The sequence below is a fragment of the Aeromonas sp. 25-248 genome, from assembly GCF_053005425.1.
In genome coordinates this window covers 1-53995 of sequence record NZ_JBRKTB010000021.1, presented here as the reverse complement: position 1 = coordinate 53995, position 53995 = coordinate 1, and the positions used below count along the sequence as shown (strand labels likewise).

Below are 53995 nucleotides of genomic sequence, written 5' to 3'. Positions count from 1 at the left end.
CGGCATCTGGGCCGAGGTGCAGTCGTGATCGGGGACGAAGAACACCGGGTCGTAGCCAAAGCCGTGCTGGCCGCGGGGTTCGTCGATGATCATCCCTTCCCAGCTGGCCTGGCAGATAATGGGGGTGGGATCGTCGGCGTGGCGCATGTAGACCAGCACGCACCAGAAGCGGGCGCTTTTCAGGTAATCCGGCGCGCCCTTGAGCTCGGCCAGCAGCTTGTCGATGTTCTCCTTGTCGCTGGCACCGGCACCGGCAAAACGGGCGGAGTAGACGCCGGGGCGGCCGTGCAGCAGATCCACTTCCAGACCGGAGTCGTCGGCCACGGCGGGCAGGCCGGTGACGCGGGCGGCGTGGCGGGCCTTGATGATGGCATTCTCGACGAAGGTGGTGCCGGTCTCGTCGGCATCGGAGACTGCAAACTCGCTCTGCGGGATCACCTGGATCTTCATATCGGCCAGCATGGCGGCCAATTCCTTCACCTTTTTCTGGTTCCCTGTTGCCAGGACAAGCTTGTTCATCACACACCTCCGCAAAAATAATCTGCGCATTCTATGCGGGGGAGGGGTTTAGTAAAAGCGCCAATTGCCCGGGATCCGGTGCCAACGGGGGATCCTGGTTCCACCCCCTGAGAGGTAGAAGAGATACATGTTTCCAGTGGGGAATAACCGAAGTGATTAAATACCATTTCAATTCATTACTCTGAGTCAGTAGACTCGCGGCCCAATCGATATTCCTAGGGCTTGAGGTGACTGATGCCATTGATTCTTTTGCTTGTACTCCTGGTGTTGTTCAGCCCGCTGGCCATCGACATCTATCTGCCTGCCATCCCCCAGATGGCCGAGCAGCTGGGGGCCGAAGTGACCCTGATGCAGGGCACCATCACCTGGTTCCTGTTCAGCATGGGGCTGGGGCAACTGCTGGTGGGGCCGCTCGCCGATCGCTACGGGCGCAAACCCATTGCCCTTGGCGGTGTGTTGCTCTACGGCCTGAGCGCCCTGGCAGCCGGCTTTGCCGCCAGCCTGGGCGAGCTGATGCTGGCGCGGGTGCTGCAAGGCTTCGGGGCCTGCGCCACCTCGGTGGCCGCCTTCTCGGTGGTCCGTGACAGCTATGGCCCCAAGAAGAGCGGTCAGATGATCTCCTATCTGAACGGTGCCATCTGCTTTATCCCCGCACTGGCGCCCCTGCTGGGTGGCTGGCTCACCGCCAAGGCGGGCTGGTCGGCGAACTTCTGGTTCATGGCCGGTTACGCCGTCGTGGTTGGCAGCTGGCTGCTGTGGCGGATGCCGGAAACCCGCCCTGAGGAGACCAGCAGTGCTGGCCCGCTCATCAGCTGGTCCCGCTACAGCCCGGTGCTGCGCTCCCCGAGCTTCCTGTTCAATGCGGCGCTGTGCATGCTGGCGATGGCGGTGATCCTCGCCTACGTGACGGCGGCGCCGGTACAACTGATGGTGACCCTGGGGCTGGACATGAGTGGCTTCAGCTACTGGTTCACCGCCAATGCGGCCCTCAACATCCTGGCCTGCTTCCTGGCCCCGCGCTTCATCGCCCGGGTAGGGCCAAGACGGACCCTGCGCATCGGCCTGCTGGTGGTGCTGCTCTCCGCCATCACCCTGACCCTGGCCATGCACATCCCGCACCCGCTGGCCATGATGGGCCCGGTGTTCCTCTCCAGCATCGGCTTTGCGATGATCCTGGGCGCCGCCGCGGGTATGGCGCTGGCCCCCTTCGGCCACTGCGCCGGCACTGCGGCCGCCCTGCTCGGCCTGTTCCAGATGAGCGGCTCCGGCGCCCTGGTGGGGATCACCGGTTGGTTGATGCCGGATCCCCTGAGCCAGCTGGCCCTGCACATGTGGCTGCTGCTGCCCCCGCTGGTGATGCTGATGACCCGCCAGGGCCGGCGCTTGTGTTTGCAATAAATCCTGTGCTCTGATGAGCACACTCAGGGGGCCTTGAGCCCCCTTCTCTTTTTCAGGCGACCCGCCTGCCTCGCATGATCACAGACCCGTGGAGAAAACCGGATGAGCCACACAATCAACGCCGCCCTGGTGGGATACGGCTTCGCAGGACAGACCTTTCACGCCCCCTTCCTGGCCACGACCCCGGGCCTGACCCTGCGCTGGGTGGTGAGCCGGGATGCCGCCAAGGTACAGGCCGCGTTGCCCGGCACCCGGGTCGGCACCCTGGAGCAGGTGCTGGCCGATGACAGCCTCGATCTGGTGGTGATCGCCACCCCCAACGACACCCACGCCCCCATCGCTCGCGAGGCCCTGCTGGCGGGCAAGCACGTGGTGATCGACAAGCCGTTCGCCCTGGATCTGGCCGAAGCGAAGGCGCTGGTCGAGTTGGCGGAGAAGCAGCAGCGGCTGCTCAGCATCTTCCACAACCGACGCTGGGACGGGGATTTCCTCACGGTGCGCCGTCTGCTGGCGGAGGGGGCGCTGGGGCAAGTCGCCCAGTTCGAATCCCACTTCGACCGTTATCGCCCCGAGGTGCGCCAGCGCTGGCGCGAGGCGGGCGGCCCGGGCTCCGGTCTCTGGTTCGATCTCGGCCCTCATATCCTGGATCAGTCGCTCCAGCTGTTCGGTCAGCCGGACTGGTTGCAGGCGGATCTGGGCAAGCAGCGCCCCGGGGCCCTGGCGGACGACTACTTCCACGTGGTGCTGGGTTATGGCGAGATGCGGGTCATTCTGCACGGCAGTTGTCTGGTGTCGGCCGTGATGCCCCGCTTCGTGGTGCACGGCAGTCAGGGCTCCTTCATCAAGTTCGGCATGGACGTGCAGGAGGAGCAGCTCAAGGTGGGCAAGCGGCCTCCGGCGGCGGACTGGGGCGTGGATCCCGCCCCCGGCCAGCTCAGCCAGATCCGGGACGGTCAGCTCGTGCAGCAGACCGTGGCTGGCGAGGCGGGGGACTACGGCGCCTACTATCGCGGCGTCTGCGCCGCCATCCGGGGAGAGGGGGAGAACCCGGTGCCGGCCGACGAGGCCCTGGCGGTGATGGCCTTGCTGGACCTGGCCCGGGAGAGCGACCAGCAGGGGCGGCGCCTGCCTTGTCAGAAGCTGTCTGACTGACGGCGTTATCCGGCAGCGCTGAGAGCCTGACAGAAAGACAATGGCTGACTGGCAATCGTCAGGTAATTGGCGATTTGTTGTGCGAATTTGGTGATGAATGGGTGTTTTATATTAATATTTGTCGTTGCAGCAGTGTTTCTTATCATGCCAACGAGAAAATATCATTGTGATACGCGTTTTCATCGGTCGCATATGGGGATATATTTCGCGCGCCTTCGGGCTCCAGCGGCCGGTGTGCCGACAGGAGCCGGGGCGTACAGCGATGGTCCCTGCACCATCTCTCCATCTTTTTTTGAGGGTATGCACATGAACAAAGTACTGGTAGCCGGTATCCTGGGTCTGATGTTGACCGCCTGTGGTCAGAAAGAAGAAGCTGCCGCTCCGGCTGCGACCCCGGCCGCAGACGTTGCTGCCACTGTCGAGAAAGCCGCTAGCGAAGCGTCTGCTACCGTCGAGAAGGCTGCTTCCGAAGCTTCCGCTACTGTCGAGAAGGCTGCCGCTGACGTGGCCACCAAGGCTGAAGCTGCCGTGAGCGATGCCAAGGCCAACTAAGCCAGCACCTCATTGAAAAACGGGCCCGGCGCACTCGCGCCGGGCCCGTTTTTTTATGGCCATGGCGGGGCGTTGCCCGGTCAGTCGAGGGGTTCCACCAGCAGGATGTGGGAGTCGGCCCCCACCACCTTGACCCGGCTGCCGGCCGGCAGCGGCGCGTTGCAGCGCACCGTCCATACGGTGTCGTCCAGATGCACCCGGCTCATCCCCTGGCTGACCTCGTCCAGCAGGGTCAGCTCGCGGCCCATGTAGCTTTGCATCCGCTCGTTGATGGGAGCGGCGGCATCCAGCCCGGAGCGATCCCGGCGATGCTGCCAGCGCCACCAGGCCCAGGTGGTGAGCAGGGATTGCAGGGCGAAGAGCAGCAACTGCGCCTGCCAGCCGAAGGGCCAGACCAGCAGCAGGAGTCCCACCTCCAGGGCGGCGATGCCGGTCCAGAGCAGGAAGCCCACCGACCCCATCACCTCGATGGCCAGCAGCACGAAACCGAGTCCCAGCCAGTGCCAGTGGGTCAGCCCCTCGAACAGGGCTGTCATGATTTGCCCGCCTTGCCGTCTTTGTTGAACAGCTCGGCCATGCCCGCCACCGAGCCTATCAGGCTGCCCGCTTCCAGGGGCATCATGATGATCTTGCTGTTGGGGCCTTCACCGATGCGGGCCAGGGCCTCGGTGTATTTCTGGGCCACGAAGTAGTTGATGGCCTGCATGTCGCCCTCGGCGATCGCCTGGGAGACCATGTGGGTCGCCTTGGCTTCCGCCTCGGCGGCCCGCTCCCGCGCTTCAGCGGCGAGGAAGGCGGCCTGACGTTCACCCTCGGCTTTCAGGATCTGGGACTGCTTCTCCCCCTCGGCCTTCAAGATCTTGGACTGGCGCACCCCTTCGGCCTCCAGCACCTCGGCCCGCTTCTGGCGCTCGGCCTTCATCTGGGCGTTCATGGCTTCCACCAGGGCGAGGGGCGGGCGCACATCCTTGATCTCGATCCGGGTCACCTTGATGCCCCAGGGGGCGGTGGCGGCATCCATGGTGCGCAGCAGCTTCTCGTTGATGGTGTCGCGCTGGGAGAGCATTTCGTCCAGCTCCATGGCGCCGAGCACGGTCCGCATGTTGGTCATGGTGAGATTGCGGATGGCACTGGTGAGATCATTGACCTCGTAGCCCGCCTTGCGGGCATCCACCACCTGCACGAAGCTGATGGCGTCGATGGTGACGTTGGCGTTGTCCCGGGAGATCACCTCCTGGGGCGGAATGTCCAGCACCTGCTCCATCATGATGATCTTGTGGCCGATGCGGTCGATGTAGGGGATCAGCAGGTTGAGGCCCGGGGAGAGGGTGCGGGTGTAGCGGCCGAAGCGCTCCACGGTCCAGTTGTACCCCTGGGGCACTATCTTGATGCCGGCACTCAGGGTGGCGAGTACCAGGAATATGAAGATCCCCAATACAATCAATGACTCATTCATGATTAAGCTCCTTATGAAACACTTTCACTAGCCTAGGGTCTGGTGCCATCCACCACAAGCAGATTCGCTTCTCTATTGCCGCCACACGGCTTTACTAATTACCAAAACGCATTAAAGAGCATTTTTTATTATTTTGAGGGATAAGCGCTCCTGCCTATAGTCGCCCCAGATGTCGCGATGCCGAGGAGCGGGCCCTGATGGATTATTTACCTATGTTTGCCAGGTTGGAAGGCCGCCCGGTACTGCTGGTGGGCGGGGGCGAGGTTGCCCTGCGCAAGGCGCGCCTGCTGCTGGCGGCAGGTGCCCGGATCACCCTGGTCTCTCCCGCGCTCGAGCCCGAGTTCCATGAATTTGCCGGTCGCTTCACCCATGTGGCGGCGCGTTTCGACCCGGCTCACCTGGCAGGGCAGATCCTGGTGGTGGCCGCGACCGACGATCTCGAGGTCAACGCCCTGGTCTACCAGAGCGCCACCGAGCGCGGTCTGTTCGTCAACCTGGTGGATGACCCCGAGCGCTCCAGCTTTATCTTCCCCTCCATCATCGATCGCAGCCCCATCGTGGTGGCCGTCTCCAGCGGCGGCAAGGCCCCCGTGCTGGTGCGTCTGTTGCGCGAGCGGCTCGAGAGCCTGCTGCCCCGCCACCTCGGCGGTCTGGCGGAGCTCTCCGGCCGGGTGCGCCGCCGGGCCAAGCAGGTGCTGGCCTCCCTCTCCGATCGCCGCCGCTTCTGGGAGCGCGCCTTTGCCTCCAACACCCTGGCCGGTCTGATTGAGAAAGCCGATTGGCAAGGGGCCGAGCAGTGGCTGAACGAGGGACTGGACAAAGCCCGTACCGAAGTGGGGGAAGTGGTGCTGGTGGGGGCGGGCCCGGGGGATCCTGGCCTCTTGACCCTCAAGGCGCTGCAACAGATCCAGCAGGCCGAAGTGGTGCTCTATGACCAGCTGGTCTCCCCCGAGATCCTGGACCTGGTGCGCCGCGACGCCACCCTGGTGTCGGTCGGCAAGAAGGCAGGGGCCCACAGCGTGCCCCAGGAAGAGACCAATCGCCTCTTGGTGGAATACGCCAAAGCGGGCAACCGGGTGGTGCGCCTCAAAGGGGGCGATCCCTTCATGTTCGGCCGTGGCGGCGAAGAGCTGGAAGTGCTGGCAGAGGAGGGCATTCCCTTCTCGGTAGTGCCCGGCATCACCGCCGCCGCCGGTGCCACCGCCTATGCGGGCATTCCGCTCACCCACCGCGACCATGCCCAGAGCGCCGTCTTCATCACCGGCCACTGCCAGAAGGAGGGCAAGGAGCCCGACTGGCAGCAGCTTGCGGCCACCAACCAGACCCTGGTCATCTACATGGGGCTGATGCGCTCCGAGCATATCCAGCAGCAACTGGTGAGCCATGGCCGACGCGCCGCCACCCCCATCGCCATCATCGAGCGGGGCACCACCGCCCGCCAGCGGGTGCTGACCGGCACCTTGGCGGATCTGGCCGAACTGGCCCAGCAGGCGGTGAGCCCCTCCCTTATCGTCATCGGTGAAGTGGTGGCCCTGCGCCAGCAACTCGCCTGGTTTGGCGAGCAGGGGCAAGGGCAGGAGGCAGAAAGCGGCCACGAGCTCAAGCTGGTGAGCCTGGCCTGAGAGGCGAGACCCGAATCGATTTGACGGTGCGGCCAAGGCGGCACCGAACTGAACCAACACCGCGCCCCGAGCAGGTGCGATAGCAATGAACCGAGGACCCAGACATGGACCGTGAAAGACTGACCCAACTGCAGCCATCCGATGCACAGAGCATCCGTGCAGGTGTCACCCGCGAGCGACTGACTCACCTGCAGCAACTGGAAGCCGAGAGCATCCATATCATCCGCGAGGTGGCCGCCGAATTTGAAAACCCGGTGATGATGTACTCCATCGGCAAGGACTCCTCCGTCATGCTGCACCTGGCCCGCAAGGCCTTCTACCCGGGCAAGATCCCCTTCCCCCTGCTGCACGTGGACACCAACTGGAAGTTCAAGGAGATGATCAAGTTCCGGGACGAGACCGCCAAAAAGTTCGGGCTGGATCTCATCGTCCACAAGAACCCGGACGGTCTGGCCATGGACATCAACCCCTTCGTGCACGGCAGCAGCAAGCACACCGACATCATGAAGACCGAGGGGCTCAAGCAGGCGCTCAACAAATACGGCTTCGATGCCGCCTTCGGTGGTGCCCGTCGCGACGAGGAGAAATCCCGCGCCAAGGAGCGCGTCTACTCCTTCCGTGACAAGTCCCACCGCTGGGATCCGAAGAACCAGCGCCCGGAGCTGTGGCGCGTCTACAACAGCCAGGTCAACAAGGGGGAGAGCATCCGTGTCTTCCCGCTCTCCAACTGGACCGAGCTGGACATCTGGCAATACATCTATCTCGAGAACATCGACATAGTCCCGCTCTACTTCGCGGCCATGCGCCCCGTGGTGGATCGCGGCGGCATCAAGATCATGGTGGATGACGAGCGCATGCCCATCGGCCCGGAAGACGAAGTGAAGCAGGAGCTGGTGCGCTTCCGTACCCTCGGCTGCTACCCGCTGACCGGGGCTATCGAATCCAATGCCACCACCCTGCCGGAGATCATCGAAGAGATGCTGATCACCACCTCGAGCGAGCGGCAAGGGCGGCTCATCGACCACGATCAGGCCGGCTCCATGGAGCAGAAGAAGCGTCAGGGCTATTTCTAAAAAAATGTTCTAAGGAATCGCAACATGAACAACCACATTCAGACCGCCATCAGCGAACAGGGCATTGAAGCCTACCTGCACGCCCAGCAGCACAAGAGCCTGCTGCGTTTTCTCACCTGCGGCAGCGTGGACGACGGCAAGAGCACCCTCATCGGCCGCCTGCTGCACGACTCCCAGCAGATCTATGAAGATCAGCTCAAAGCGCTGGAGTCCGACAGCCAGAAGCTCGGCACCACCGGCGAGAAGCTGGATCTGGCCCTGCTGGTGGACGGCCTGCAGGCGGAGCGCGAGCAGGGCATCACCATCGACGTGGCCTACCGCTATTTCTCCACCGCCAAACGCAAATTCATCATCTCGGATACCCCGGGCCATGAGCAGTACACCCGCAACATGGCCACCGGCGCCTCCACCTGCGATCTGGCCATCATCCTGATCGACGCCCGCAAGGGGGTGCTGGATCAGACCCGCCGCCACAGCTTTATCGCGAGCCTGCTTGGCATCAAGCAGTTCGTGGTGGCAGTGAACAAGATGGACCTGGTGGAGTTCAGCCAGGAGGTGTTCGATCGCATCAGCTTGGAGTACCGCGAGTTCGCCAAGAAGCTCAGCGTCGACACCATCCACATCGTGCCGGTCTCGGCCCTGGACGGCGACAACGTGGTGAACCCGAGCGACAAGCTGGCCTGGTATCAGGGCGAGACCCTGCTCTCCTTGCTGGAGTCCGCCGAAGTGGAGCGCGAGCTGGAGCGTCACCCGGTGCGCCTGCCGGTGCAGTACGTGAACCGCCCCAACCTCGATTTTCGCGGCTTCGCGGGGACGCTCGCCTCCGGCATCCTGCGGGTGGGCGACAAGCTTGCCGTGCTGCCGTCCGGCAAAGAGAGCACGGTGACCCGCATCGTCACCTTCGACGGGGATCTGGAGTACGCCCTGCCGGGTCAGGCCATCACGGTCACCTTCGCGGACGAAATCGACATCAGCCGGGGCGACCTGCTGGTGGATGCGGCGAAAAAGCCCCAGGTGACCCAGAACGTGCTGGCTCACATCGTCTGGATGGGGGAAGAGTCCCTGCAACCGGGCCGGGTCTATGACGTCAAGCTGGCCACCAAGAAGAGTCGTGGCCAGGTGGAGGCCATCCGCCACCGCATCGAGATCAACAAGCTCGACGAGCTGCCCGCCTCCGAGCTCAAGCTCAACGAGATCGGGCTGTGCGAATTCAGCCTGACCGACCCGGTGGCGTTCGACCCCTACAAGGAGATCCGCGACACCGGCAGCTTCATCCTCATCGACCGGCTGACCAACGTCACCGTGGGTGCCGGCATGATAGTGGAAGGGCTGGCGGCCAAGGTGATGGCAGGGCAATACAGCGAGTTCGAAGTGGAACTCAACGCCCTGGTGCGCAAGCACTTCCCCCACTGGCAGGCGCTGACCATCAGCAACGATTCCGGCAAGGAGTAAGCCCATGACCTGGCAACAATCCCTGGTGCTGGGTCTGCTGGCTGCCCTCGTCGCCCTGCTGATCCAGGGCAAACTCCGGCCGGCGCTGCTCTTCTCGGGCGCCGTGCTCATCACCTACCTGAGCGGCCTGGCGGACATCAACGCCGTGGTGGCGGGCTACACCAACAGCGCTCTGCTGACTCTGGTGTTGCTGCTGCTGGTGTCGCTCGCGGTGGAGAAGACCCGGGTCATGAGCTGGTTTGCCAACCTGGTGGGCACCGGCTCCTTCAACAAGGTGCTGGTGAAGGTGTGGTTTTCCACCGCCTTCCTGTCGGCGTTCGTCAACAACACCGCCGTGGTGGCGTCCATGCTGGGGGCGGTCAAGCGCAACCCCAACCATGCGCCCTCCCGGCTGCTGTTGCCCATGTGCTTCGCGGCGACCTTTGGCGGCGTGCTGACCCTGATCGGCACCTCCACCAACCTCATCGTCAACAGCTTCCTCATCAAGATGGGGGCCAAGCCGCTTGGCATGTTCGACTTCTTCATGGTGGGGGCGGGGACCCTGCTGACCGGCCTCATCGCCGTGCTGCTGTTTGCCCGCCACCTGCCGGAGCAGGACACCGAGATGAGCCGGGAATCCGGCTATTTTCTCGAAGCCAAGGTGGGCCCCGGCTCCCCCATGGCCGGGCGCAGCGTCAAGGAGAACGGCCTGCGCAGCCTGAAAAGCCTCTATCTCGCCGAGATCATCCGGGGCAACCAGGTGATCTGCCCGGTGCAGCCGGAACACGAGCTGCACGAGGGGGACATGCTGCTGTTTTGTGGCGACGTGGAGAGCGTCGGCGTGTTGCAGGAGCTCAAAGGGCTGGATCTCTACGGCCAGCACCGCCTCAACGGCCAGCACCTGGTGGAGGTGATCGTCAGCCACAGCTCGCGCTTGGTGGGTCAGACCATCAAGGATGCGGAGTTTCGTACCCACTTCGATGCGGTGGTGCTGGCGGTGCGCCGGGGCGAGACCCAGCTCACCGGCGGCCTCGGCCAGATTGAATTGCACGCAGGGGATACCCTGCTGCTGGCCCCCGGCCCCAAGTTTGCGGGCAACAAGTCCCTCTCCCGGGAGTTCGTGGTAGTGAGCGGGCTGGAGGCCTCCACCCGGCTCGATGCCACGCGCAGCGCCGCCGTGGTGGCGGGGTTCCTCGGGGTGCTGACCCTGTCGGTGCTCGATCTGGTGCCGCTCTTCAAGGGGCTGCTGGTGATGCTGGTGGTGCTGCTCTTCTCCCGCATCCTGACCCTGGACGAGATCCGCCGCCGCTTTCCCCTGGATATCTGGCTGGTGGTGGGCGGGGCGCTCGCCATCGCCGATCAGCTGGAGAAGAGCGGCCTGGCCAAGCTCATCGCCGACTGGCTGATGGGGGAGTTCAACGGGGCCAGTCCCTTTATCGCCTTCGTGGGGATCTATCTGTTTACCCTGGTGCTGACGGAGTTGATGAGCAACAACGCGGCGGCGGCGCTGGCCTTCCCCATGGGATTCCAGCTGGCGCTCAGCATGGACGTCTCCACCATGCCGTTCATTCTGGCGGTGCTGTTCGGGGCGAGTTCCAGCTTTATCCTGCCCTACGGCTACCAGACCAACCTGATGGTCTATGCGGCGGGCAACTACAAGATGCCGGATTATCTCAAGCTGGCCCTACCGGTCTCCCTGGCCTACAGCCTCGGGGTGATCGTCATGGTGCCCCTGCTGTTTCCGTTTTAAGGTCTGATACCGGGGGATGTGTTAAGGGCTGCTTATGTTAACGCAGCTTTTATCAAGTCTGCTTATGATGCAGGGGAGTGCCAGGGCACTGGCATCCAGGCGTGAGCGCCAATCAGGGGGTGTTGCATGCGCAATCTCAGGGCATCAGCACCTTGCCGCCTCATCGCGAGGCGGCTCCCCGCGGTAGCGGACAGTGTCAGTATTGAGGCGTGAGCGCCAATCAAGGAGTGTTGGATGAGCAATGCCATGGCATCAGCACGTTGTCGGCTGATAGTCCGAGGCGGCTCCCTGTGGTGCCGGACAGTTTAAGTTTTGAGGCGTGAGCGCCAATCAAGGAGTGTTGGATGAGCAATATCGTGTGGCATCAGCATGCCGTCGACAAACAGAGCCGGGCCGAGCAGAAGGGGCAAAAGCCGCTGGTGATCTGGTTTACCGGGCTCTCCGGGGCGGGCAAGTCCACCCTGGCGGGGGCGCTGGAGCAGGCGCTGGCCGCCTCGGGCAAGCACACCTATCTGCTGGATGGGGACAATGTGCGCCACGGTCTGTGTGGCGATCTGGGCTTCGATGACGCCGCCCGCCAGGAGAATATCCGCCGGGTCGGCGAAGTGGCAAAACTCATGGTGGATGCGGGCCTTATCGTGCTCACCGCCTTTATCTCGCCGTTCCGTGCCGAGCGGCAACTGGTGCGCAATCTCGTGGGTGAAGGGGAATTTGTCGAGGTCTTTGTCGATGCGCCGCTCGCCATCTGTGAAGAGCGCGACCCCAAGGGACTCTACAAGAAGGCGCGGGCAGGTGAGATCCGTAACTTCACTGGTATCGACTCTGCCTATGAGGCCCCCGAGCAGCCGGAAATCCACCTGCTTAACGCCGGCAAGCCGGTGGATGCGCTGGTGGAGGAGCTGTTGACCGCTCTAAGGCTGCGGGGGCTGATTGACTAAGGTCGGTTGTCAGTGTCGAATATTGATAAATAAGGGGGCGTTTGCCCTCTTGTTTATTGTCTTCTAACTATTTCCTTTGTTGTCAGTAGCTAACGGGTTAATAGGACATGTAGTATGGTGCTCAAAGGTGAATTTCCCTCTGACTTTTACTTTTAATAGCCGTATATAGTACTGTCAATTTTCAAATTTGTTATAAAACTATTCTTCTATGAGAAGACCTTTTTATGATGTGTGATATATTTTTGTAGTTCGGGAGTGACATCATATTTAGTTACTTTTAAAAAACAAGATATAGAACGAGCAAAGAAGAAGTTTGCAACTCTTAACCAAATTGAAACCATGTTTCTATTGCCTTCTGAATTATTATAAATTTCATTTAAACCACTGAGCCAAAGGGTCGGTGGAATTGAATGCACGAGTGTTGATAAGTCAGCAATAATACCAGAGACGAAGTCGGCATGTTCCTCACAAGAATTTTTTAACCTTTCCATTCTAGTGTTATAGAAAACACCTTCACCATTTTTCAGTTTATCAAGTCGGTGAGAATAACAGGGAGATGATTTGATTTTTTTCCAATACTGTTCTTTTGAGTAAGGATAAAATTTTTCGGCTCTTTCATTATCTATCGATTTTTGGATTTTGCTAATGCGGCCTGATATATACATGCCCAAAATGTTACGGTGAAGGCTCAATCTTTCAGGTGTATCTGCATTACTCATCATGTCTAAAACATCATGAGTATCAATGATATTTCTTACTAAAGATGCAATTGAACGTTTATCTAATATTTCATTTGTATCATCTGCAGAAGGCAATAGCTTTATTAATGATACTGAGGTTGCTTGCAATGTAGTCGTCAAAAATATAGTTGGCCAATCAAAAAATTCTTCATCTTCATATGCTTTGTGAGCTCTATTTATGTATTGTTCGAACAAGGTAATACCATATGCAAGAGTACCTGCTTGTGATGAAAATAAATCAGACATAAACATTCCCTTGTTTTATAAATTAGCTTTATGCAGTAGCACGTAGTGCCGCCAGAGGTTAAAACACAGTTGTGTGTTCTTTAGCGTAGAGCAGCATGATATTCATCATATATTTCCTTGAATTTATCTTTTCGATTTTTCATATCAAATGGGAAACTTTTAAGAATTAGATTTGCAGATGCTTCTGTATATTTATGGATTTTATTTAAACCGTGATGGGATGGAATATGATATGTTGGGTTGTCTTTTATCCCAAGTTTCCATGTAACAGCGTCAAAGTAAGGGTTGTCAATTTTTACTTTTTTAGAAAGAGCTGTTTTTGTCAAGGGGTGCGTGTTTGCAAAATCGACAGGTTTTTGTATCTCAATGCCATGTTTTATTTCAACTTTTCTAACCACATAATAAGCTTTTCCACCTTCATTTTCATCCTCAACAAAACTCCCGCTATCAATCCAGTTTAGTTTTTGCGCGGTGTCATTTGTTAAATATACAGAAGCTGCCTGATCATTTCCAGATAACTCATGAGCATCAATAACTGCTGCTTTATCTATGCCCACTTTATTCAGTAGCGTAATATTGTCAATCATTGCTTTGAAATAAGATTCACGCTCAGTATCAAGCATGTATATTAAATCAGCATATTTTATTTCATCAGTGGAGGCTGAATATCTATAATAAATTGCACCTTCGCGTAGAACTTCTTTATCAGGCTTACCTTGTTCAGCTCTGATTGATTTTGATTTCTTGCAAATTATTGGTTTTCTGTGAGCTGGCTTAACCAACAAAGCATGAATTTTTAGACCGTGTTTTTCAATTACATGTGATTCGAAAAGGATCTCTGGCTGAAAATACTCTTTTAAAAAGTTTGTGATGACTACATCATCTGGGGCTTCAGCTTCTACGATCCCTATCAGCTCTCGAGGCTTATCTTTTACACCAAAAAAAAGGACACCACCATCTCGATTCGCAAAGGCTGCCATTGTCTTTGCAAATTTTGGTAGGTTGTTGTTTTCGAATTTAAGCTTGAATTCTCTATGCTCACTCTCGCGGTTGCTTACTTTATTTGTTGCCTTATCAACACTTAATTCAAGTAGCTTAGGTAACTGAATCTTTTTAGTTTTCATGATAAACCTATGATAAATAAGTGGTGATAATTACATTAGTTTCGGGACATCCACCAATTTGACGGCAGCGTAGCATGCTGCTTCGCTTGATGGGTAGCCAGTCAAGGAGTTTGCCATGACCATCGCTCGTTCACGTCAGATTAGCATGTAAGACACTCCCGATTACCATGTGGTCAGCCGTTGTATGCGGAGGGTTTCCTTGTCTGGGCAAGATGCGCATTCTGGTAATATATAGAATGTTTGGCTAAAAATTGTAGGTTGGTACTGAACGCAGTGAAGCCGAACGTTTACCGAACAACCAAATCCATATTTATCCCGCTCTGGTTGAGGTGATCATACTCGTCCGTTGGGCTTCGCTCTGCGCTAACCCACAAGAACCACGTGACCGCCCCTGAGTTTCAGTCTTCAGTCTGCTCAACCCCGCTTCAATCAGTTGCCGCTGGATGTATTGGCTGGGTTACCTAGCTTGGACCTTAACCAAATATTTATATCGCTGATGACCTCTTTGCGCAGGCTTTTTCCGTCGATATTTTTCAGTCCATGATCGAGTTCTTCGTAACGCCGATATTCAATATTTATTTTCCCGAGCTCTTTAAGACTCTGCATTAACTCATCTGTTTTTTGAGGTGATACCGATGTATCCATTCCCCCCTGCACGATTAGCAAAGGAGAATTTACTTTTTTAAGGGTATCCAGCTGATCGATGGAGAGCATCTGCTGCCACCAATGATAGCCATGCCCGCTCACATCAAGTTCAAATGGCTTGCTGTTAAGAACATGTTCGGCAAACCCTTTAAAACCGTCGATATCTTTTCCCGCCGCTTCGATATTTTCATGCTCTGCAGCGATGCTGTGTGAGACGTCATCGATAAACCAGCGGCCACCGCCATTAAAGGCGATGGTGGCATCGATATAGTCAATATCTGCGGTCACCAGGTTGGCGGTAACGGCCCCTTCACTGCCGCCCAAGAGAATTAATTTCTTGTATTGACCGTCTTTTCTAACGATATCGAGCACAGCCTTGATATCCGCTACCCGCTGCGCAGGGTTGTCCTTTTCAAGGTACTGAGCAGGGCAGTTCTTGCGTGCCGGGTCGGTACTGTATTTTAACTTGCGATTGATGCCGTACTTTTCGATTAGCAACACATCAGCTTCTGGCCAGACATTTTTATACTCGGTGAGTATGGAGTCTATGTTAAGCACGCTATTGCAATCAGAGCCTTGCAGGATCAACAGCAGTGTATCTGTGTCATGGAGATGTTGGACAAGATAATAGGAAATAAACGAACCATCATCCCTGCTAACTGTGCGAGTCATGATCGCTGTTGCGCTTACCGAGCAGGAAAAAATGAGCAAGAGTAAAGATATTGCGCGGACTTGCATATTATTCCCTGATAGTCATGATAGAGGCAGTACGTTAATCGGTGCTGAAACCTTCATTCCTCTTGAATGGAAAAAGGGCTGAGGAAGCGTAGTGAAAACCGCCCCAGCCCGGCTTTTATTGGTACTCGCGCCTTGTTATCAGCGATTAACCACCAAATTCACGGCTAATAATTTGTGTGGGGACAACATTCTCTGGCAAGTCACTCGACATTTTTTGAGCAAGTTCACCAGCCAAACCAAACGCGTTGTCAATGGGGTCGACCTTTATTCCGCTTTCGACAGCCAACTCCAAAAACTTCTTGCCAATCTGATTGCACGTATCAACCCAGTTTTTGGGCAGCTCCCCCATGGTGAGCTTGGGTTGACAGACCAGTTGAAATGTATTTTTTCCTTCTTGTATTTGAAATGCCACATCAACAAATTCACTTTTATATGGGTTGGCTAGCGCACTTGAACTAAGTAAAAACACAGCACCAATAGAGGATTTTTTCATGACACGTCCTTGTGAATAGTAATGCCCACCAAGGGGCTGATAACATACAACCGCTAAACTCTGCGGCAACAAAAATAACCATTTAGGTCAATGGAACTGAAAACACCGAGCGATGTAAGTTTCTTTTTACCCATCGATTGTGCATCCGTTTCGTGACCAGGTTCCCTCTGGCTTTTGACCTCATTGCCAATCAATATACTCTTGAGGTGGTTGTTCAATATCGATCATGTGTGCAGCAGAAAATAGAATTTCAACGCCAAAACCGAGAGGGACATCAACCTCATCAGGAACAATACAACGTGGCTGGAAGTCCAGTCTGACTTTGGTTGCATCACCTATTTTTAGTTACCGTTCGACCCCATCCATCTTTATCCCACTCTGGTTCATGTGACCATGCTCGTCTGTTGGGCGCCGCTGCGCTCTGCACCAACCGGCAAAAAACACGCTACCGCCCCTGAATTTCAGCCTCCAGCCTGCTGCGCTTTCCCTGTGGCACCGGTCTGGTTCATGGCTGACTCCGACAAGAGGTGATCCCGATTGCCATGTTACCGAACGGAGCTGGTTAGGGAAGAGGGATCGGGCGATTTCTCAGGCAAGATCAATAAATTGAGGGGGCTGCGGGGCCTGTGGCAGGTTGGATAAGAGGGATCTCAAGGCGCAACGCGTTCCCGCTCAACGCTCAACGCTCAACGCTCAAGGCCTAACGCCCAACATTCACGGTGTATGGATGGGGGAGTGAGGTCATTGCCCTGCCGAGGGCCATGCGGTGCAGCCGAGAGGGTCGGCGTGGCACGGGCGAGCAGGTGGTTGGGAGGGGGCGAAAGAGCCGCGGGTTCAGTCGAGGACTCGAATTTGAAACCCGCTCAGACGCCCATGCACCACCCAAAAGAGGGGCCCGCTGCCGGTGATGGCAGGGGCCCGTTTTTGTTGTTAGCGCACGGTCTTTGGGTCTGGTTTCCTCCGTGAAGGTTTAGCGGGCCAGCAGGGGTTGGCCGCTGGTCAGGGCGGTGCTGGTTGGCCGGGTGGCGGGATGCTGCTGGAACTGGCGTACCAGCCGCTCCAGATCCCCGAGCTGCTTCACGAGGGCAATGATGCCCTGCACGGCGTGGCGGCTGCCCTGGCTGGAGTCGTCGGCCAGACGCTTGATGTCCAGCACGCTGTGGTGGATGTCCTGGGTGACCAGGGACTGCTCCTGCATTGCCTGGGCTATCTGGTTGCTGCCTGCGGTCACCTGCAACAGGCGTTCGCTTATCTGTTGCAGGATATCGCCAGTGGCGGCGGCCTTGAGGCGGCAACTGGCGGAGAGCTGTTCCCCTTGCGCCATGGCCTGCTGGGCATCGTCGGCGCTGGCCTGCAAGAGGCTTATCATCTGCTGGATCTCGCCGGTGGAGGATTGGGTCTTGATGGCCAGGGTGCGGATTTCGTCCGCCACCACCGAGAAGCCGCGACCGGACTCGCCCGCCCGGGCCGCCTCGATGGCCGCATTGAGGGCCAGCAGGTTGGTCTGGTTGGCGATGTTGTTGATGACGTCCAGGATGCCGTCGATGGCGCGGCACTGGCTGGCCAGCGCCTCTATCACGGCGCGGGAGGTGAGCAGCTCGCCGTGAACCCCTTCCACCGCCGCCACGGTATCGAGCACGCTGCGATTGCCCTCCCGAAACAGCACGGCGGTGTTGTCCAGGCTGTCCGAGGAGGCGCTCGAGCTGTGGGAGACCTCGCGAATGGACGCCGTCATCTCGGTGATGGCGGTCGCGACCTGGTTGGTCTGGGCCTGCTGTTGCTGCAGGTTGCCGGTGATGGACTCGGCATTGTTCAGATCCGTCTGCGCCGCCTGCACGATCTGCTGGCAGGTCTGCTGGGTGCGGGCCAGCACCGCATTGAACTCGGCCTCATTCATCTTCATGGCGAGCTCGACGGCAGCCAGGCGATCGACCCGGCCGGTATACAGCAGTTGCATCAAGGGGTTGTCGAAACGGTGGCGGGCCAGGGTCTCCAGCCGGGCGAGGCGCCGGGAGAGGGTCTGGCAGATGACGAGCGCAACCACCAGGGGCAGGGCGCCGATGAGCAGAGGCCAGCCCGGGCCGTGCTGATAGCCGAGGGTGACCAGGCTAGCCAGCAGCGCCATCAGGCAGAGGTGGATCCCCAGGGTGTGGCAGCAGGGGGGCAGGCGCAGGGCCCGGGGGGTCTTGCCGCGGCGCATCTCGTCATAGACCCGCTCCGCACGCTGCTTGATCGCGTCGTCCGGCGCCGTGCGCACCGACTGGTACTCCACCACCTTGCCGCTTGCGTCCTGAATGGGGGTGACGAAGGCGTTGACCCAGTAATGATCCCCGTTCTTGCAGCGGTTTTTGACCGGGCCCATCCAGCTTTTGCCTTCCCGCAGATGGCGCCACATGTCGGCAAACGCCTGGGGCGGCATGTCGGGGTGGCGGACCAGGTTGTGGGGAGCCCCTTGCAGCTCCTCCAGGGTGAAGCCGGCTATCTGGCAGAACTCGTCGTTGGCATAGGTGATGCGACTCTCCAGATCCGTGGTGGAAATCAGGTTCTGGTGCGACGGGTAGAGGCGCTCACGCTGGGTAACGGGTTGATTGACTCTCATGGTACTTCCTGCCTGACAGAGGAAAGAGAGTCTGGTTGCAATTCGTACACCAGAGTGCCCAAAAACGCTTAAATTGCGTTCTATATGTCTCTTTTGTGCTCAAAGCCCGTAGTGGGGGGAGCATGGCCCGGGCTCGCGTCCGCCCCTGCCGTCAGGATTCGCTTTTTGGGAGCCGTTTTGGCAATGGCGGGGCGGGTTTCGCAATTTGGCAAGGCGGGGCCGGGGCCTCCGCCAGCCTCAGGCGGGCAGATCCGGCTCGCTGACCGGGGCCGGCATCTGGGTCTCTATCAGCAGGTGGGTGGAGAGCAGGGTCTTCAGATCCTGCAGGTACTCCTCCAGGGGGGGCTCGTCCAGCAGCAGGGCAAGCTCGTTGCCGATGGGGGTGAGCCGGTAATAGAGCAGGGTGAGGTTGCTCTGGCGTTGGCGCAGACGCCAGCGCTGGTTGCCAAAGGCCAGCTCGATCCCGTCGGCGGGCAGGGGGCCGGATTCGAGCTCGCCACGGTGCAGCAGCCCGAGATCGCACAACAGCAGCAGGGCGCTGTAGGGCACCCGGTATTTGCCGAGCCCCATTCGGGTGACCTTGGCGCGACTGAGCAGGCTGGCCCCCTTGTGCATGCCCAGCAGCAGACGCTGCTCGTCGCTGCCCTCGTAGTGGCAGGAGAGGGCGCAGATGCGCTGGAACAGCTGGGCTTCGCGCTGGGTCATCTCCTTGAGGGTGTTGAGGGCCCGGATGGAGAAGCGGCCCGGGGTCGCCACTTCCAGGGCGAAGATGCGGCCCCACAACTGCTGCATGGGGGTCATGCTGATGTCTTCGGCCAGTTGCAGGAAGCGGGTGAGCCAGTCGCTGTCTATCTCGCCGCCGGCGGCGGTCTCTTCGCAGTGGCGCGCGGCCATCACCATGATGGATTCCAGATTGCGCTGGCGGGTGGCCTGCTCCGCCAGCTGGCGGAAGGTGGCGCGCTGCTCGAAGGTGCTGTCGCTGTTGCGGGTGAGCATGCCATCGATGCCGCGGCTGCGGGCCAGGCGCAGGGTCTGCTCCTGGCTGCTCAGGATGGAACTCTCTTTCTTGGGGGGCAGGTCAGCCATGCTGGCTCCGTGATGGCAAGGTCTGGTAGTGAATGTTACTCCAACCAGATCCATGAACAATCCCTTTGCCGGGGTCGTCACGGGATAAAAAAATGGCCTCCCGGGGGAGGCCATCAGGGGCTCACTCTTCGTAGACGCTGACCTCGACCGCGTCCATGGAGTAGGAAGCGGTGGCCATCTCGTGGCTGGAGCTGACGGTGTGCATCTTGCCCTTGACCCAGATGGCGTCCCAGAGGTCATCCACCGGCGCCCCCTTGGGGTAGCTCACGTAGATCACCTGGTTGGTGGGCGGGGGCGGCACGTGAATGCAGGCGCCAAAGTAGGGGACCAGCAGGAAGGCGGTGATGGTCTTGGCATCCCCTTCCAGGGGCACCACGAACCCGGGGATCCGCACCTCCTGATTGTCCAGCTTCTTGTTGACGCCTCCCACCGGCTGCGGCACCGAGGAGAAGTCGCCATCATGGCTGACTTGGGGCGGTGGCAGCAGTTTTTCCCCCTCCGGGATGAGGATGTCCCAGTCGATGGTCTTGTAATCTGCAGCCATGGCAGGCAGCACCAGCAGGCTGGCCAGCAGCGCCACTATTTTCCACTTCATCATCTGTTCTTCTCTCTTGGTCGGATGCGTCGGGTCAGACGCGAATGCTCATGCCGTCGCTCAGGCTGTAGCGGTAAGCGCGGGCGGCAGGCAGCAGCCCGATCACCATGCCCGCCAGCCAGACCAGACCCAGCAGTTGCCACTCATAGGCGCTCGGCAGACCCAGGCTCATTTGCAGGCCATAGTGGCTGAGCAGCCAGGGGCTAGCAAGCCCCTGACCGAGATAGAGCGCGGCCACCCCGAGGGCGATGCCCGCCGTGGTGAGCGCCATCGCCTCCAGCGCCAGCAGCAGGAAGAGGTGGGCAGGGCCCGCCCCCAGCGAGCGCAGAATGGCGAGCTCGCGGCGCCGCTCGTTGAGGCCGGCGAGCAGGGTGGTCAGCATGCCGATGAGGCCCGCCACCACCACGAAGCCCGCGATCACCGACAGGGCGGTCTCCGCCACGCTCATCAGCCCCCAGAGCTCCTGCAGGGCGGCTCCCGGCAGGATGGCCATCAGGGGCTCCCTGGGATAGGTGTTGACGCTGCGCTGCAACTGGAACGCCAGGATCCGGTTGCTCAGCCCCACCATGAAGGCGGTGATGGTCTTGGGGGTGAGATCCAGCGCCATCGCCTGTTCCGGGGTCACGTTCTTGCTGTGACGACCGGTGTCCCAGCCCAGGTGGATCGCCTCTATGCCCGCCAGCGGCACATGAATGGTGCGATCGATGGGGGTGCCGGTGGGGGCCAGGATCCCCACCACCTTGAACGGCATGTTGTCGTGCTGGCTGAACGAGGTGTTGCCGGCGCCATGGGCGATGACGATGGGTTGATCCAGGTGATAGCCGAGCTTTTCGGCCACCTGGGCACCCAGCACCGCTTCAAACGGTGTTTCGAAGGGGCGACCTTCGCGCAGGACGAGCGCCTGCTGCTGGCCGTACTTCAGGTGGGTGAAGTAGTCCCCGTTGGTGCCGAGCACGCGAAACCCCTTGTGGGAGTCGCCAAGGGAGAGGGGGATGGTCCAGGCGACGCCTGGCTTTGTCTTGATGGCCTGGTAGGAGTCCCAGCCCACGTTGTTGGTGGGGTTGCCGATGCGAAACACCGAATAGAGCAGCAGGTTCACCTGGCCGGAGCGGGCGCCGACGATGAGATCGGTGCCGGAGACGGTGTTGGCGAAGCTGTCCCGTGCCTGACTGCGCACCCGCTCCACCCCGAGCAGCAGGGTGACGCTGATGGCGACGGCCAGCAGGGTGAGCCCGGCGGTGAGGCGACGGGCCCAGAGACTTTGCAGGGCGAGTTTCAGCATGAAAGCCTCCGCAGTGAAGGGGAGATGGCTGGACGGGCTGCGAGATGATGGCGTGTGGTCATGCCGCCCTCCGGTTGAGCTGTTGCAGGTTCTCCACCCGGGGGAAGAGGGGCTCCAGATAGGGATCGTGACTGACGAAGACCAGGGTAGATCCCTGCTTGTCGCACTCCTCGAACAGCAGCCGGATGAAGGCGGCCCGGTTGTCGGTGTCCAGGGCCGAGGTGGGCTCGTCGGCGATCACCAGAGGAGGGGAGCCTATCAGGGCGCGGGCGGCGGCGACTCGCTGCTGCTGGCCGATGCTGAGGGCGTGGACGGGGCGATGGAGCGCCTCATCCGGCAGTTGCAGTTCTGCCAGCAGGCGGCGCGCCTCCTGCTCGGGGCTCCCTGTCAGGCGGGCCCGCTTGGCGGGTGAAAAGGTGAGGGCAGCGGTGACGTTGTCCTGCACCGAGAGAAACGGCAGCAGATTGAACTGCTGGAAGATGTACCCCAGATTGGCCGCCCGGAACTGGTCACGGGCACGGCCGGAAAGCCGGGCCAGGGGCTGGCCCAGCACCTCCAGAGTGCCGTGGTTGGCGGTCTGGATACCGGCCAGCAACCCGAGCAGGGTGGACTTGCCACAACCCGATGGGCCCTTGATGAAGACGCGCTCACCCTCGTGGATGCGAAGGGCGGGCAGATCGAGGACGGCTTCGTGACCCGGCCAGGCAAAGGCCAGATCACGGATCTCAACCACGGCATGTTTCATGGTGTTACCAGCCCAGTTTGTTGGCGGACGGAGTCAGTTCGGCGGCGGTCTGGCCGGTGGGCAGTATGCCCTGCACGCTCAGCTTCTCCAGGCTCGGGTAGAGGCTGAACAGGGTGGCCTCGAGACCGGTGAGTTTGGCCGGGGTAGCGCAGGTGTAGGTGTACATGGCTCCCATGTCCGCATGGCCCGCGTCGTCGTGATGGTGTTCATCGTGAGCGCTATCAGCCTTGTCGTGCTCGTGCTCGTGCTCGTGCTCGTGCTCATGGTCATGATCTTCCTTGGCGGCCTGCAGCTCCTGCTGGGTCAGCTTGCAGCCGGCGGCCGGGTCGAAACGGAAGAGGGCGTCGGGCTGCTGGAGGCGGGCCACCGCCTTGGCATACTGCGCTTTCTCCTCATCGGTGTTGGCGGCATGCTCGAAGCCCACCAGATCGGCGGCAGGGGCTTGCAACTCGATCATCAGCTGGTTGCCGTCGAGTACCAGGTTGAGGTGACCGTGACCGTGCTCATGGGCACCGTGGCTGTGACTTTCGTGTTCGTCGTGATTGGCCTGGGCGCCGAAGGCGGCAGCGGCCAGCAACAGGGTGACTGCTTTCATCGTTAATCCTTTTGAATAAATAGAGAAAAGATTGGTTCAAAAAAAGAAACAATGAAGGGGCGGTGGGGCGCGGATACGGCGATGTCCCGTGGTGCCGGTGGCCGCCCTCGGTTGGGGAGTGCCGATATACCGGTCGATGCCAAAGGAGAGGGGAGGGAGTACGGGGGTCGGCGTCAGTGCCAGCTTGCCATCCAGATGCAGGACGCAGAGGGTGCAGGCATGACCGTGATCGGGCAGGGCAGCTTCAAGAGGGTGCTGTGCCAGCACCGGTTGCATCCACAACCAGCCCAGCAGCAACACCCAGATTGTCAGTGTGGAACGACCCATAGACCCTTGTGGAAAGGGCGCCATCAGCGCCCTTCTCTCTGATTCAGAGATGGGACTGGATGAGCCCCATCACCTTGGTTATCTCGGCGGCATCGAGCTGGCCATCTTTGGCAAACAGCACCTTGCCCTCTTTATCCAGCAGTATGATGGCCGAACTTTCCGGGGTAAGCGCCCAGGCGTTGCGGGCCATCCCCTTGGCATCCAGCACCATGGCGGACCAGGGGAACTCCTTCTTGCTGTCCTCGGCACTGCTCTTCACGAAACCGGACGTGCCCCAGATGGCGTCATTGCTGTTGATGATGGTGACGGTCTGGTACTTGTCGTGGGGCAGCTTGGCCGCCTTGATCGCCTCGATCATGGGGGCATTGAGCTCCTTGGCGCTGGAGCGACCCGCGATGTGCTGGATCAGGAAGACCTTGCCGGTCAGGACCTTGCTCTGCCAGGGCTGATAGCTGATCTCCTTCTCCTTGAGCACCAGCTCCCCCTTGTCGCTGATGTTGACCAGCGGCACCTGGGTTGATTCCTTGATGTTGTGGGCCATGACCAGGGTTGGCAGCAGCGCCAGAGTAAGCACGAGATGTTTCATCCGGATGACACTCCTTTGTGATGTTATAACGATTTTTGGGTCGAGGGAATGGGACCCTGAACATCCTAAACTGATCGGATCTGTTTAAAAAGTGTTAAATAATGCAGGGTGCGACGGTGATCTTGTCAACATGGGCGCCATCCCCCAATGATGGCGGCAAGGATGGCATGTCATCCATCAAAAGCAAGTGATGGTCAGAAGAGGCTAGTAGAGCGGTTCGCTGATCAAGGGAATCTGGGCCATCGTCATCTGCTGGGCCAGCAGGGGAGAACCGGTGAGCAGCACGTGGCGCTGATTGCCGATCACCAGGGTGTCTCCCTCAAGGCCGCTGTCGGCCGTGATGGCGAGCCAGGCCGGCGAGACGCTGCCGATGCTGATGTTCGGATAGATGATGCTGAGGCTGTACTGGGGTGCCAGCTCCGCCAGCAGACTGGCCATGAGCAGCGCCTTCTCGTCGCTGTCGGCCTTGTTGTCCTGCAGGGCCTGCAAGGGCGGAGCGAAGTGGTCCATCTGCTCGGGCGGGGTGGGGATGCCGCTCAGCCACTCCTGCAGCAGGATGACGCTGGTGGCGAGATCCTTGGCCGAAAACTGCTGTGCCAGGGGTTTGAGGTCTCCCTTGAACTGATAGAACAGCTGGGAGTAGTTGGGGCGCACACAGGGCAGCTTCTGATTGGCCGGGTGCACGCAGGGCTGGACCCGCATCTCGTAGAAGGCGTCCTCCTGATATTGCCGGTAGGCCTGCCAGAACTGGGCGGATTCGAGGCTGCTGTCGTGCAGGGTAAAGGCCTGTTCCAGGTTGCGGAACTTGGTGGCCGTCTCCGGGCTGTGCTGGTTGATCTGGTTGATGCTGTTGTAGAGGCGCGGACTGATGTAGGAGTAGAGTGTTTCCAGCGGGAAGTTGAGGGCGGTGTCGAGCTGTGTCATCTCGTGACGGCTGGCTGAAAAGGTGCGCTCATCCGCCGTCAATTGCAGGTGCTTTTGCTGACCATCCGCAGATTGCCACTGCCAGCTCAGGTTGATCTCGTTGGCCTGCGCCATGGTGCCGAAGAGCAGACTGCACAGAAAGCCTTGTGCCAGTTTCATGGTGCGCCTCCGCCTGGGTTGATAATAAACAACTAGGTGAGTGACCGGCATTTGGATTGGTCTGGTGACAGATATATTGGTAATTATCTGATCTGACTTTAAATTTAATTCAGGAAATAAGTCATGGGGGAAATCATCATGAAGCTTGTTTCACGGTTTCTGCTGATATTGGTGGCCACGCCAGCGCTGGCGGGGCAGGTCATCGTCAATCAGGGATTGTCCAGCGCGGATACCTTCGCCCTGCGGGATCAGCTGGCCCGGGAGCATGAATGGCAGGAGTGGCTGCGCTTCCAGCAGGCCATCAAGTGGCTGGAGGTGCTGCCGGTCAACTGCGATCTGGTGGGAGGTGCCGGTCAGGAATATCGCTGCGGTGATGACTATTACCGCCCCTATCGGCAAAACGGGCGCGACCTCTATATCCAGGGGGATCCCCCCGGAGCGTCCCCGCAACGACCAATAAAAAAGGCGCCATAAGGCGCCTTTTTTTGCGAGGGATACGCTTATTTTGCAGCGTAACGCTCGGCAGAGGTCTTGATCTCGGCTTCGGCAGCGGCCTTGTCGCCCCAACCTTCCACCTTGACCCACTTGCCCGCTTCCAGCTCTTTGTAGCGCTCGAAGAAGTGCTGGATCTGGGCTTTCAGCAGCTCGGGCAGATCGTTCACATCCTGGATGTGATCGTACTGCTTGGTCAGCTTGGAGTGGGGAACGGCCACGATCTTGGCGTCTTCGCCTGATTCGTCGGTCATCTTCAGCACACCGACCGGGCGGCAGCGGATGACGGAGCCGGCCAGCAGCGGGTAGGGAGTCGGAACCAGCACGTCGACCGGATCCCCGTCCAGGGACAGGGTGGCGTTCACGTAACCGTAGTTGCACGGGTAGAACATCGGGGTGGACATGAAACGGTCAACGAAGATGGCGCCGCTGTCCTTGTCGACTTCGTATTTGATCGGGTCGGCGTTCTGCGGGATTTCGATGATGACGTAGATGTCGTCAGGCAGGCTCTTGCCGGCCGGTACCAGGTTCAGGCTCATGACGTTTCCTTTGAGTGTTGGAGTCAAGTTTGCAGGCCGACATTATAGCGATGTCCCGTCAAATGACCATATTTCAAGGGCCGGGTGGCGTGGCGGAGGGGGGCTTTTCCCCGCGCTTGCCCGATTTCTGTCGTCTGCGGGCGCCGATGCCTTCGCTCCCCATGGGCGCGGCTTGTGCCACCGGGTCAACAGACCCTAGAATGCGCACTCCCTTTACTGGAAAAGGCAGCGGTATGCACATTCACATTCTCGGGATCTGCGGCACCTTCATGGGTGGTCTGGCGGTGTTGGCAAAACAGCTTGGCTATCGGGTGACCGGCTCCGACGCCAACGTCTATCCCCCCATGAGCACCCAGCTCGAGCAACAGGGCATCGAACTGACCGAAGGCTACGACCCCTCCCAGCTCGATCCGGCGCCGGATCTGGTGGTGATCGGCAATGCCATGAGCCGTGGCAACCCCTGTGTGGAATATGTGCTGGACCGCAATCTGCCCTATATCTCTGGCCCTCAGTGGCTGCTGGAGCACGTGCTGAAGGATCGCTGGGTGCTGGCCGTCGCGGGCACCCATGGCAAGACCACCACCGCCAGCATGCTGGCCTGGGTGCTGGAGTATGCCAAGCTGGAACCCGGTTTCCTCATCGGCGGCGTGCCGGGCAACTTCCCGGTTTCCGCCCGTCTCGGCTCGGCTCCCTTCTTTGTGATTGAAGCGGACGAATATGACTGCGCCTTCTTCGACAAGCGATCCAAGTTTGTCCACTACCACCCGCGCACCCTGGTGATGAACAACCTGGAGTTCGACCACGCCGACATCTTCCCGGATCTCGCCGCCATCCAGCGCCAGTTCCACCACCTGATGCGCACCGTGCCGAGCAACGGCCGGGTGCTCTTCCCCAAAGGCGATGACAACCTCACCGCCGTGCGCGAGATGGGCTGCTGGAGCGAAGTGGAGCTGGTGGGCCAGGACGACGCCAAGTGGAAGGCGGTCAAGCTGGCCGATGACGGCTCCGCCTTCGAGGTGTGGCTGGATGGCGTGAAACAGGGGGAGGTGCACTGGGAGTGCATCGGCGAGCACAACGTCAACAACGGTCTGATGGCCATCGCCGCCGCCCGCCATGCCGGTGTCATGGTGGAGCACGGGATCAACGCCCTCTGCCAGTTCAAGTCCCCCAAGCGGCGCATGGAGCTGAAAGGGGAAGTGGCCGGCATCAGCGTCTACGATGACTTCGCCCATCACCCCACCGCCATCGAGACCACCCTGGGCGGCCTGCGCGCCAAGGTGGGCAAGGCCCGCATCATGGCGGTGCTGGAGCCCCGCTCCAACACCATGAAGCTCGGGGTTCACAAGGAGGAGCTGGCCGGTTGCTTTGACGGCGCCGACGAGGTGTTCTTCTTCCAGCCCCCCAACATCGGCTGGGATCTGGGGGAGGTGACGGCCCACATGACCCGGCCTGCCCGGGTATTCGAGGCCCTTGATGCCCTGATTGGCGCCCTGGTGGCCGAGAGCCGCCCAGGGGATCATATTCTGATCATGAGCAACGGCGGCTTCGGCGGCATTCACGACAAGCTGATCGCCCGCCTCAAGGAGCTGCAGAGCGCATCATGAACAAGGCCATCACCCTGGCGCTGACCGGCGCCTCCGGCGCTCCCTATGCCCTGCGCCTTCTGGAATGCCTGGTGCAGGCGGACTATCGGATCTTCCTGCTCGCCTCCTCGGCGGCCAGGGTTGTGCTCAAGACCGAGCAACAGCAGGATTGGCCGGGCTCCCCCAGGGAGCTGTCGGCGTACCTCTGTCGCCATTATGGTGCCAAAGAGGGTCAGATCGTCGCCTGCGGCAAGGAGGAGTGGTTCTCGCCGGTGGCCTCCGGCTCGGCGGCCCCCAAACAGATGGTGGTCTGTCCCTGCTCCATGGGCACCGTCTCGGCGATCGCCAACGGCACCTCGGACAACCTGCTGGAGCGGGCGGCGGACGTGGTGATCAAGGAGCGCGGCCAGCTCATCCTGGTGCCCCGGGAGAGCCCCTTCTCGGCGATCCATCTGGAGAACATGCTCAAGCTTGCCCGTCTTGGTGTGACCATCATGCCGGCGGCGCCAGGGTTCTACCATGAACCCAAAAGCATCGAGGATCTGGTGGACTTCATGGTCGCCCGCATCCTCGACCACCTGGGTGTCGAGCATGAGTTGACCAGTCGCTGGGGTTATGCCAGCCACTGATACGGCGGGGAGCGGACAAAAAAGCGGCGCCGGGCGTAAAGCCCGGCGCCGCTTTGTCAACATCTGCGCGAGTCAGCTGGCCTGGATGGGGGCCGTCACGTACTTGAACAGGAAATCCGTCACCTCTTCCCGGCTCGGACGCTGCGGCTGATTGATCATCTGCATCATCACATAGCCAAAACCGGTCAGGGAGCGGGCCAGATCCTGCGCCGACAGCACGCTCTGGATCTCGCCGTTGTCGATGGCCCGTTGCAGGTGGGGGGCAATGCGCTCCAGCGCCTTGTCCAGCAGCCGAGTGTAGCGAGGCCACACTTCTTCCCGCACCGAGGAGCTCCACTCCAGCCAGATGCTGGCGTGATCGGGCTTGTCATAGGCGGCGTCAACGAACAGCTTCACGTGGCGGTGAATGCTCTCCCTGGCGGAGCCCTGACCGTTGTAGGCCTGTTCGAGGATCTGCTGTACGAAGGCTTCGATTTCTGTCAGCACTTCGTCGACCAGATCTTCACGAGTATTGAAATAGTTAAAAACGGTCGCAACCGAGACCTTTGCCTGTTCGGCTATCTCGGCATGCCCCGCACGGCCGATGCCGCGACGGGAAAATACCTCGACGGCACACTCCATCAATTGATCACGGCGAGCCTCCGGCGAAAGCCGGGTTCGACGTCTTATTTCTGCGCGTGGTTCCATAGTTTTTTCATCTAATAGTTATTGATTATGGTGTTTATAGTATTGTCACCGATAATGCCCGAAGGCTTGCTAACTCTATCAATTAAAATAAGCCGATAAAAGCATCACGTATGCCTGACGCCCACTGGTTGGAGTGGTAGAATCCTCGGTTTTGACGTTAATGAACGGCCAATAACCCTTTGGTCATTATTGGAGTATGTGATGAAACACATTGTCGAGGTGATGATCCCCGAGGCCGAGGTTGCAGCCCGGATCGCCACGCTGGGTGAAGAGATTACCGCCCGTTACCAGGGCTCCGAGGAAGTGGTCATGATCGGCCTGTTGCGCGGCTCCTGCGTCTTCCTGGCGGATCTCTGCCGTCAGTGCCAGTTGCCCATCACCCTGGACTTTATGACTGCCTCCAGCTATGGCTCCGGCATGCACAGCACCCGTGACGTGCGCATCCTCAAGGATCTGGATGACGACATCAAAGGCAAGGACGTGGTGATCGTGGAGGACATCATCGACACCGGTTACACCCTCAACAAGGTGCGCGAGATCCTCTCCCTGCGCGAGCCGAAATCCCTGGCCATCTGCACCCTGCTGGACAAACCGTCCCGCCGCGAGGTTCAGGTGCCGGTGGACTGGCTTGGCTTCTCCATCCCGGACGAGTTCGTGGTGGGCTGTGGCATTGACTACGCCCAGAAGTACCGTAACCTGCCTTTCATCGGCAAGGTGGTACCGCAAGAGTAAGCCGGGTCCGAAGTAGCAAGGCAGGCTGGCCGGCCCGCCATCGACTGTCTTCAGGCGGCGTCACAGCCGCCTTTTCTGTCTCGAGATGGGCTCATCCATCACAGGGGTTGCAATGAACGCATTGGAAATCAGCGGTCTGAAGAAGACCTATCAGGGGGGCGTCGAAGCCCTCAAGGGCATCGATCTCACCGTCAAACAGGGGGATTTCTTCGCCCTGCTCGGTCCCAACGGGGCGGGCAAATCCACCACCATCGGCGTGATCAGCTCACTGGTCAACAAGAGCGCCGGCAAGGTGAAGGTATTCGGTCATGACATCGATACCGATCTGGAGCTGGCCAAGTCCCAGCTCGGCCTGGTGCCCCAGGAGTTCAACTTCAGCCAGTTCGAGAAGGTGAGCCAGATAGTGACTCACCAGGCCGGTTTCTATGGAGTGCCGCGGGCCGAGGCCAAGGTGCGCGCCGAGAAGTACCTGCGCCAGCTCGATCTGTGGGACAAGCGCGACATGGCCGCCCGCACTCTCTCCGGTGGCATGAAGCGCCGGTTGATGATTGCCCGCGCCCTGATGCATGAGCCCAAGCTGCTGATCCTGGATGAGCCGACCGCCGGGGTGGACATCGAGATCCGCCGTTCCATGTGGAGTTTCCTCAAGGATCTCAACGAGCAGGGGGTGACCATCATCCTGACCACCCACTACCTGGAAGAGGCCGAGATGCTGTGCCGCAACATCGGCATCATCGACAAGGGCCGCCTCATCGAGAACACCAGCATGAAGAGCCTGCTCGGCAAGCTGGGTCGCGAGACCTTCTTGCTGGATCTGGTGCCGGGCTCCATCGTACCAGCCCTGCCCGAGTTCAACGGCCGGATGCAGGATGAGAACACCTTGGAAGTGGAGCTGGAGAAGAGCCAGTCCCTCAACAGCCTGTTCGAGCAGCTCTCCGCCCAGGGGGTGAAGGTGCTCAGCATGCGCAACAAGGCGAACCGGCTGGAAGAGCTGTTCGTCAATCTGGTAGAGGAGGGTCGCAAAGCATGAACCCCATGACCTATTACATCGCCTTCAAGAGCATTCTGGCCAAGGAAGTGAGCCGCTTCACCCGGATCTGGATCCAGACCCTGGTGCCGCCCGCCATCACCATGAGCCTCTACTTCGTCATCTTCGGCAACCTCATCGGCTCGCGCATCGGTGACATGGGGGGCTTCAGCTACATGGAGTTCATCGTACCCGGCCTCATCATGATGTCGGTCATCACCAACTCCTACTCCAACGTCGCCTCCTCCTTCTACAGCGCCAAGTTCCAGCGCAACGTGGAGGAGCTGCTGGTGGCGCCGGTGCCCAACTACATCATCATCGCGGGGTATGTGGGCGGTGGCGTGGCGCGCGGCCTCTGTGTCGGCCTCATCGTCACCCTGGTGTCGCTGTTCTTCGTGCCGCTGCAGATCCATCACCTGTTCAGCGTCTGCGTGACCGTGCTGCTCACCTCCATCCTCTTCTCCCTGGGGGGGCTCATCAACGCGGTGTTCGCGAAGTCGTTCGATGACATCAGCATCATCCCGACCTTCATCCTGACTCCCCTGACCTATCTGGGGGGCGTCTTCTACTCCATCACCCTGCTGCCGCCGTTCTGGCAGGGGGTTTCCCAGGTGAACCCCATCATCTACATGGTGAACGCGTTCCGCTACGGCTTCCTCGGGATCTCCGACGTGCCCCTCGGCACCGCCTATCTCATCATCATCGGCTTCATCCTGGTGCTCTACGGGATGGCCTGGTGGCTCATCTCCCGCGGCACCGGTCTGCGCCACTGAGGCGCAAACCCGCCAGCAAAAAGGCGCCCTCGGGCGCCTTTTTATTTGCACATGTCGGTCTCAGAGGGCCGGGGCATCGTAGTCCGCGGGCTCGTCGCTGTAGACGCAGACGTTCCACTTGGCCGCGAGGCCATCATCCGCGAGGCAGTAGCGCTCGAAGAAGGCCTTGATACCGGCGCGCTGGCAGTGGGCCTCGAAGCTCGCCATGTCGCGCCAGATCTCGTTGAAGACGATGGGGAAGCTCTCCCCCTCGGCAAAGGGGCTCTGGATATGGCGGGTGACGATGTACTGCAGGCAGCCATCTTCACGCAGGGTGTCGGGTTCGAGCCCTTGCAGGACGCGGAACAGGGCCTGCTCCTGACCCGGCTTGGGCTGGAACTGGGCGATGCAGTAAACCTTCTTGGACATCGTGGTCTCCTTGCCGTGTCTCAACCCCGCAGGGCGACGACCCGGTTGTCGATGAGGCGGGCCTTGCCCAGATAGGCGGCCATCAGGATCACCAGGCGCTGGCTCTCGGCGCTGGCGGATTCCAGGGTGTCGGCATCGACGATGTCGATGGCATCCGTCCTGAATCCCGCGTTGTCGAGGCGTTGGCTGGCCTGGGCAACCAGGGAGGGGAGGTGACTGTTCCCCGCTTCAATCTGCCCGGCAATCCAGTTCATGGTGCGCGCGAGCTCGGGGGCGATGGCCCGTTCGGCAGCGGTCAGATAGCCGTTGCGCGAAGAGAGGGCCAGCCCGTCTTCGGCCCGCACGGTCGGCACGCCCACGATCTCGATGGGCATGGCCATGTCGGCCACCATCTTGCGAATGAGCGCGAGCTGCTGGTAATCCTTCTCGCCAAAGCAGGCCACGTTCGGTTGTACCAGATTGAACAGCTTGGTGACCACGGTACTGACCCCGCGAAAATGCCCCGGACGCAGCGCCCCTTCCAGCAGGCTGGAGATGCCGGGCACCTCGACGAAGGTGTGGCTGGCGAGCCCCTGGGGATACATGATCTCCGGCGTCGGGGTGAAGACCAAGTCCACACCGGCGGCCTCCAGGGCGGCGCAATCCTGCTCCAGGGTGCGGGGGTAGTTGGCGAGATCCTCGGCCTTGTCGAACTGCAAGGGGTTCACAAAGATGCTGACTACCACTTTGTCGCCATGGCGGCGGGCCTCCTCGACCAGGGTGAGATGACCCTGATGCAGATTGCCCATGGTGGGCACGAATGCGATGGCGCGGCCTTCGCGATGCCATTGACCGATCTGCTCGCGCAGCGCGGCGGGATTGTTCACAACCAACATCGTCAGTTCACCTTCAGATGAATCAATAAAAGAGGGGGTCGTCAGGGGGGAGGGCGAGACGGGGGCACAGCCCCCCGCGCTCATGACGACAGAAAGTCAGTTGAAGCAGTGCTCGGGGCCGGGGAAGGTCCCCTCGCTCACCTGCTGCACGTAGAGACGAATGGCGGCACGCATGTCACCGGTCTCGGCCAGGAAGTTCTTGGTGAACTTGGGCACATAACCGGAGGTGATGCCGAAGGCATCGTGCATCACCAGGATCTGGCCGTCGGTGGCAGGGCCGGCACCGATGCCGATCACCGGAATGCGCAGCGCCTTGGTGATGCGCTCTGCCAGAGAGACGGGCACGCACTCGAGTACCAGCAACTGGATGCCAGCCGCTTGCAGCTCCAGCGCCTGGCGGTAGATCTCCTGGGCATGGAACTCGTCGCGCCCCTGCACCTTGAAGCCGCCAAACACGTGGACGGATTGCGGGGTCAGGCCGAGATGGCCGCACACCGGCACCCCGTTACGGGTCAGGTGGCGGATGGAGTCGCACAGCCAGTCCCCCCCTTCCATCTTCACCATGCGGGCACCGGCCGCCATCAGGCGCGCCGCGTTCTGGTAGGTCTGCTCCGGGGTGGCGTAGCTCATGAACGGCATGTCGGTCACCACCAGGGCATTGGTGGTGCCGCGCACCACGCAGCGGGTGTGATAGACCATCTCGTCCATGCTGACCGCCAGGGTGTCGTCTCCGCCCTGCAATACCATGCCGAGGGAGTCGCCGATTAGCAGCACCTGGGCGCCCTCGTCGTCGAACAGCTTGGCGAAGGTGGCGTCATAGGCGGTGATGGCGGTGATTTTCTGTCCGTCCTGCTTCATCTTCTGCAGGTGGGTAGTGGTGATCTTGCTCATTACGTTGTTCCTACTCTTCTCTACTCGCCTGCTGCACCGGCCAGGATCGCGAGTCCATTGCGCGGGCAGCGGGCAACCAGTTCGGTGAGCGGGGTGCCGCAGGGCAGCACCAGGGAGGGGGCTATCTCGGCAAGGGGCAGCAGGACGAACTCCCGCTCCTTCATGCCATAGTGAGGCACCGTCAGGCGCTCATGCCGGATGACCTCGTCGCCGTACAGCAGCAGATCGAGATCCAGGGTCCGGGGGCCCCAGCGCTCATCCTTGCGCACTCGCCCCTGTGCCTGCTCGATGCGCTGCAGCTCGTCCAGCAGCGCCAGAGGGCTGAGGCGGGTGGCAAGGCGCGCCACGGCATTGACGTAGTCCGGCTGATCCGCAGGGCCCATGGGGCGGCTGCCGTAAAGGTGGGAGGTCTGCAGCAGCTCTGACTCGGGCAGGGTCGCCAGCGCGGCGATGGCGCGACGAGCCTGGCCGAGGGGGTCGGCCAGGTTGGAGCCGATGGCGACGAAGACCTCGATCATCGGCGGATCCTTACTCTGCCGACTTCGGCTTGCGGCGACGGGGGCGACGGCGGTTGCGGCCATTGCCGCTGCGCTTCTCGCCATCACCGCTGCGGGAGTCGGCGCGCTCGCCGCTCGCCGGGCGGCGGGTCGCCTCCCGTTGCAGTTGCGGGCGCACATCCGGGTTGGAGGCAACATAGCGCTCCCACCAGCTCGCCAGCTCGCCGAGGCCGCGCTCGACCCGGTTGCGCAGCAACAGGAAGTCGAAGGCCGCACGGAATTTCGGATGCTCCATGGCGCGCTCGGGGTGTTTGCCCTGGCGGCGGGTCAGGCGCTGCTGCAGGGCCCAGATGTCGCGCACGTCCGTGGTGAAGCGGCGTGGCACGGCGATGATCCGCACCTGGTTGTCCAGCACCTCGTTGATGGCCAGCATGAAGGCGTCGTACCAGGGCAGACCGCTCTCGTTTTCCAGCACGCGGCCGCGGGCCTCGACGGCACCCCACAGCAGGGTGGCGTAGAGGAAGGCGGGGGTGACGCGCTTCTCTTCACGGACCCGGGTATCGGTGTCCATCAGCGCCTGCTCGATGAACTGCTCGTAGGGCGAGTTGCCGTGGGGCGTGAACAGGGCGGCTACCTGGGGGAACAGCGGCTGGAACAGCCCGTATTCCCGCAGCAACTTGTAGGTGGCCAGACCGTCCCCCGCCAGGAACAGCTTGAGGGTCTCCTCGAACAGGCGGGCGGCCGGGATGTCCTGCAGCAGCGGGGCCAGCTCCCGGATGGGCGCGGCGGTACGCGGGCTGATGGTCATGTCGAGCTTGGCGGCGAAGCGCACGGCGCGCAGCATGCGCACCGGATCTTCCCGGTAACGGGTCTCGGGGTCACCGATGAGCTCCAGCCTGCGCGCGGCCAGATCTTCCAGCCCGCCCTCGAAATCGTGCAGGGTGAAATCCTTGGCGCTGTAGTAGAGGGCGTTGACGGTAAAGTCGCGACGCTCGGCATCCTCTTCGATGGTGCCGTAGACGTTGTCCCGCAGCAGCATGCCTTCATCGGACTGGGCCGACACATGCTTGCTGGTATTGACCTGATGGTGGTGACCCCGGAAGGTGGCCACTTCGATCACGTCACGACCAAAGACGATGTGGGCCAGGCGGAAACGGCGGCCGATGAGGCGGCAGTTGCTGAACAGCGCCTTGATCTGCTCCGGCGTCGCGTCGGTGGCGATGTCGAAATCCTTGGGGGTCTTCCCGAGCAGCAGGTCACGGACGCCGCCGCCGACCAGGTAGGCCTCATAGCCCCCCTTGTTCAGGCGATAGAGCACCTTGAGGGCATTCTCGCTGATCTCTTTGCGCGAAATCGGGTGCTGGTCACGGCTCAAGGTACGGCGCTGTCCGGCGACACGGGCCGGAATGGGGGACTCCACCGACTGCTCGCCGTCTTCCTTGCCGAGCACTTTGCGGCAAAAGTTTGCGATCTGGGAAAAAATGGTACACCTCGTTATGACTTCAAATTGACGGGAGGCCAAAAAAATAGCGGCCTATCATAGCTCAGCCCCAACCAAATGAGAAACGGTGTGGCCTGCTTCCCCTTGATTGGTCCTTTTGGGGCAAGAAATGCAGCCGGGGCTAGCTTTGCCCTTGCGGGATCTTCTGCTGGCGGGGCACCCGGGCCAGCTGCCAGTGGGCGATGCCCCAGCCGATGATCTCGTCGATCCGGCTCGCCATCAGCTCGGGCGGCGGGCACTGACCGAGAAAGTGCAACGCCTGCCACAGGGCCGGTCGTACCTCGTCCTGCGACAGCGCCGGCGCATGGTTCTGCTTGGAGAGCTTGTTGCCATCCGCTTGCACCGCCAGCGGCAGGTGCACCCAATCGGGGACGGCAGCCCCCAGAGTCTGGTAGAGGGCAATCTGGCGCACCGTGGGTTCCAGCAGATCGGCGCCGCGGACGATCTCGGTGATGCCGCTGTCCATGTCATCCACCACCACCGCCAGGTTGTAGGCGTAGAGCCCGTCCCGGCGGCGCACGATGAAGTCCTCCTCCGCCAGCGCCGCGGGGACGGAGATCTCTCCCTGAAGCGCATCCTCGAACCGATAGACCGGGTGGTGCTGGCGCAAACGGGCGGCACACCCCTCGGCGGTCAGCCCCAGGGCGCGGCAATGACCGTTGTAGAATCCCCCTGCGGCCATGATTTCGCGCCGGGTACAGCGGCACCAGTAGAGATCCCCGGCCCGATAGAGCTGATCGATGATCTCGTCATAGCGGCCATGGCGCGCGCTCTGGAACATCACCTCCCCATCCCAGCCAAGACCGTGTGCCTCCAGGGTGGTGAGGATAAGGTCAGCCGCTCCCGGCATCTCCCGCGGGGGGTCGATGTCTTCGATGCGCACTAGCCAGCGGCCCTGCTGCGCCCTGGCCTGCAAGAAGCTGCCAAGGGCGGCGACCAGGGATCCGAAGTGGAGCGGACCGGACGGCGAGGGGGCGAAGCGGCCCACATAGGGGCGTCGGGAGGGGGGGGATGTCATGACCATGGCAGTTCGGGTAGGCGATGCATTGAGGCTGCATTCTGGGACGGCCCGACCAAAAGCTCAATAAAAAAGGGAGCCTAGGCTCCCTTTTCGTTTCTGTGGATGGGCGGCATCAGCCAGCCATCTGTTTTTCCTTGATCTCGGCCAGCGTCTTGCAGTCCACGCAGAGGTCTGCGGTCGGACGGGCTTCCAGACGGCGGATGCCGATCTCGATGCCGCAATGCTCGCAGTAACCGAAGTCATCTTCTTCGAGCAGCAGCAAGGTTTTCTCGATCTTCTTGATCAGCTTGCGTTCACGGTCGCGGGTGCGCAGTTCGAGAGCAAACTCTTCTTCTTGCGCGGCGCGATCCACGGGATCCGGGAAGTTGGCAGCCTCATCCTTCATGTGGTCGACGGTGCGGTCAACTTCCTGCATCAGTTGGTTGCGCCAGGCTCCCAGGATCTTGCGAAAATGTACCTTCTGTTGGTCATTCATGTACTCCTCACCGGCTTTCATCTGGTAAGGCTCTACACCCGCAATGGCCAGGGGGCCCAGAGATTTCCTGTTTTCGCCTGTTGGCATGCCCTGTCTCCTAATTCAGCACGCTACCCGTGCCATCCATAAATTGAGGGCGACATCTATAGCAGAAGGGTCAACGGGAGGCAAACAAGCCTTATCAATAATGTTACCCACTTCTGCATTTATTCTCTGCCCTCGGGTAGCATATGGTCAGATTCAAATGGGATAAAATCCTGAGCCACCATGCCCTGCACCCCAACATGGGGGCGATAGCATAAAATTTCAACCCCTGCCGCCATCGCCTGTTCAACAAGCTGACTATAGTGCGGATCGATATGGGCTGCAGGGCGCATTCTCGCGATGCCGGAGTGCAATACCATGAACAGCAGCACGGCCCGGTGCCCTGCCGCCTTCATGGCCATCAATTCACGCAAGTGCTTGGCGCCGCGGGTGGTGACCGCATCGGGGAAGTACCCCATGCCGGGTTGCTCCCGCTCGTCGAGCAGGGTGACGGATTTCACCTCGATGTAACAATCCGGCCTGTGGTCATCTTCCAGCAGCAGGTCGATGCGGCTGTTCTCTTCCCCGTATTTCACTTCGGTGCGCAGCCTGGCATAGCCTGCCAGGGGGGCGAGAGCGCCCTGTTCGATGAGCTCCCGGGCGATCTGGTTGGCACGGGCCGTGTTGACGCAGATGAAGTGACCCGCCGGGCTCTCGGCGATTTCCCAAGTGTTTGGCAGCTTGCGCTTGGGGTTGTCGGATGTGGAGTACCAGACCCGGGTGCCCGGCAGGGCGCAGCCGGTCATGGCACCGGTATTGGCGCAGTGGATGGTGATCACCTCGCCGTTGTCGAGCGCCACATCCGTCAGGAAGCGCTTGTAGCGGGAGATCAGCTGCCCGGACTGCAGGGGGGGATCGAAGATCATGGGGTGAGCTCCTCGCGGTGCGGGTTTTTGACGCGGGCCCGCAGGGGCCAGCAGGCGAGCGGTTCGTAGTGGACGCCGTCCGGCGTGCTGACGGATTGATAGAGGCAGAAGCGATCGGCCCTGAGCAGAAAATCCGGCGCAGGCAGCTCGCCGGGGGCCTCGCCCGCCTTGCGCGACAGGGTGACGTGGGGGCGATAGCCCTGCTCGCCGTTGCCCAGCCCGAGCTTTTCACCGTGGCGGCGCAGCGCCCTCGCGAGCACGGTCAGCTCGTTCGGCCACTCACCGGGCCCCACCCAGGCGGCTTTGGCGCGCTGAAACCAGCCGGTCTGATCCAGATGGACGCTGAAAGGGGGGCAGTGCTGTCGCTCGGCGGCCGCGATCAGGCGAGCCTGGGTCGCTTCGTCGGCCTCCCCGAGAAAGGCCAGGGTCAGGTGCAGGTTGCTCTCGGGCACCGGCTGGCCGGGCCAGGGGCGCTGGTCTCGCCAGGTCGCAAGCTCGGGGGCAAGCTCTGGCAGGGGCAGGGCAAAGAAGAGTTTGGGCATGCGGCGTGTCGGTCCTCGTGATGGGCATCGGATAAGGGCCATTCTATGGCAGCCGCTCCCGGGATGTCTTGCCGTGTTGCACCTGACGCTTCCTGCCCCTGCCCGGCAGGGGCGCTTACGATGGCCGGGAGGCTGTGGCAGAATGGACCCCTTTTCAGAAGTGTCACAGAAGGTGCCCATCGCTTTGTCTTCCCTCCCCATCGTCCCGGTGTTGCCCGAACTCTTTGCAGCCCTCGACAACCATACCAGCGTGATCCTGCAGGCGCCCCCCGGCGCTGGCAAATCGACCCTGCTGCCCCTGGAGCTGGTGCGCCAGCACCGGCTGCCCGGGCGCATCATCATGCTGGAGCCCAGGCGCCTCGCGGCGCGCAACATCGCGAGCTTCCTCGCGCGTCAGCTGGGGGAGAAGGTGGGCGAGCGCATCGGCTTGCGAGTGCGCGGGGAGAGCCGCACCAGCAGCCAGACCCGGCTCGAGATCGTGACCGAGGGGGTGCTGACCCGGATGCTGCAGCAGGATCCTGAGCTCAGCGGCGTGTCGCTCGTCATCTTTGACGAGTTCCACGAGCGCAGCCTGCACGCCGATACCGCGCTGGCCTTCGCCATCGAAAGCCAGCAGGGGTTGCGCGATGATCTCAAGCTCTTGGTGATGTCCGCCACTCTGGATGGCATGGCCCTGGAGCGCCTGCTGCCAGGCGCCCCCGTGGTGCGCTCCGAGGGGCGCGGCTTTCCCATCGAGTACCACTATCGCCCCGCCAATCGCCAGCAGTGGCTGGAACCCCAGGTCGGCGCCGTGGTGCTGGAGGCGCTCGCCAGTCAGGCTGGCAGTGCCCTGGTGTTCCTGCCGGGACAGGGGGAGATAGAGCGGCTGGCACAGTGGCTGGAAGGGCGGTTGCCAGGGGATGTGACCCTGGCTCCCCTCTATGGCCGTCTTGACCTCGCGGCCCAGCAGGCGGCCATCGAGCCTGCGCCTGCGGGTCGTCGCAAGCTGGTGCTCACCACCAACGTGGCGGAGACCTCCCTCACCATCGAGGGGATCTCCGTGGTCATCGACAGCGGATTGGAGCGGCGCGCCACCTTCGATATCAAGAGCGGCGTCACCCGGCTGGAGACCCGGCCCATCGCCAAAGCCTCCGCCACCCAGCGGGCGGGGCGGGCAGGGCGGCTTGGCCCCGGCGTCTGTTACCGGCTCTGGAGCTGCGAGGTGCAGGAGCGCCTCGCCGAGCAGAGTCCCCCCGACATCCTGACGCAAGAGCTCACCGGCCTGCTGATGGACGCCGCCCAGTGGGGGGCCCGGGTGGAGGCGCTGCCCCTGCTGGACATGCCGCCCCCTGCCGCCGTGGCCAGCGGCCGGCGGTTGCTGGTGGCCCTGGGCGCCATGGCCCCGGAAGGTGAGCAACAACTTACCCCGGCAGGCCGTGCCATGGCGGCCTTCGGCACCCATCCCCGCCTCGCCCGCATGTTGCTGCGGGCCCGGGAGCTGGAATCCGAGGGTCTGACAGGGATTGTCGCCGATGCGGCTTTCCTGGTGGCGCTGCTGGAAGAAGATCTGCGAGGATCGGAGCGCCTGTCCGTGCTGTTCCACCGCCGTCAGGGCGCCCTGCGCCAGGGGGCGGCCCGCTGGTTCGAGCGGCTCGGCGTGCGGGCAAGCAGCCCGCAGGGTCAATGGCTGGGGTTGCTGTGCGCCCTCGCCTGGCCCGATCGCATCGGCAAGCTGCGCAGTGGCAGCCGCTATCAGCTCAGTGGCGGGGTGAGCTGCGATCTGGTAGAAGGGCATCCCTGCCAGGGGCAGGGGGCCATCGTGGCCGTCGAAATGGGTCAGAACGAGCGCGGCAGCCGCATTTTCATCGCCGAGCCGGTGGCGCTGGATGAACTGGTGCGCCAGCTGCCCGAGCTGGTCGGCGAGCGCCAGTGGTTCGACTGGGATGATCGGGAGGAACGGGTGCGTGCGGAGCGCCAGCAGGTGCTCGGCGAGCTGGTGCTCGGCCAGCGGCCGCTGACGGATCTCTCCGATGAACAGAAGGGGCGCTGCCTGCTGCAGGGCATTCGGCGCAAGGGGCTGCACGTGCTGCCCTGGGACGAGAGCAGCGAGGGGCTGCTGGCCCGCTTGCGCTGCGCCCGCGACTGGCTGCCCGACGAAGCCTGGCCCGCCATGGATGAGGAGAGCCTGCTGGCCGACCTCGAGCAGTGGCTGCTGCCAGCGGTGAGCGGCATGACCCGGCTGGAGCAGTTGAAGCGGCTCGACATGAGCGACATCCTGCGCCAGTCTCTGCCCTGGCCCCTGCCAAGGCGGCTGGACGAGGCGCTGCCGAGCCACTTCACCGCACCGACCGGCAGCCGGGTACGGATCCGCTACCAGCCTGGTCAGGCGCCGGCGATCCCGGTGCGCATCCAGGAGATGTTCGGGCTGGGCGCGACCCCATGCGTGGCCGATGGCCGGGTCCCCCTGGTGGTGGAGCTGCTCTCCCCGGCCCAGCGCCCCTTGCAGATCACCGCGGATCTCGCCGCCTTCTGGGCGGGATCCTATGAGCAGGTGAAAAAAGAGATGAAGGGGCGCTACCCCCGTCACTACTGGCCGGACAACCCGCTGGAGGCGATGCCGACCCGGGTGACCAAGAAAAAGATGGGATTGCAGGAGTAGCCGACGGGGCAGTGATCGGTCGGTACGATCAGAACAAGATGGCGGTGGCACAGTCCCCTCCACAACAGGCATCGCAGGCCGCTCGCATCAGCGGGATGGCGAGGAGAACGACAAGAGGATTTATGGCAACCCAACGACGCAAGCGCACGCCCAAGAAGGCAGCGCCCAAACGCACCATCTGGCGCACCCTGTTCTGGCTGGGCTTCAAGCTCTCTCTGGTGGTGGCGGCCTTCATGGTGGTGTTTGGCATCTATCTCGACACCAAGGTGCGCGAGCGCTTCGACGGCGAGAAGTGGCAGTTGCCGGTGATGGTCTACAGCCGCCCGCTGGAGCTCTATCCCAGCCAGCGGCTCTCCCAGACCCAGATGCTGCGCGAGCTCAACATGCTGAGCTACAAGCAGGTGCGTCAGCCTCATACCCCGGGTGAGTACGCGGTGAGCGGCAACCGCATCGAGCTGGTGCGCCGGCCGTTCGAGTTCCACGACGGTGCCGACGGCGCCCGTGGCCTGCGTCTCACCTTCAACGGGGCGCGCCTCGAGGGGATCCAGTCCCTGGAGAACCAGCGCCAGCTCGGCTATGCCCAGATGGACCCGGTGCTGCTCGATCGCCTCAACACCGAGGATCGGGAAGACCGCCTGCTGGTACGCCTCTCCGAGGTGCCGGACAGCCTGCTGGTGACGCTGCTCACCACGGAAGACAGGGACTTCTACCAGCACGGCGGTGTCTCGCCGGTGGCCATCATGCGCGCCATGGCAGCCAACCTGCTGGCGGGTCGCACCGTGCAGGGGGGCAGTACGCTCACCCAGCAGCTCGCCAAGAACTTCTTCCTGACCCGTGAGCGCAGCCTGTGGCGCAAACTGCAGGAAGCCTACATGGCGGTGCTCATCGACTACCGCTACAGCAAGGACGAGATCCTGGAGGCCTACCTCAACGAGGTCTATCTGGGGCAGAACTTCTCCCAGGGGGTCTACGGCTTCGGGCTCGCCTCTTACTTCTACTTCGGTATTCCGGTCAACGAGCTGGACATCGATCAGGTGGCCCTGCTGGTGGGCATGGTGAAGGGCCCCTCCTATTACGATCCCTGGCGATTCCCCGACCGGGCCAAGGCGCGCCGGGATCTGGTGCTGAAACTGCTGGCGGATCACGGCAGCCTGACCCAGGCCGAGTATGACCTGGCCAGCAAGCAGCCCCTTGGCATCATCGCCCGCGGCCAGATGAGTTATGGCCGCACCCCGGCCTTCATGGGGCTGCTCAAGCGGGAGATCCAGAACCGCTTCGGCCCGGATCTGCTCAAGCAGTCCGGCCTCAAGATCTTCACCAGTCTGGATCCCATCGCCCAGCACGCCGCCGAGCAGGCGGTGGAGTCGGGTCTGGCCACCATCGAGAAGCAGCGTGGCAAGAAGAAGCTGGAGGCGGCCATGGTGGTCTCCGATTGGCACAAGGGCGAAGTGGTCGCCATGGTGGGGGGACGGGATCCCCGCTACGCCGGCTTCAACCGGGCGCTGGATGCCCGCCGTCAGATTGGCTCCCTGGTCAAACCGGCGGTCTACCTGACCGGCCTCTCCAACGGCCTGACCCTGGGCACGCCGCTTAAAGATCAGCCGATCCGCATTCGCGGCCAGGATGGCCAGATCTGGACGCCGCAGAACTACGACCGCAAGTTCCGCCAGAGCGTGCCCCTGATGGAGGCGCTCGCCAGCTCCCTCAACGTGCCGACCGTCAACCTCGGGATGCAGATAGGCCTGGACAAGGTGGTGGATACCCTGCACAAGCTGGGTGTGCAGCAGGAGATCCAGCCCTATCCGTCCCTGGTGCTGGGGGCGGTGGCGCTCTCGCCCATGGAGGTGAACCAGATGTACCTGCCCATTGCCAACCAGGGGTTGACCCAGCCCCTGTCGGCCATCCGGGCCGTGGTGAATGGCGAGGGGCGCCAGCTCTACCAGCATGACGAAGCGGCCAAGCGAGTGACGGATCCCCAGGCAAGCTGGCTGACTCTGTTCGCCATGACCAAGACGGTGAGCCAGGGGACGGCCCGTGCGCTCGGTGCCAAGTTCCCCGGGGCCACCATGGCAGCCAAGACCGGTACCACCAACGAGCTGCGTGACTCCTGGTTTGCCGGGATGGACAACAACGAGCTGGTGAGCGTCTGGGTCGGCCGTGACGACAACACCCCGGCCGGGCTGACCGGTGCCAGTGGCGCCTTGCAGCTGTTCAGCGGCTACATGAGCCAGCGAGGGGTCAACAGCCTGGGGCTGAAGATGCCCGAAGGGGTTAGCTGGGCCAACTTCTCCCGCTCGAGCGGTGCCCGGGTGGCCAGCGATTGTCCCGGCAGTCTCCAGGTGCCGGCCAAGCTGGCCGGTCTGGCCGAGCCCATGAGCTGTGCCAGCCCGGTCTCGGACCCGGCGAATGCCCTGGACAACTGGTTCAACGGTTTCTTCAACTGACGAAGACGGGCAGCGCAGGCTGCCCGTTTTGCAAGGATTGCCATGACCCATCCCCTGTTTGAGGCCATCCATCACGTGGCCATCATCGCCAGCGACTATCCGCGTTCGCGCCACTTCTATCACCAGGTGCTGGGGTTGCCCATCATTGCCGAGACCCTGCGGGCCGAGCGTCAGTCGTGGAAGCTGGATCTGGCGCTGCCGGACGGCAGCCAGCTGGAGCTGTTCAGCTTCCCGGCGCCGCCACCGCGCCCCTCCCGGCCGGAGGCGTGCGGGTTGCGCCACCTGGCGTTTCGGGTGGCGGATCTCGACCGGGTCATCGCCCACCTGGAGCAGCACGGGGTGGAAGTGGAGCCGGTGCGGGTGGACGAGCTGACCGGCAAGCGCTTTACCTTCTTCGCCGACCCCGACGGCCTGCCGCTGGAGCTGTACGAGGCAGCGCGTTAGGCTGCCTGTTGCAATCCGGGTGATCGGTTTGACCATGAAAAGGCCGCCCTGGGAACAGGGCGGCTTTTTTCATGGGGTTGGAGAGGGGATCATGCTGTGGTCAGCAGGGCGACCGCCACCGCCATCACCACCATGCCGAGCCAGCCGACGGGTCTGAGGCGCTCGCCGAACAGCAGCAGGCCCCCGAGGGCGGTGCCCAGAATGCCGATGGCGCCCCAGGTGGCATAGGCCACGGCCAGATCGATCTTGCCGGTACTGACCGCCTCGCTGAGCAGAGTGAAGGCACAGAGCACCAGCAGAATGCCGAGGACGCCCCACCCCTTGTCGCGAAAACCGATGGAGCGGTTGATCGCCATGTTGGCGCCGATATCCAGCAGGGCGGCGCCCAGTACGATGATCAACGGGTGCATGGGGCTTCCCTCCTCTGGTGGGTGGGGGCTGGTGCATCATGGGTCTCGCCCAGGGTCACCATGACAATCCCCACTATGGCCAGCGCCAGTCCGATCCACTCCTGGATGCTCAGCTCGTAGCCGAGGAACAGGACGGAGACGGCGGTGATGAGGGCGATCCCCAGCCCTTCCCACAGCGCAAACGCGATACCAATGGAGATTGTCCTGGCGGCCTTGGCGAGCAGCAGGTAGGAGAGGGTGATGAGGAGCCACATCGGCAGATAGTGGATCCAGCCGCTCTCGCTCTTTGGGATCAGGGCCATGGAGGAGGTGCCGGCGACCTCGGTCAGGATGGCCCCCGTCAGGAAGAGGCGGGCCAAAAGCAGGGGACGGGATGACATGCAGTTTCCTTCTGTTGCTGCGACGATGAGAGGATAACGGCACCCGAAACGGGCAAGGTTATCGCTGAGCGTCGAGAAAGCTGTCGCTGCTAGTTTGCCTTGGGGGCGGGCCAGGGGATAAGGTGGTGATGGAATAATCTGCCGCCAGTTTGAAGTCATGAAGCTAAATCAGATACAACTCTTTGTAGAAACAGCAGACAGTGGTTCGATAGCCAATGCCGCCAGACGACTTGGCAAGAGTCGCAGCGCCGTGAGCTCGGCGATAGCAACCCTGGAGGTGGAGCTTGGCGTCGAACTTTTCGAACGAGGGGCGAACCAGAGCCGACTGACCGAAATCGGCGAGCAAGTGCTGGACGACTGTCGGCGGCTGTTGCAGGCCGCCAACAGCCTGAAGCTCAAGTGCGAGCACCATGCCTCCGGTGCCGAGGTGGCGCTGCGGGTAGCCCGGGACGACGCCATTCCCGAGGTGGTATGGCGCGAGATGCTGGGAGCGCTGCGTCGCCAGTTTCCGGGCACCAGCATCTCCCTAGTGCTGGCCTCACCGCCGGAGCTGCCGGCCCTGGTGGAAGAGGGGTTCGTGGATGCCGCCTTCGGCCTCATCACCGAGGAACAGGAGCGCAGCGGTCTTTGCATCGACGTGCTCAACCCGATCCGCACCCTGATGGTGGTCGCGCCAAGCCACCCGCTGGCTGGGCTGAAGCGGGTGTTGCAGCAGGATCTGACTGATCACACCCAGGTCACTCTCTCCTATGTGGACGCGTTTTCGGTCAAGAGCCTGCTGCCCATCGGGGGGCAGCATATCGGGTTGTCGAGTTTCGAACTGATGCGGGATGCGGTGCTGGATGGTCTGGGCTGGGCGGTGCTGCCTTCACCCCTTATCCAGAGCCAGCTGCGCCAGGGGGAGCTGCTGACCCTGAAGCACAAGTTCAGTCTGCAGTGGCGCGATTACGGAGTCTATCTGTCGGAGAACGCCCATCACGGCAAGGTGCTGGCCTGGCTGAAGAAGGCCATAGAAGCCTATCTCGAACCCTTCGAGTAGCCGCTAACCGGGGTGGGCACCCCGGTTGGCAGTGAGAGGGGATCAGCGCAGGCCGTGACGGGGGACGCGCTGGCGGGAGCGAAATGGCAGCAGCAGGAGGCCGAGCAGCAGATCCCCCGCCAGAGAGGCCAGCAGACCCGCCGCCACGCCGCAGAAAATGGCGGCCTGTTTGAGGGGGACCACATAGCCGTAGTTGTGCAGGGTATCCTGCCAGAGGGCGGGATCGGCGCGCAGCAACAGGTGGGAGAGCTGCTGGTACCAGGGGCTCTCCCGCACGGCGATCTCCCCCTGAAGGTGCTGCTGCTGGTTCACCAGTTGCTGGAGGCTGGTGGCATCATGGGTGAAGACGGGATCCTGGCTGGCACCGTAATGGGCGACCAGCGCCTGCAGATCGCCATTGAAGTGCTGGTCCGCCGTGCGCTGGAAGGGGGCCAGCGCCAGACCAGCCTGCTGCAGCCGGGCATCCAGCCGCTGGAAGTAGAGATCGACCAGCCCGGGGATCTGTACACCTGCCAGCAAACCGAGGGCAAACAACATCATGCGAAGGTAGCTGCGCATCATCATCATCCTGAACGAAGGGAGCGCCCATACTAGCCGCAACCGGTGGGAGAGCCAAGGAGGGGGCGCGCTTGCCCACCTGGTCGGTGGCGCCAAAAGAAGATCCGATGGAATACCTTTGTTACACGAATTCTTACACTTTTGTGATGCAAGTCATCTTGCGGCTGGCCTAGAATGAGCGTTTTTCGAAGGACACGTCGGCATGAGCAAGTTCATTCCTTTCTATCTGGCCGGGGGCCTCATCGCCTTCAGTTGGGGCGCCCTGCCTGAGCACGGCCCCTGGGATGGGTGGGATCTCGCCCTCTTCCAGCTGGTCAATGGCTGGATTGGCCACTCCCCCCGTTGGGCCGATCTGGTGGCCATCACCAACAACCGCCTGTTCGATCTGGCCGCGCTGGCCTGCATGGGCGGGATCCTCGCCAGTTGCTTCTTCCGTGCCGACGGGCAGGAGCGCCGTCGTCTGGTGGCCATGGGGGTCGTGATGCTGCTGGGGGCCCTGGTGATCAATCAGCTCGGGCATCTGTTGCCGGTCAGCCGTCCCAGCCCCACCTTGATGGTGGACGGGGCACTGCGCCTGACCGAGATCAGTGCGATTCCCACCAAGGACTCCGCCGGTGACAGCTTCCCCGGTGATCACGCCCTCTTCCTGATGATCTTCGCCGGTTTTGCCCTGCGCTATCTGCCGCGCTGGGCCGGGGTGGTTGCGGTGGTGATGGTGCCCCTGTTTTCGGCGCCCCGCATCCTGGCGGGTGCGCACTGGATGACGGACGTCTATGTAGGCGCTCTTTGCCTCTCCCTGATCTGCCTGCCGCTGCTGTTGCTCACTCCCGTGTCGGATCGCCTGATCGACCGCCTGGCTCCTCGGCTGCCACGCTGGATTGCCTGACGGAGAATGAAAAAAGAAGGCGGGTCACCCCGCCTTCTTTCGTTTACGCCTCACCGGTGCTGTGGTCGTCGCGAAATGACCAGGACTACGCCCGATGAGCCCGGGCTGTCGCCCTCCCAACCAGTATGGATAGCCCCATTCGGGTTCTGCCAGCCAAAATAGTCGGGGCCAAACGTTTGCACCCGTCGTCTCATGATCCTGGCCAGGATTTTTTCCCTCCGCTGCCTTAGAATCGCCGCCCGTTGTTGGAGGTCTCCCCATGCTTGTCACTTTTCTGCGTCTCTTGTTTATCGGTTGTGCCCTGGTCTTTCTCTTTATGCTGGTCCGTGCCTGGTGGCACAAACGGCGTCATGGCCAGCTCGAAGCCACCCCTTTCTGGCCGGTGGCGGCCATCGGTTTTGTGGCCAATTTTCTCGATACCCTGGGGGTGGGGAGCTTTGCGGTGAAGACCGCCTGCTACAAGCAGTTCAGGTTGATCGATGATCGGGTGCTGCCCGGTACCCTCAACGGCCAGTGCGTGCTGCCGACCGTGACCCAGGCTCTCATCTTCATCGGCGTGGTCAACGTGGATCCCATGACCCTCATCAGCATGATGGCGGCGGCAGCAGCCGGTGCGGCCTGGGGCGCCCGTTACGTGGCTTCCTTTGATCGCCAGACCATCCGGCTGGTGATGGCGGTCTCCCTGCTGGTGGTCGCCGGTCTCATCTTTGCCGGTCTGCTTGGGCTCTTCCCCCTCGGTGGCGAGGCCATGGGGCTGAGCGGTTACAAGCTGGGGATCGCCCTTGCCGGCAACTTCCTGTTCGGAGCCCTGATGAACGTCGGTATCGGCCTGTTCGCCCCCTGCATGACCCTGGTCTATCTGCTCGGCATGAACCCGCTGGTGGCCTTCCCCATCATGATGGGATCCACCGCCGTGCTCAGCGTCTTCTCGGCGGGGACCTTCATTCGCATGGGGGCTTTCGATGCGCGGGCCGTGCTGGCGGTGGCCATCTTCGGCCCCATCGGCGTGGTGCTGGCGGCCATGCTGGTCAAATCCATGGAGATGGAGATGCTCAAATGGCTGGTGGCCTTCATCGTCATCTATACCTCCTGGACCATGTACGCCTCCTGGCGGGCGGCGCGGCGACAGCCAGCGCCCGCGCTGGCAGAGGCGACGAGCTAGCTGGCGTCGGCGAGGCCCGCCTGCACGGGCGCCCCGCGTTGGTATGTCATCCCGCTCGCCCGGTCCTGGCGCGTCTTCTGATGCCTCTGGCAGCCCCCTCCGGGTGGGCGGCCTGCTGGCTGGAGGCGACCAGTGCGGCTTCCGCCCTGGCACCGAGAAACACATAGAGCCCCAGCGCCAGCAGCAACCCCACGGCGCAGCCCATCACCCCCACCGCAGGCCAGAGCAGTTCGCTCTGGCCGAGGGATCCCTTGAACAGCAGCAGCAACCCCTCGATGGAGACCGCGATCAGGATGGCGGCGATAAAGCGGGTAATGGTGCGCCGGATGGCGCTGTGGCGGAAGATGTCCTTATGCAGCAGCACTTCCTCTTCGAGGATGGTCTTGCCGAGATCGAACACCGCCAGCGCGAGCGTGAGGAAGATGATGGCGCTGAAGGCGCCGAGCCGGTTCTGCTGGGTGCCGCACAGCAGCAGATAGAGCTGTTCCAGCCCGTGCCAGATGAGGGTGCCGACGATGAGAAACAGGGCCAGACTCAGGACGACGTAGACGGCCCTGAACCAGGGAATGGCGCGCCGCCGCTCCCTGTCCCCCATCAGCCAGGCGATCAGCTGGTGCAGGTTGATCTCCAGCTCCCGGCCATGGCCCTGCACCAGCAGGCGCAGCTGCCCCTGGGCCGCCGGAACGGGCGCCAGTATGGCAGGCCTGATCTGGGGGGCCTGGCTCTTCACCTCCTCGACGAAGGCATAGGTCTTGAGAGACGCCTCGGGGAGGGTGAGCAGCCCCAGCAGCAGGGGGGCCAGCTCGGTTTCGTACTCCTGATAGCGCCGCAGCACATCGATGGGGCTCATCTCTGCCATATACACCTCGGTCAAATGGGCTCCTGAAGCAGGGGCCTGCAAATTGTGGGCCCGATTTATGACAGCCCGTGTACGGCGCGGCGCACCAGCAGGTGGCAAGGCTCCGGTGAGGGACTTAAGGATGCACCACTATGGTGCCTTGCCGGGATGAGCAAACAAAAAAGGGCCCCATCGGGGCCCTCTGCACATCTTGCGGCTTGTCAGCCAGCCAGCTTGGCGAAGCTGCGCTCGGCGGCCGCCAGAGTGTGTTCGATCTCCTTGTCGCCGTGGGCCAGCGACAGGAAGCCCGCCTCGTAGGCGCTCGGAGCCAGATAGACACCCTCTTCCAGCATCAGATGGTAGAAGCGCTTGAAGCGTTCCATGTCGCAGCGAGTGACCTGCTCGTAGCGGGTGATCTCGGGCTCGTCGGTGAAGAAGAAGCCGAACATGCCGCCCACGTAGTTGATGGCAAGCGGGATGCCGTGCCTGGCGGCGGCGGCTTTCAGCCCCTCGGCGACACGGGCGGTCTTGGCGCTCAGCTGCTCATAGAGGCCCGGCTCCAGCAGCAGGTCCAGCATGGTGAGGCCGGCGGCCATGGCCACCGGGTTGCCGGAGAGGGTACCAGCCTGATAGACGGGGCCGGTCGGGGCTATGTGCTGCATCACCTTCTTCTTGCCGCCGAAGGCGCCTACCGGCATGCCGGCACCGATGATCTTGCCGAGGGTGGTGAGATCCGGATCGATGTTGTAGTGGCCCTGGGCACCGCGCAGGGAGACGCGAAAACCCGTCATCACCTCGTCCAGGATCAGCAGGGCGCCGAATTCGTCACAAATGGCGCGCAGCCCTTCCAGGAAGCCGGGCACCGGCGGGATGCAGTTCATGTTGCCGGCTACCGGCTCGACGATGATACAGGCGATCTCGCTGCCGTACTGGGTAAAGGCTTCGCGCACCGAATCCAGATCGTTAAAGACACAGGTGAGCGTGTGTTTGGCGAAATCGGCCGGTACGCCCGGGCTGTTGGGCTGACCCAGGGTGAGGGCGCCGGAACCGGCCTTGACCAGCAGGGAGTCGGCATGGCCGTGGTAGCAGCCTTCAAACTTGACGATCTTGTCGCGACCGGTGTAGCCGCGGGCCAGCCGGATGGCGCTCATGGTCGCCTCGGTGCCGGAGTTGACCATCCGCACCTGCTCTATGGAGGGGACGATCTGGCGCACCTTCTCGGCCATCAGCACTTCGATCTCGGTTGGGGCACCGTAGCTCAGTCCCTTCTCCACCGCCTTGATGACCGCGGCCTTGATGGCCGGGTGGTTGTGGCCCAGCAGCATGGGGCCCCAGGAACCGATGTAATCCACATAGGCCTGACCATCCACGTCATAGAGGTAGGCGCCATCGGCGTGATCGATGAAGCGGGGTGTGCCGCCGACCCCGTTGAAGGCGCGGACCGGTGAGTTGACGCCACCGGGAATGGTCTGGCGGGCCTGTTCAAACAGCTGATCTGATTTTGACATGGATCATCCTTAATGGGATTTTGGTCGTTACCCGGGCGCAGGCTGCCGATTGCGGCTCGGCAGGGGATGGCGGGAGGAGTATGCTTTGCGCTCTCGCCCCGGACTCTCGCCCGTGATACATGAAACGGGCCGACTATAGCAGAAAGGCCCAGAGCTGGGCAGCCGAGGCCGAGGTGTGTCTGGTCCTCGTTAGATGAGCGTGATTATCCATGGAGCAACAAGCCATTCCTTCCGCCGACGCGGCCTCGCTGCGTCGTCCTCCAGTCTTGCAGCGCCTGATACGGCGGGACAAGATGCCGCTGCTGGTGCTCCTGTTGGCGGCCCTGGTCGGCCTGCTGGCAGGCCTGGTGTGCGGATTGTTCGAGTCTTGCGTTCACTGGCTGGCCCAGCAGCGTGTCGACTTGCTGGCCGATCGCCCCTGGTGGCAGCTCGGTCTGCTCGGCTTTGGTTTCAGCGCCCTGCTGGGGTTGGTCGGCTATTTCCTCACTCATGCCTTTGCCCCCGAGGCGGGGGGATCCGGTATCCCGGAAATTGAAGGGGCCATGGACGACCTGCGCCCGGTACGCTGGTGGCGGGTGTTGCCGGTGAAGTTTTTTGGCGGGGTCTGTACCTTGAGTTCCGGCATGGTGCTGGGGCGGGAGGGGCCCTCGGTGCAGATAGGGGGCAACCTCGGCAAGATGGTGGCGGATATCTTCCGGTTGCCCAAGGAGCATGGCCACGCCCTGCTGGCTGCCGGTGCGGCGGGTGGTCTCGCTGCGGCCTTCAATGCCCCGCTGGCAGGGATACTGTTTGTCATGGAAGAGATGCGACCGCAATTTCGCTACTCCTTCCTCGCCATCAAGGCGGTCGGGATTTCGGCCGTCATGGCGACCCTGATGCTGCAGAACATGAAAGGGCAATCCCCCGTCATCATGCTGCCTCACTACGACGCTCCGGCCTTGAAGGCGCTCTGGCTGTTTCTCTTCATGGGGGGCTGCTTTGGTGTGCTGGGGTTCGTCTTCAACAAGCTGGTGCTCGCCTGTCAGGATGGTTACCTGGCATTGCATCAGAACAAGCGCCACCGCTTCGTCATCATCGGCATGGGGGTGGCTGGAACCTTTGGCATGCTGTCGCTGTTCGCCCCTTCGGTCACTGGAGGGGGAATCGAGCTCATCCCGCATCTGACGGGGGGAGACTATGCGATGGCGACGCTCTTCATCATCTTCTCGGTGCGACTGGTGGGTACCCTCATCTGCTTTTGCTCGGGGGCCCCTGGTGGTGTCTTTGCGCCGACCCTGGCGCTGGGCACCCTGTTCGGGGTGATCTTTGGTCACCTGTTCCACTCTGCATTTCCCGATCTCGGCATCGAACCGGGCGCCTTTGCCATCGCCGGCATGGGGGCGCTCTTCGCCGCCACCGTGCGTGCCCCCATTACAGGCATCGTGCTGGTGACCGAGATGACAGACAACTATCAGCTGATCCTGCCCATGATGATCACCACCATAGGGGCAACCCTGGTGGCGCAATGGTTGGGGGGGCGCCCTATCTATTCCCAGATCCTGGAGCGAACTTTACGGCTTGCTGCGCGTCAAAACCGGGGTGAAAGCAGCATCGCGACCGGTTAACTCTTTGTTTATCCGTATCAATCCGGCATGGTCGCGTATAGTGAAAAGAAACCGGCCGTGTGGATGTCGGCATAGAGAAGAGGCCTTATGTCCCAAATCGTGAAGTTATTGGTGGTGCTGGCCGTGGGGGCATGTATCGGTTATGTCGTCGGGAACAGACAGGAGCTGGCTCAGAGCAGCCTGATGACGGTGCAGCAAGAGACGTTGGAGCGTCAGAGCAAGGCCATTGCACAACTGAAGACGGATCTCGGCGTCAGGGAGACCCTGCTGGCGACCCAGAAGGCCGCCTTCGAGCAACTTCAGCAGACGCTCAAGGATCAGGAAGCCCAGGTACAGGAGCAGAAACGCCAGCTGGCCTTCTTCGAGCGCATCATGCGTCCCACCGGCGAACAGGTGGGGGTATCCATCGACAATCTGACATTGCAGGAGACGAGTGTGCCGGGTCGCTACCACTATCGTCTGGCGCTCACACAACCCGCCAAGAAGCGGGAGCTGTTTCGGGGGCAGGTGCAGATCCGGCTCGAAGGCAGTCTGGCTGACAAGCCCAGGATCCTCAGTGGCCGGGATCTTGGCATGAAGGTGGGGGAGGGACGCTACGCGTTGCGATATTTCCAGCTCTTGGAGGGCATTTGGCAGCTTCCCTCAGGCTTCATCCCGGACAGGGTGAGAATCCTCATCCCGAAGGAGGGACGGCAACCGGCCCAGGAGCTGGTTGCTGAGTGGAACGAGGTGCTCAAGCCTCTGATCGCTCAACCAGCCCCCTTGCCGGCAGCACAGTAAGAGAGTGGTGAATACTTGAACTAAATGGTCGGGTATTGGATAATTTCGCGGTTTCCATGTTTGTGGATGTAACGGTTGTGAGGTCAGCAATGAGTGCAGTAGCAGAAGCCCCCTTGCCCATCCAGATGACGGATGCGGCAGCCAACAAGGTAAAGACCTTGATCACCGAAGAAGAGAATCCCGAACTCAAGTTGCGGGTCTACATCACTGGGGGGGGCTGCTCCGGTTTCCAGTACGGTTTCACGTTTGACGAGAAAATCAATGATGGCGATACCGTGGTCGAGAAGAGCGGCGTCACCATGGTGATCGATCCCATGAGCCTGCAATACCTGGTCGGCGGCAGCGTGGATTACACCGAAGGCCTGGAAGGTTCCCGTTTCACCGTGACCAACCCCAACGCCACGACGACCTGCGGTTGCGGTTCCAGTTTCTCCATCTGATCTACAAGCAGCGTGATATGAAGGGCCCCGAGGGGCCTTTTTCATTTTTGTATGCCTGGCGTGGCTGGCATGTAGATCTTGATGTGGCTAAAACGGGTACCGATTGGTAGCGATAGAGAAGGTGTGCAGGCTCATTTAGATGAATTATTGACGGCTTTTTAGCCTGATTGGTTGTTGATTAAACACCTGAGCGTCTTTTTCAAATAAACACGTAGTTTTCGCTTGTCAGCGAGAATCATATCCCTATAATGCGCCTCCATCAGCACGGCGCAGTGCGCGTCTGGTTCACCTTGCAAAGCAAGATGGTGAGGGTTATAGTTTAAGACCCTGCTCTTTAACAATTTGAATCAAGCAATCTGTGTGGGCACTCACAGCATCGAGCATCAAAAGCAATTTTTGATTTTCAATGTCTGATGAAGTGACCAAAGCAACGAAAGTTGCAGCAGTTAATTCAGCAATTCATTGAG

55 protein-coding genes and 1 pseudogene (1 of these 56 cut by a window edge) are annotated in these 53995 nt (G+C 61.4%); 24 read left to right on the top strand and 32 right to left on the bottom strand.

What is annotated here, in order from left to right; all coding sequences use genetic code 11:
- Positions 1-519, bottom strand: partial view of an RdgB/HAM1 family non-canonical purine NTP pyrophosphatase gene (rdgB, locus tag ACVDHI_RS19875; RefSeq protein ID WP_010675605.1) — the 5' portion only. 78 nt of this gene lie to the left of the window's left edge; only the first 519 of its 597 coding nucleotides appear in the window; its start codon is at positions 517-519; the stop codon falls past the left edge of the window.
- A 234-nt stretch (positions 520-753) separates the two neighbouring features.
- Here rdgB and ACVDHI_RS19870 point away from each other — a divergent pair, with 234 nt between their 5' ends.
- The 3 genes from ACVDHI_RS19870 to ACVDHI_RS19860 all read left to right on the top strand — a co-directional run bounded on the left by ACVDHI_RS19870 (position 754) and on the right by ACVDHI_RS19860 (position 3621).
- Entirely contained in the window at positions 754-1917 is a 1164-nt protein-coding gene (locus ACVDHI_RS19870; protein ID WP_029314807.1) for a multidrug effflux MFS transporter, read from the top strand.
- Positions 1918-2019: 102 nt separating this feature from the next.
- Positions 2020-3069 (top strand): oxidoreductase, encoded by a 1050-nt coding sequence (locus tag ACVDHI_RS19865; RefSeq protein ID WP_324051249.1) that lies wholly within the window; start codon positions 2020-2022, stop codon positions 3067-3069.
- Between the two features lie 306 nt (positions 3070-3375).
- Positions 3376-3621 carry a hypothetical protein gene (locus ACVDHI_RS19860; protein ID WP_010675602.1) on the top strand — a complete coding sequence of 82 codons (246 nt, stop codon included), beginning with the start codon at positions 3376-3378 and terminating at the stop codon, positions 3619-3621.
- Between the two features lie 80 nt (positions 3622-3701).
- On the opposite strand, the gene ACVDHI_RS19855 is transcribed toward ACVDHI_RS19860, so the two are convergent.
- Together ACVDHI_RS19855 and ACVDHI_RS19850 are read right to left on the bottom strand one after the other, a co-directional pair.
- A complete protein-coding gene (locus ACVDHI_RS19855; RefSeq protein ID WP_042864965.1) occupies positions 3702-4157 on the bottom strand; it encodes an NfeD family protein in 456 nt (151 codons plus the stop codon).
- Positions 4154-5077 carry an SPFH domain-containing protein gene (locus tag ACVDHI_RS19850; protein ID WP_447212440.1) on the bottom strand — a complete coding sequence of 308 codons (924 nt, stop codon included), beginning with the start codon at positions 5075-5077 and terminating at the stop codon, positions 4154-4156. Before ACVDHI_RS19850 ends, ACVDHI_RS19855 begins: the two co-directional genes overlap by 4 nt.
- A 197-nt stretch (positions 5078-5274) precedes the next feature.
- Between ACVDHI_RS19850 and cysG the strand changes: the two genes are divergently transcribed.
- From cysG to cysC, 5 genes are all read left to right on the top strand, one after another.
- Positions 5275-6699: a siroheme synthase CysG gene (gene cysG, locus ACVDHI_RS19845; RefSeq protein ID WP_048208364.1), complete on the top strand. Its 1425-nt coding sequence runs from the start codon at positions 5275-5277 to the stop codon at positions 6697-6699.
- Positions 6700-6803: 104 nt separating this feature from the next.
- Positions 6804-7772, top strand: a complete 969-nt coding sequence (gene cysD / locus ACVDHI_RS19840) for a sulfate adenylyltransferase subunit CysD (protein ID WP_316286522.1) — start codon at positions 6804-6806, stop codon at positions 7770-7772.
- A gap of 24 nt (positions 7773-7796) precedes the next feature.
- Positions 7797-9224 carry a sulfate adenylyltransferase subunit CysN gene (gene cysN / locus ACVDHI_RS19835; protein ID WP_010675597.1) on the top strand — a complete coding sequence of 476 codons (1428 nt, stop codon included), beginning with the start codon at positions 7797-7799 and terminating at the stop codon, positions 9222-9224.
- Positions 9225-9228: 4 nt separating this feature from the next.
- The gene (locus tag ACVDHI_RS19830) at positions 9229-10953 is read left to right on the top strand and encodes an SLC13 family permease (protein ID WP_010675596.1); all 1725 of its coding nucleotides are present in this window, start codon (positions 9229-9231) and stop codon (positions 10951-10953) included.
- 344 nt (positions 10954-11297) lie between these two features.
- On the top strand, positions 11298-11891 hold the full coding sequence (gene cysC / locus ACVDHI_RS19825) for an adenylyl-sulfate kinase (protein ID WP_447212439.1): 594 nt from the start codon (positions 11298-11300) through the stop codon (positions 11889-11891).
- A 206-nt stretch (positions 11892-12097) separates the two neighbouring features.
- Here the strand turns inward: cysC and ACVDHI_RS19820 are convergent, their stop codons facing one another.
- On the bottom strand, positions 12098-12877 hold the full coding sequence (locus ACVDHI_RS19820; protein WP_082189146.1) for a hypothetical protein: 780 nt from the start codon (positions 12875-12877) through the stop codon (positions 12098-12100).
- A gap of 80 nt (positions 12878-12957) precedes the next feature.
- Complete coding sequence (locus ACVDHI_RS19815; RefSeq protein WP_123247360.1) at positions 12958-14001, bottom strand: AlbA family DNA-binding domain-containing protein; 1044 nt, start codon at positions 13999-14001, stop codon at positions 12958-12960.
- Between the two features lie 115 nt (positions 14002-14116).
- Here ACVDHI_RS19815 and ACVDHI_RS19810 point away from each other — a divergent pair.
- Positions 14117-14227 (top strand): annotated as a pseudogene (locus ACVDHI_RS19810) (alpha-amylase family glycosyl hydrolase); the annotation flags it as partial.
- A 203-nt stretch (positions 14228-14430) separates the two neighbouring features.
- Here ACVDHI_RS19810 and ACVDHI_RS19805 read toward each other — a convergent pair.
- From ACVDHI_RS19805 to ACVDHI_RS19755, 11 genes are all read right to left on the bottom strand, one after another.
- The gene (locus tag ACVDHI_RS19805; RefSeq protein WP_323941868.1) at positions 14431-15384 is read right to left on the bottom strand and encodes an alpha/beta hydrolase family protein; all 954 of its coding nucleotides are present in this window, start codon (positions 15382-15384) and stop codon (positions 14431-14433) included.
- A 145-nt stretch (positions 15385-15529) separates the two neighbouring features.
- Positions 15530-15877 carry a hypothetical protein gene (locus tag ACVDHI_RS19800; protein WP_010675592.1) on the bottom strand — a complete coding sequence of 116 codons (348 nt, stop codon included), beginning with the start codon at positions 15875-15877 and terminating at the stop codon, positions 15530-15532.
- 970 nt (positions 15878-16847) lie between these two features.
- Positions 16848-18476, bottom strand: coding sequence for a methyl-accepting chemotaxis protein (locus ACVDHI_RS19795; protein WP_447212438.1), 1629 nt, complete (start codon positions 18474-18476; stop codon positions 16848-16850).
- 237 nt (positions 18477-18713) lie between these two features.
- Positions 18714-19562, bottom strand: a complete 849-nt coding sequence (locus ACVDHI_RS19790) for a TIGR03899 family protein (RefSeq protein WP_447212437.1) — start codon at positions 19560-19562, stop codon at positions 18714-18716.
- 121 nt (positions 19563-19683) lie between these two features.
- Entirely contained in the window at positions 19684-20160 is a 477-nt protein-coding gene (locus ACVDHI_RS19785; RefSeq protein WP_010675589.1) for a DUF3299 domain-containing protein, read from the bottom strand.
- A 31-nt stretch (positions 20161-20191) separates the two neighbouring features.
- Positions 20192-21439 (bottom strand): ABC transporter permease, encoded by a 1248-nt coding sequence (locus ACVDHI_RS19780; protein WP_447212436.1) that lies wholly within the window; start codon positions 21437-21439, stop codon positions 20192-20194.
- A gap of 58 nt (positions 21440-21497) precedes the next feature.
- Positions 21498-22184 carry an ABC transporter ATP-binding protein gene (locus ACVDHI_RS19775; RefSeq protein WP_039040841.1) on the bottom strand — a complete coding sequence of 229 codons (687 nt, stop codon included), beginning with the start codon at positions 22182-22184 and terminating at the stop codon, positions 21498-21500.
- 4 nt (positions 22185-22188) lie between these two features.
- Entirely contained in the window at positions 22189-22779 is a 591-nt protein-coding gene (locus ACVDHI_RS19770; RefSeq protein ID WP_447212435.1) for a DUF2796 domain-containing protein, read from the bottom strand.
- Positions 22780-22815: 36 nt separating this feature from the next.
- Complete coding sequence (locus tag ACVDHI_RS19765; RefSeq protein ID WP_080944090.1) at positions 22816-23106, bottom strand: hypothetical protein; 291 nt, start codon at positions 23104-23106, stop codon at positions 22816-22818.
- A 43-nt stretch (positions 23107-23149) separates the two neighbouring features.
- Positions 23150-23692 carry a YtfJ family protein gene (locus ACVDHI_RS19760; RefSeq protein ID WP_010675585.1) on the bottom strand — a complete coding sequence of 181 codons (543 nt, stop codon included), beginning with the start codon at positions 23690-23692 and terminating at the stop codon, positions 23150-23152.
- A 204-nt stretch (positions 23693-23896) separates the two neighbouring features.
- The gene (locus ACVDHI_RS19755; protein ID WP_042880471.1) at positions 23897-24775 is read right to left on the bottom strand and encodes a hypothetical protein; all 879 of its coding nucleotides are present in this window, start codon (positions 24773-24775) and stop codon (positions 23897-23899) included.
- Positions 24776-24898: 123 nt separating this feature from the next.
- On the opposite strand from ACVDHI_RS19755, the gene ACVDHI_RS19750 reads away from it, so the two are divergent.
- Positions 24899-25249: a hypothetical protein gene (locus ACVDHI_RS19750; RefSeq protein WP_010675583.1), complete on the top strand. Its 351-nt coding sequence runs from the start codon at positions 24899-24901 to the stop codon at positions 25247-25249.
- A 26-nt stretch (positions 25250-25275) separates the two neighbouring features.
- Here the strand turns inward: ACVDHI_RS19750 and ppa are convergent, their stop codons facing one another.
- Positions 25276-25806 carry an inorganic diphosphatase gene (gene ppa, locus ACVDHI_RS19745; protein WP_005335667.1) on the bottom strand — a complete coding sequence of 177 codons (531 nt, stop codon included), beginning with the start codon at positions 25804-25806 and terminating at the stop codon, positions 25276-25278.
- Positions 25807-26039: 233 nt separating this feature from the next.
- Between ppa and mpl the strand changes: the two genes are divergently transcribed.
- Together mpl and ACVDHI_RS19735 are read left to right on the top strand one after the other, a co-directional pair.
- Complete coding sequence (gene mpl / locus ACVDHI_RS19740; protein WP_319892403.1) at positions 26040-27410, top strand: UDP-N-acetylmuramate:L-alanyl-gamma-D-glutamyl-meso-diaminopimelate ligase; 1371 nt, start codon at positions 26040-26042, stop codon at positions 27408-27410.
- Positions 27407-28018: a flavin prenyltransferase UbiX gene (locus ACVDHI_RS19735; RefSeq protein ID WP_319892404.1), complete on the top strand. Its 612-nt coding sequence runs from the start codon at positions 27407-27409 to the stop codon at positions 28016-28018. The genes mpl and ACVDHI_RS19735 overlap by 4 nt, the downstream gene beginning before the upstream one ends.
- A 72-nt stretch (positions 28019-28090) precedes the next feature.
- Here the strand turns inward: ACVDHI_RS19735 and ACVDHI_RS19730 are convergent, their stop codons facing one another.
- On the bottom strand, positions 28091-28705 hold the full coding sequence (locus ACVDHI_RS19730) for a TetR/AcrR family transcriptional regulator (protein WP_029314803.1): 615 nt from the start codon (positions 28703-28705) through the stop codon (positions 28091-28093).
- Positions 28706-28906: 201 nt separating this feature from the next.
- Between ACVDHI_RS19730 and hpt the strand changes: the two genes are divergently transcribed.
- From hpt to ACVDHI_RS19715, 3 genes are all read left to right on the top strand, one after another.
- Entirely contained in the window at positions 28907-29437 is a 531-nt protein-coding gene (gene hpt, locus ACVDHI_RS19725) for a hypoxanthine phosphoribosyltransferase (protein WP_010675579.1), read from the top strand.
- A gap of 112 nt (positions 29438-29549) precedes the next feature.
- Positions 29550-30467, top strand: a complete 918-nt coding sequence (locus ACVDHI_RS19720; RefSeq protein ID WP_010675578.1) for an ABC transporter ATP-binding protein — start codon at positions 29550-29552, stop codon at positions 30465-30467.
- Complete coding sequence (locus tag ACVDHI_RS19715; protein ID WP_010675577.1) at positions 30464-31237, top strand: ABC transporter permease; 774 nt, start codon at positions 30464-30466, stop codon at positions 31235-31237. Before ACVDHI_RS19720 ends, ACVDHI_RS19715 begins: the two co-directional genes overlap by 4 nt.
- A 60-nt stretch (positions 31238-31297) precedes the next feature.
- On the opposite strand, the gene ACVDHI_RS19710 is transcribed toward ACVDHI_RS19715, so the two are convergent.
- The 9 genes from ACVDHI_RS19710 to thpR all read right to left on the bottom strand — a co-directional run bounded on the left by ACVDHI_RS19710 (position 31298) and on the right by thpR (position 38397).
- The gene (locus ACVDHI_RS19710; RefSeq protein WP_010675576.1) at positions 31298-31645 is read right to left on the bottom strand and encodes a putative quinol monooxygenase; all 348 of its coding nucleotides are present in this window, start codon (positions 31643-31645) and stop codon (positions 31298-31300) included.
- Positions 31646-31665: 20 nt separating this feature from the next.
- The gene (gene panC, locus ACVDHI_RS19705; RefSeq protein WP_221366176.1) at positions 31666-32520 is read right to left on the bottom strand and encodes a pantoate--beta-alanine ligase; all 855 of its coding nucleotides are present in this window, start codon (positions 32518-32520) and stop codon (positions 31666-31668) included.
- A gap of 96 nt (positions 32521-32616) precedes the next feature.
- On the bottom strand, positions 32617-33411 hold the full coding sequence (panB, locus tag ACVDHI_RS19700) for a 3-methyl-2-oxobutanoate hydroxymethyltransferase (RefSeq protein WP_039040847.1): 795 nt from the start codon (positions 33409-33411) through the stop codon (positions 32617-32619).
- Between the two features lie 20 nt (positions 33412-33431).
- Positions 33432-33929 carry a 2-amino-4-hydroxy-6-hydroxymethyldihydropteridine diphosphokinase gene (gene folK / locus ACVDHI_RS19695; protein WP_039040848.1) on the bottom strand — a complete coding sequence of 166 codons (498 nt, stop codon included), beginning with the start codon at positions 33927-33929 and terminating at the stop codon, positions 33432-33434.
- A 10-nt stretch (positions 33930-33939) separates the two neighbouring features.
- Complete coding sequence (gene pcnB / locus ACVDHI_RS19690) at positions 33940-35430, bottom strand: polynucleotide adenylyltransferase PcnB (protein ID WP_029314802.1); 1491 nt, start codon at positions 35428-35430, stop codon at positions 33940-33942.
- A 100-nt stretch (positions 35431-35530) separates the two neighbouring features.
- Positions 35531-36433 (bottom strand): tRNA glutamyl-Q(34) synthetase GluQRS, encoded by a 903-nt coding sequence (gene gluQRS / locus ACVDHI_RS19685; protein WP_048208337.1) that lies wholly within the window; start codon positions 36431-36433, stop codon positions 35531-35533.
- A 109-nt stretch (positions 36434-36542) separates the two neighbouring features.
- Positions 36543-36992, bottom strand: coding sequence for an RNA polymerase-binding protein DksA (gene dksA / locus ACVDHI_RS19680; protein ID WP_029314801.1), 450 nt, complete (start codon positions 36990-36992; stop codon positions 36543-36545).
- A 119-nt stretch (positions 36993-37111) separates the two neighbouring features.
- Complete coding sequence (gene sfsA / locus ACVDHI_RS19675; protein ID WP_447212434.1) at positions 37112-37855, bottom strand: DNA/RNA nuclease SfsA; 744 nt, start codon at positions 37853-37855, stop codon at positions 37112-37114.
- Complete coding sequence (thpR, locus tag ACVDHI_RS19670; protein ID WP_183148891.1) at positions 37852-38397, bottom strand: RNA 2',3'-cyclic phosphodiesterase; 546 nt, start codon at positions 38395-38397, stop codon at positions 37852-37854. Before thpR ends, sfsA begins: the two co-directional genes overlap by 4 nt.
- 184 nt (positions 38398-38581) lie before the next feature.
- Between thpR and hrpB the strand changes: the two genes are divergently transcribed.
- The 3 genes from hrpB (at position 38582) to gloA2 (ending at position 43923) form a co-directional block, all read left to right on the top strand.
- Complete coding sequence (gene hrpB, locus ACVDHI_RS19665; RefSeq protein WP_447212448.1) at positions 38582-41035, top strand: ATP-dependent helicase HrpB; 2454 nt, start codon at positions 38582-38584, stop codon at positions 41033-41035.
- A 122-nt stretch (positions 41036-41157) separates the two neighbouring features.
- Complete coding sequence (gene mrcB, locus ACVDHI_RS19660) at positions 41158-43479, top strand: penicillin-binding protein 1B (protein WP_010675566.1); 2322 nt, start codon at positions 41158-41160, stop codon at positions 43477-43479.
- Between the two features lie 42 nt (positions 43480-43521).
- The gene (gene gloA2 / locus ACVDHI_RS19655) at positions 43522-43923 is read left to right on the top strand and encodes an SMU1112c/YaeR family gloxylase I-like metalloprotein (protein WP_010675565.1); all 402 of its coding nucleotides are present in this window, start codon (positions 43522-43524) and stop codon (positions 43921-43923) included.
- An 89-nt stretch (positions 43924-44012) separates the two neighbouring features.
- On the opposite strand, the gene ACVDHI_RS19650 is transcribed toward gloA2, so the two are convergent.
- Positions 44013-44333, bottom strand: coding sequence for an SMR family transporter (locus tag ACVDHI_RS19650; protein ID WP_052815233.1), 321 nt, complete (start codon positions 44331-44333; stop codon positions 44013-44015).
- On the bottom strand, positions 44321-44713 hold the full coding sequence (locus ACVDHI_RS19645) for a DMT family transporter (protein WP_266140576.1): 393 nt from the start codon (positions 44711-44713) through the stop codon (positions 44321-44323). The genes ACVDHI_RS19650 and ACVDHI_RS19645 overlap by 13 nt, the downstream gene beginning before the upstream one ends.
- A 157-nt stretch (positions 44714-44870) precedes the next feature.
- On the opposite strand from ACVDHI_RS19645, the gene ACVDHI_RS19640 reads away from it, so the two are divergent.
- Positions 44871-45752 carry a LysR family transcriptional regulator gene (locus ACVDHI_RS19640; protein WP_039040858.1) on the top strand — a complete coding sequence of 294 codons (882 nt, stop codon included), beginning with the start codon at positions 44871-44873 and terminating at the stop codon, positions 45750-45752.
- Positions 45753-45794: 42 nt separating this feature from the next.
- Here ACVDHI_RS19640 and ACVDHI_RS19635 read toward each other — a convergent pair whose 3' ends face one another.
- Positions 45795-46310, bottom strand: coding sequence for a DUF2937 family protein (locus ACVDHI_RS19635; RefSeq protein WP_447212433.1), 516 nt, complete (start codon positions 46308-46310; stop codon positions 45795-45797).
- A 202-nt stretch (positions 46311-46512) separates the two neighbouring features.
- On the opposite strand from ACVDHI_RS19635, the gene ACVDHI_RS19630 reads away from it, so the two are divergent.
- Positions 46513-47196 carry a phosphatase PAP2 family protein gene (locus tag ACVDHI_RS19630; RefSeq protein WP_010675560.1) on the top strand — a complete coding sequence of 228 codons (684 nt, stop codon included), beginning with the start codon at positions 46513-46515 and terminating at the stop codon, positions 47194-47196.
- 259 nt (positions 47197-47455) lie between these two features.
- Positions 47456-48358, top strand: a complete 903-nt coding sequence (locus tag ACVDHI_RS19625; protein WP_324045513.1) for a sulfite exporter TauE/SafE family protein — start codon at positions 47456-47458, stop codon at positions 48356-48358.
- Positions 48359-48404: 46 nt separating this feature from the next.
- On the opposite strand, the gene ACVDHI_RS19620 is transcribed toward ACVDHI_RS19625, so the two are convergent.
- On the bottom strand, positions 48405-49217 hold the full coding sequence (locus ACVDHI_RS19620; protein WP_447212447.1) for a hypothetical protein: 813 nt from the start codon (positions 49215-49217) through the stop codon (positions 48405-48407).
- A gap of 200 nt (positions 49218-49417) precedes the next feature.
- Positions 49418-50704, bottom strand: coding sequence for a glutamate-1-semialdehyde 2,1-aminomutase (gene hemL / locus ACVDHI_RS19615; protein WP_447212432.1), 1287 nt, complete (start codon positions 50702-50704; stop codon positions 49418-49420).
- A 209-nt stretch (positions 50705-50913) separates the two neighbouring features.
- On the opposite strand from hemL, the gene clcA reads away from it, so the two are divergent.
- The 3 genes from clcA (at position 50914) to erpA (ending at position 53528) form a co-directional block, all read left to right on the top strand.
- Positions 50914-52308 carry a H(+)/Cl(-) exchange transporter ClcA gene (gene clcA, locus ACVDHI_RS19610; protein ID WP_039040862.1) on the top strand — a complete coding sequence of 465 codons (1395 nt, stop codon included), beginning with the start codon at positions 50914-50916 and terminating at the stop codon, positions 52306-52308.
- A gap of 87 nt (positions 52309-52395) precedes the next feature.
- Complete coding sequence (locus ACVDHI_RS19605) at positions 52396-53088, top strand: DUF6776 family protein (protein WP_447212431.1); 693 nt, start codon at positions 52396-52398, stop codon at positions 53086-53088.
- Positions 53089-53177: 89 nt separating this feature from the next.
- Positions 53178-53528: an iron-sulfur cluster insertion protein ErpA gene (gene erpA / locus ACVDHI_RS19600; protein WP_010675554.1), complete on the top strand. Its 351-nt coding sequence runs from the start codon at positions 53178-53180 to the stop codon at positions 53526-53528.
- Positions 53529-53995 lie beyond the last annotated feature (467 nt).

What these genes read in the sequence shown, in the direction of transcription:
- ACVDHI_RS19870 (WP_029314807.1), top strand. Translation starts at nt 754, where the DNA reads ATGCCATTGATTCTTTTGCTTGTACTCCTGGTGTTGTTCAGCCCGCTG.
- ACVDHI_RS19865 (WP_324051249.1), top strand. Translation starts at nt 2,020, where the DNA reads ATGAGCCACACAATCAACGCCGCCCTGGTGGGATACGGCTTCGCAGGA.
- ACVDHI_RS19860 (WP_010675602.1), top strand. Translation starts at nt 3,376, where the DNA reads ATGAACAAAGTACTGGTAGCCGGTATCCTGGGTCTGATGTTGACCGCC.
- ACVDHI_RS19855 (WP_042864965.1), bottom strand. Translation starts at nt 4,157, where the DNA reads ATGACAGCCCTGTTCGAGGGGCTGACCCACTGGCACTGGCTGGGACTC.
- ACVDHI_RS19850 (WP_447212440.1), bottom strand. Translation starts at nt 5,077, where the DNA reads ATGAATGAGTCATTGATTGTATTGGGGATCTTCATATTCCTGGTACTC.
- cysG (WP_048208364.1), top strand. Translation starts at nt 5,275, where the DNA reads ATGGATTATTTACCTATGTTTGCCAGGTTGGAAGGCCGCCCGGTACTG.
- cysD (WP_316286522.1), top strand. Translation starts at nt 6,804, where the DNA reads ATGGACCGTGAAAGACTGACCCAACTGCAGCCATCCGATGCACAGAGC.
- cysN (WP_010675597.1), top strand. Translation starts at nt 7,797, where the DNA reads ATGAACAACCACATTCAGACCGCCATCAGCGAACAGGGCATTGAAGCC.
- ACVDHI_RS19830 (WP_010675596.1), top strand. Translation starts at nt 9,229, where the DNA reads ATGACCTGGCAACAATCCCTGGTGCTGGGTCTGCTGGCTGCCCTCGTC.
- cysC (WP_447212439.1), top strand. Translation starts at nt 11,298, where the DNA reads ATGAGCAATATCGTGTGGCATCAGCATGCCGTCGACAAACAGAGCCGG.
- ACVDHI_RS19820 (WP_082189146.1), bottom strand. Translation starts at nt 12,877, where the DNA reads ATGTCTGATTTATTTTCATCACAAGCAGGTACTCTTGCATATGGTATT.
- ACVDHI_RS19815 (WP_123247360.1), bottom strand. Translation starts at nt 14,001, where the DNA reads ATGAAAACTAAAAAGATTCAGTTACCTAAGCTACTTGAATTAAGTGTT.
- ACVDHI_RS19805 (WP_323941868.1), bottom strand. Translation starts at nt 15,384, where the DNA reads ATGCAAGTCCGCGCAATATCTTTACTCTTGCTCATTTTTTCCTGCTCG.
- ACVDHI_RS19800 (WP_010675592.1), bottom strand. Translation starts at nt 15,877, where the DNA reads ATGAAAAAATCCTCTATTGGTGCTGTGTTTTTACTTAGTTCAAGTGCG.
- ACVDHI_RS19795 (WP_447212438.1), bottom strand. Translation starts at nt 18,476, where the DNA reads ATGAGAGTCAATCAACCCGTTACCCAGCGTGAGCGCCTCTACCCGTCG.
- ACVDHI_RS19790 (WP_447212437.1), bottom strand. Translation starts at nt 19,562, where the DNA reads ATGGCTGACCTGCCCCCCAAGAAAGAGAGTTCCATCCTGAGCAGCCAG.
- ACVDHI_RS19785 (WP_010675589.1), bottom strand. Translation starts at nt 20,160, where the DNA reads ATGATGAAGTGGAAAATAGTGGCGCTGCTGGCCAGCCTGCTGGTGCTG.
- ACVDHI_RS19780 (WP_447212436.1), bottom strand. Translation starts at nt 21,439, where the DNA reads ATGCTGAAACTCGCCCTGCAAAGTCTCTGGGCCCGTCGCCTCACCGCC.
- ACVDHI_RS19775 (WP_039040841.1), bottom strand. Translation starts at nt 22,184, where the DNA reads ATGAAACATGCCGTGGTTGAGATCCGTGATCTGGCCTTTGCCTGGCCG.
- ACVDHI_RS19770 (WP_447212435.1), bottom strand. Translation starts at nt 22,779, where the DNA reads ATGAAAGCAGTCACCCTGTTGCTGGCCGCTGCCGCCTTCGGCGCCCAG.
- ACVDHI_RS19765 (WP_080944090.1), bottom strand. Translation starts at nt 23,106, where the DNA reads ATGGGTCGTTCCACACTGACAATCTGGGTGTTGCTGCTGGGCTGGTTG.
- ACVDHI_RS19760 (WP_010675585.1), bottom strand. Translation starts at nt 23,692, where the DNA reads ATGAAACATCTCGTGCTTACTCTGGCGCTGCTGCCAACCCTGGTCATG.
- ACVDHI_RS19755 (WP_042880471.1), bottom strand. Translation starts at nt 24,775, where the DNA reads ATGAAACTGGCACAAGGCTTTCTGTGCAGTCTGCTCTTCGGCACCATG.
- ACVDHI_RS19750 (WP_010675583.1), top strand. Translation starts at nt 24,899, where the DNA reads ATGGGGGAAATCATCATGAAGCTTGTTTCACGGTTTCTGCTGATATTG.
- ppa (WP_005335667.1), bottom strand. Translation starts at nt 25,806, where the DNA reads ATGAGCCTGAACCTGGTACCGGCCGGCAAGAGCCTGCCTGACGACATC.
- mpl (WP_319892403.1), top strand. Translation starts at nt 26,040, where the DNA reads ATGCACATTCACATTCTCGGGATCTGCGGCACCTTCATGGGTGGTCTG.
- ACVDHI_RS19735 (WP_319892404.1), top strand. Translation starts at nt 27,407, where the DNA reads ATGAACAAGGCCATCACCCTGGCGCTGACCGGCGCCTCCGGCGCTCCC.
- ACVDHI_RS19730 (WP_029314803.1), bottom strand. Translation starts at nt 28,705, where the DNA reads ATGGAACCACGCGCAGAAATAAGACGTCGAACCCGGCTTTCGCCGGAG.
- hpt (WP_010675579.1), top strand. Translation starts at nt 28,907, where the DNA reads ATGAAACACATTGTCGAGGTGATGATCCCCGAGGCCGAGGTTGCAGCC.
- ACVDHI_RS19720 (WP_010675578.1), top strand. Translation starts at nt 29,550, where the DNA reads ATGAACGCATTGGAAATCAGCGGTCTGAAGAAGACCTATCAGGGGGGC.
- ACVDHI_RS19715 (WP_010675577.1), top strand. Translation starts at nt 30,464, where the DNA reads ATGAACCCCATGACCTATTACATCGCCTTCAAGAGCATTCTGGCCAAG.
- ACVDHI_RS19710 (WP_010675576.1), bottom strand. Translation starts at nt 31,645, where the DNA reads ATGTCCAAGAAGGTTTACTGCATCGCCCAGTTCCAGCCCAAGCCGGGT.
- panC (WP_221366176.1), bottom strand. Translation starts at nt 32,520, where the DNA reads ATGTTGGTTGTGAACAATCCCGCCGCGCTGCGCGAGCAGATCGGTCAA.
- panB (WP_039040847.1), bottom strand. Translation starts at nt 33,411, where the DNA reads ATGAGCAAGATCACCACTACCCACCTGCAGAAGATGAAGCAGGACGGA.
- folK (WP_039040848.1), bottom strand. Translation starts at nt 33,929, where the DNA reads ATGATCGAGGTCTTCGTCGCCATCGGCTCCAACCTGGCCGACCCCCTC.
- gluQRS (WP_048208337.1), bottom strand. Translation starts at nt 36,433, where the DNA reads ATGGTCATGACATCCCCCCCCTCCCGACGCCCCTATGTGGGCCGCTTC.
- dksA (WP_029314801.1), bottom strand. Translation starts at nt 36,992, where the DNA reads ATGCCAACAGGCGAAAACAGGAAATCTCTGGGCCCCCTGGCCATTGCG.
- sfsA (WP_447212434.1), bottom strand. Translation starts at nt 37,855, where the DNA reads ATGATCTTCGATCCCCCCCTGCAGTCCGGGCAGCTGATCTCCCGCTAC.
- thpR (WP_183148891.1), bottom strand. Translation starts at nt 38,397, where the DNA reads ATGCCCAAACTCTTCTTTGCCCTGCCCCTGCCAGAGCTTGCCCCCGAG.
- mrcB (WP_010675566.1), top strand. Translation starts at nt 41,158, where the DNA reads ATGGCAACCCAACGACGCAAGCGCACGCCCAAGAAGGCAGCGCCCAAA.
- gloA2 (WP_010675565.1), top strand. Translation starts at nt 43,522, where the DNA reads ATGACCCATCCCCTGTTTGAGGCCATCCATCACGTGGCCATCATCGCC.
- ACVDHI_RS19650 (WP_052815233.1), bottom strand. Translation starts at nt 44,333, where the DNA reads ATGCACCCGTTGATCATCGTACTGGGCGCCGCCCTGCTGGATATCGGC.
- ACVDHI_RS19645 (WP_266140576.1), bottom strand. Translation starts at nt 44,713, where the DNA reads ATGTCATCCCGTCCCCTGCTTTTGGCCCGCCTCTTCCTGACGGGGGCC.
- ACVDHI_RS19640 (WP_039040858.1), top strand. Translation starts at nt 44,871, where the DNA reads ATGAAGCTAAATCAGATACAACTCTTTGTAGAAACAGCAGACAGTGGT.
- ACVDHI_RS19635 (WP_447212433.1), bottom strand. Translation starts at nt 46,310, where the DNA reads ATGCGCAGCTACCTTCGCATGATGTTGTTTGCCCTCGGTTTGCTGGCA.
- ACVDHI_RS19630 (WP_010675560.1), top strand. Translation starts at nt 46,513, where the DNA reads ATGAGCAAGTTCATTCCTTTCTATCTGGCCGGGGGCCTCATCGCCTTC.
- ACVDHI_RS19625 (WP_324045513.1), top strand. Translation starts at nt 47,456, where the DNA reads ATGCTTGTCACTTTTCTGCGTCTCTTGTTTATCGGTTGTGCCCTGGTC.
- ACVDHI_RS19620 (WP_447212447.1), bottom strand. Translation starts at nt 49,217, where the DNA reads ATGGCAGAGATGAGCCCCATCGATGTGCTGCGGCGCTATCAGGAGTAC.
- hemL (WP_447212432.1), bottom strand. Translation starts at nt 50,704, where the DNA reads ATGTCAAAATCAGATCAGCTGTTTGAACAGGCCCGCCAGACCATTCCC.
- clcA (WP_039040862.1), top strand. Translation starts at nt 50,914, where the DNA reads ATGGAGCAACAAGCCATTCCTTCCGCCGACGCGGCCTCGCTGCGTCGT.
- ACVDHI_RS19605 (WP_447212431.1), top strand. Translation starts at nt 52,396, where the DNA reads ATGTCCCAAATCGTGAAGTTATTGGTGGTGCTGGCCGTGGGGGCATGT.
- erpA (WP_010675554.1), top strand. Translation starts at nt 53,178, where the DNA reads ATGAGTGCAGTAGCAGAAGCCCCCTTGCCCATCCAGATGACGGATGCG.